Here is a 57,523-nt window from a genome sequence, read left to right as displayed (position 1 = left end):
CCGGACTCCCGTCGCCGGGCCGCCAGCGCCAGGACCAGGCCCTCGCCGCCGCCCAGCGCGTACGCGGAGAGGTGGGTGCCGCCGTGGGTGTCGGTGGCCGAGGAGGGGGAGCCGGGGCGTTCGCGGGCGACCACCCGGGCCAGCCGGGTCAGGGCCCCCGACGCCTCCGGGGCCGGGCGACGGCCCGCCGCGTGGACCTCCTCGCCGCCCGCCGTCAGCAGGACCGCCCGGCCGCCGAGCTGCGTCGCGAGCTGGTGGAGGACCGCCGGTACGGGATCGGGGCGGGCCGCCGCCGTCGCCAGCGCCTGCTGGGCGCGGGTCACCCGGCGCAGCTCGCGGTGGCGCGCCTCGGCCATCAGCCGCCACACCGCCCGCGCGATCGCGGTGAACGGGGTCTCCGGCCCCACCTCCAACAGCGGCAGGCCCTCCCGGTCGCACGCCTCGATCAGGGCCCGGGGCACCGTCTCGTGCACCGGCCTGACCCCGAAACCCAGCGCCGCCGCCCCCGCCTCCACCAGCCGGCCGACGTAGTGGTCCGGGTCCGTCAGCAGCACGCCCGCGCTCAGCAGCAGTTCGCCGCCGAGCAGATACGGATACGGGTCGGCCATCTCCGAGGTGTGCACCCAGAGCAGATCGGCGTCGGCCGGGCCCGCGATCCGGCGCAGGCCCAGCTCCTCGCGCGCCAGGAGCTCCGCCAGCGGGATGGGCGGGGTCGGCGGGCCGGCCGGGGAAGTCGTCTGCGGGGTGACCGAGGAAGGGTTCGGCATGGACGGTCCATCCATTCAGTGCGTCGCGAATGGAGGAAACGTACACTTCAGCGTCGGCTTTCGGCCACCTACCGTCTTCCTCGCACGTACATCTGTTTGCGCGAGACGGAGGGAAGCCCATGGCTGTCGACTACGCCGTGATCGTCGTCTACCTGGCCGGCATGCTCGCCATGGGCTGGTGGGGCATGCGCCGCGCCAAGTCGAAGAGCGAGTTCCTGGTCGCGGGCCGCCGCCTCGGGCCGGGGATGTACTCCGGCACCATGGCCGCGATCGTCCTCGGCGGCGCGTCCACCATCGGCGGCGTCGGGCTCGGCTACCAGTACGGCCTCTCCGGCGCGTGGATGGTCTTCACCATCGGCCTCGGTCTGCTCGCACTGTCCGTCTTCTTCTCCGCGCGGATCGCCCGGCTGAAGGTCTACACCGTCTCCGAGATGCTCGACCTGCGCTACGGCGGCCGGGCCGGGATCATCTCCGGCGTCGTGATGTGGGCGTACACCCTGATGCTCGCGGTCACCTCGACCATCGCGTACGCCACCATCTTCGACGTCCTCTTCGACGTGGACCGCACCGTCGCGATCGTCCTCGGCGGCGCGATCGTCGTCGCGTACTCGACGCTCGGCGGCATGTGGTCGATCACGCTCACCGACATGGTCCAGTTCGTCGTCAAGACCATCGGGGTGCTGCTGCTCCTGCTGCCGATCGCCGTCGTCAAGGCGGGCGGCTTCAGCGAGATGAAGGCCCAGCTGCCGACCGAGTACTTCGACCCGCTCGGCATCGGCGGCGAGACGATCTTCACGTACGTGCTGATCTACACCTTCGGCATGCTCATCGGGCAGGACATCTGGCAGCGCGTGTTCACCGCGCGCAGCGACAGGACGGCGCGCTGGGGCGGCACGGTCGCCGGTACGTACTGTCTCGTCTACGCCATCGCCGGGGCCGTCATCGGCACCGCCGCCAAGGTGATGTACCCGAACCTGGCGAGCCCGGACGCCGCCTTCGCGACGATCGTCAAGGACGAACTGCCGGTCGGCGTGCGCGGACTGGTGCTCGCCGCAGCGCTGGCCGCCGTGATGTCGACCTCCTCCGGCGCGCTGATCGCCTGCGCCACCGTCGCCAACAACGACATCTGGTCCCGGATCCGCGGGGTGGTCGGCCGGGGCGGGGGCGGCGAGGAGCCGCACGACGAGGTCAAGGGCAACCGGGTCTTCATCCTGATCATGGGCATCGGCGTCATCCTCATCGCCATCGCGTTGAACGACGTGGTCGAGGCGCTGACCGTCGCGTACAACCTGCTGGTCGGCGGGCTGCTCGTGCCGATCATCGGCGGGCTGCTGTGGCGGCGCGGCACGGCGGCCGGGGCGCTGTCGGCGGTGTGCGTCGGGGGTGTCGCGGTGATCGGGCTGATGGCGCACTACGGGATCCTCGCCAACCAGCCGATCTACTACGGGCTGCTGGCGTCGCTGACCGTGTACGTCGTCGTCTCGCTGGCGACGCCGCCGACGGACGCGGCGGTGCTTGCTGCTTGGCGCGAGCGGTTGGCGGGGCGCGAATCCAGCCCGTCCGGCGTTTGAGGACGGAACCGATGGGCCGGCTCATCTCAGCCCGTCCGGCGATTGAGGACGAAGCGGTCGCCGGCCGCCCCCGGCACCGCACCGCACCCCGCACACTTGACACCGTACGAAACCCGAAGGAAAGGCACACCCCCCATGAGCAGCACCGAATCGCCGCGCGGCCCCATCGACTCCTCCCGCGTCCCGCGGTACGCCGGGCCCGCGACGTTCGCCCGGCTGCCCCGGCTCGACGAGGTCGGCCGTACCGACGTCGCCGTGGTCGGCGTGCCCTTCGACAGCGGGGTCTCCTACCGGCCCGGCGCCCGCTTCGGCGGCAACGCCATCCGTGAGGCCTCCCGGCTGCTGCGCCCGTACAACCCGGCGCAGGACGCCTCCCCGTTCGCCCTCGCGCAGGTCGCCGACGCCGGGGACATCGCGGCGAACCCGTTCAACATCAACGAGGCCGTCGAGACCATCGAGGGCGCGGCCGACGACCTCCTGGGCACCGGCGCACGCCTGATGACCCTCGGCGGCGACCACACCATCGCCCTGCCCCTCCTGCGCTCCGTCGCCAAGAAGCACGGGCCCGTCGCCCTGCTCCACTTCGACGCGCACCTGGACACCTGGGACACCTACTTCGGCGCCGAGTACACCCACGGCACCCCGTTCCGCCGGGCCGTCGAGGAGGGCATCCTCGACACCTCCGCCCTCTCCCACGTCGGCACCCGCGGCCCGCTGTACGGCAAGCAGGACCTGACCGACGACGAGAAGATGGGCTTCGGGATCGTCACCTCCGCCGACGTCATGCGGCGCGGCGTCGACGAGATCGCCGACCAGCTGCGCCAGCGCATCGGCGACCGGCCGCTGTACATCTCCATCGACATCGACGTCCTGGACCCCGCGCACGCCCCCGGCACCGGCACCCCCGAGGCCGGCGGCCTCACCTCCCGTGAGCTGCTGGAGATCCTGCGCGGCCTCTCCTCCTGCCACCTGGTCTCCGCCGACCTGGTCGAGGTCGCCCCGGCGTACGACCACGCCGAGATCACCTCCGTGGCCGCCTCGCACGCCGCGTACGAGCTGACGACGATCATGTCCCGCCAGATCGCCGCGCAGAAGGACGCAAAGGAAGCCGAGGGCGCCAAGTGAGCCACGACCACGACGACCGGCCGCAGCTCACCGCCGCCCAGGCCGCCGCCGTACTGAACCCGCCGGCCGGCCGCAACGGTGGTGACCTCGTCGTCGAGTCCCTCCAAGGGCTGGGCGCGACCACCGTCTTCGGGCTGCCCGGCCAGCACGCGCTCGGCATGTTCGACGCGCTGCGCCGCTCCTCCCTCCGTTACGTCGGGCTCCGCGTCGAGAACAACGCGGGCTTCGCCGCCGACGCGTACGGCCGGATCACCGGCGAGGTCGCGCCGCTGCTCCTGTCCACCGGGCCCGGGGCGCTGACCTCGCTCGCCGCGCTCCAGGAGGCGGCCGCCGCCTCCGCGCCCGTCCTCGCGATCTCCAGTCAGATCCCCACGGCGGGGCTCGGCGGCGGGCGGCACGGCTATCTCCACGAGCTGCGCGACCAGCAGGCCTCCGTCCGCGACATCGTGAAGTCCGTGCACACCGTGCGGTCCGCCTCGCAGATCCCCTCCGCGATCGCCGCCGCCTGGGAGTCCGCGCTGTCCGCCCCGCACGGGCCGGTCTGGGTGGAGATCCCGCAGGACGTGCTGCTCGCCGAGACGACGCTCCCGGTCGTCAGCGCCATGGACGCCACCCCGCGCGACCTCTACCCGCGCCCCGAGCTGACGGTCGCCGCGGCCCACCTGCTGTCGAACGCCGAACGCCCGGTGATCATCGCCGGCGGCGGAGTCGTCCGCTCCGACGCCTCCGGCAAGCTGCGCGCGCTGGCCGAGAAGATCGACGCCCCCGTCGTCACCACCTTCGGCGGCAAGGGCGCGTTCCCCTGGGAGCACCCGCTCTCGCTCCGCTCCTGGCTGGAGGACCGGCACACGACCGACTTCCTGGAGGACGCGGACGTCCTCCTCGTCGTCGGCTCGGGGCTCGGCGAACTCTCCTCGAACTACCACACCTTCCGCCCGCGCGGCCGGGTGATCCAGATCGAGGCGGACGCCGGGAAACTGGAGTCCAACCACCCCGCGCTCGGCATCCACTCCGACGCCCGCGAGGCCCTGTCCGACCTCCTGGAGGCCGTCGAGCGGCGCGAGGACGCGGGCGCCGCGGAGCGCGTGGCCACGGTGCTGGAGAAGGTACGGGTCCGGATCGACGCCCAGGAACTGACCCTGGAGCAGCAGGTCCTCGCCGCCGTCCGCGAGGCGCTGCCCGAGACCGCGCCCAGCTTCTGGGACATGACGATCCTGGCGTACTGGGCCTGGTCCGCGTTCGACGCCCGCCGCCCCAACACCATGCACTCCGCCCAGGGCGCGGGCGGCCTCGGCTACGGCTTCCCGGCGGCCATCGGCGCGGCCGCCGCCGACCCGACGAAGCCCGTGCTCGCGGTCTCCGGCGACGGCGGCGCGATGTACTCCATCGCGGAGCTGGCCACCGCCCGCCAGTACGACCTGCCGCTGACCTGGCTGATCGTCGACGACGGCGGCTACGGCATCCTGCGCGAGTACATGACGGGAGCCTTCGGCGAGGCCACCGCCACCGAGCTGTCCCGCCCGGACTTCGTCGCGCTCGCCGAGTCCTTCGGCGTACCGGCCGTCGTGACGACACCGGAGTCCCTCGCCGCCGACCTCGGCAAGGCGCTGGCGGCCCCGGGCCCGTCCGTCGTCGTGCTCCCGGCCCTGCTGCGGATGTTCGAGCCGACGCACCTGTAGGCCGTACGCGTCCGGAGCGCGGCGGGCCGGTCCCGGCCGGGGGCGACCCCGCCCGGGACCGGCCCGCTCACAGCTCCGCGAGTGCCTTCTCGATCGCGGCCTCCTGCACCTGGACACCCTCCTGGAACCGGGCCCGCTCCGCCGGGTCCCGGATCTCCCCGGGCAGCTCCCGGCGCAGTGGCAGAAGGTCCGGCAGCTGCCGGAAGACCACCGCGGCGGCGGGCCCCCGGTCCCGGTTGGTGGCGTCGGCCAGATACCGGCCCGCCTGCCACAGGTGCACGGTGAGGTGCTTGCGCGGTTCGGTGGACACCTGCCGCCGCGTCCCGGGCTTCCCCAGGGAGTGGTGCGTGCCCTCGCCGAGGCGCTCCAGCGCGGCGAGCGCCGCGTAGAGCTGTCCGCAGCGGTAGGCCTCGGTGAGCCGGTCGTTCGCCATGGTCCCTGCCCCCTTCGGCGGCCCTTTCGACGGCCCTCCGACGGGGAGGCCGCCCATGCCGCTGCGGATGACTACCCCCGGCCCGGACCCCGAACCGGTCCTAGGACCTGTCGTCAGACTGCCGCCTGCCGGGCGACGCCCGGTCCTAGGACCCCGGTACCGCACGCCCCCGACCATCGGCCCCGTTCACCGCCCCCTTTGTTGCGGCGGGATGAAATCCGCAGCCCCGGGCGTTGGTGCCTTCCGGTAGGCCAGGTGGAACAGCCGGATAGGAGCTGGCTCACCGGTGGAACAGCTGGATCAGCGGACAGGCCGGCGGACGGGCCGAAACGGGAGGCAACGCGTGACGGGCGCAGAGCAACAGGGGTGGGGCCGGCGGCTGACCGGGTACGCGTGGCGGTACCGGCGCAACGTCGTGCTCGCTCTCGGCTCGTCGCTCGCCGGAATGGCCGTCATGGCCCTCGTCCCGCTCATCACCAAGGTGATCATCGACGACGTGGTCACCGACCACACCCGCTCCCTCGCCGTCTGGACCGGACTGCTCATCGGCGCGGCCGTCCTCGTCTACATAGCCACCTACATCCGCAGGTACTACGGCGGCCGGCTCGCCCTGGACGTCCAGCACGACCTGCGTACGGACATGTACACGACGATCACCCGGCTGGACGGGAAACGGCAGGACGAGCTGTCCACCGGGCAGGTCGTCGGCCGGGCCACCAGCGACCTCCAGCTGATCCAGGGGCTGCTGTTCATGCTCCCGATGACCATCGGGAACGTGCTGCTCTTCCTCATCTCCCTGGTGATCATGGCGTGGCTCTCGCTGCCCCTGACCCTCGTCGCCCTCGCCGTCGCCCCCGCCCTCTGGTTCATCGCCCGCCGCTCCCGCACCCGTCTCTTCCCCGCCACCTGGTATGCCCAGAGCCAGGCCGCAGCCGTCGCCGGAGTCGTCGACGGGGCCGTCTCCGGGGTCCGGGTCGTCAAGGGCTTCGGCCAGGAGGACCAGGAGACCGGCAAGCTCCGCGAGGTCGGGCGCCGGCTGTTCGCCGGGCGGCTGCGCACCATCCGGCTGAACTCCCGCTACACCCCGGCCCTCCAGGCGGTGCCCGCGCTCGGCCAGGTCGCCATGCTCGCCCTCGGCGGCTGGCTGGCCACCCGGGGCGAGATCACCCTCGGCACGTTCGTCGCCTTCTCCACCTACCTCGCCCAGCTCGTCGGCCCCGTCCGGATGCTCGCCATGGTCCTCACCGTCGGCCAGCAGGCCCGGGCCGGTGTGGAACGGGTCCTGGAGCTCATCGACACCGAGCCCTCGATGCAGGACGGCACCAAGGAGCTGCCCGCCGACGCCCCGGCCGGCATCGAGTTCGACGACGTCCGCTTCGGCTATGACGACGAGCGCCCGGTCCTCGACGGCTTCTCGCTCACCGTCGAACCCGGCGAGACCGTTGCCGTCGTCGGCGCGTCCGGCAGCGGCAAGTCCACCGTCTCGCTCCTGCTGCCCCGCTTCTACGACGTCTCCCACGGGGCCGTCCTCATCGGCGGCCACGACGTCCGCGAGCTGACCCAGGCGTCCCTGCGCTCCGCCATCGGGCTCGTCCCCGAGGACAGCTTCCTGTTCTCCGACACCATCCGCGCCAACATCGCCTATGGCCTCCCCGACGCCACCCAGGAGCAGATCGAACAGGCCGCCCGCGCCGCCCAGGCCGACCGGTTCATCGCCGACCTGCCGAAGGGGTACGACACCACCGTCGGCGAACACGGGCTCACCCTCTCCGGAGGCCAGCGCCAGCGCGTCGCCCTCGCCCGCGCCATCCTCACCGACCCCCGGCTCCTCCTCCTCGACGACGCGACCTCCGCCGTCGACGCCCGTGTCGAGCACGAGATCCACGAAGCCCTCAAGCAGGTGATGGCGGGCCGTACGACGCTCCTCATCGCCCACCGCCGCTCCACCCTCCAGCTCGCCGACCGCATCGCCGTCCTGGACGGCGGGAAGCTCGCCGCGATCGGCACCCACGAGGAGCTGGAGCGCACCTCCGCGCTCTACCGCCGCCTCCTCACCGACCCCGACGAGCTGGGCGGCACCTCGCCCGGCCACCGGCCGCCGCGCCCGGAGGCCGGCCCCGAGGACGACCGCGCGCTCCAGGAGGAGCTGGACGCCGAGTTCGACGCGGAGCGCGGCATCACCCCCGCGCTCTGGATCCGCGAGGAGGAGGAGCGGGACACCACCGTCGCCGGCATGCCCGCGACGCCCGAGCTGCTCGCCCAGGTCGAGGCCCTGCCGCCCGCCACCGACACCCCCGAGATCGACGAGACCGCCGCCGTGCGGCCGGAGGACTCCTACGGGCTGCGCCGACTGCTGCGCGGCTTCGGCGCGGTCCTGTTGATCAGCCTCGGGCTCGTCGCCGTCGACGCCGGAATGGGCCTGCTGCTGCCGGTCCTGATCCGGCACGGCATCGACGAGGGCGTCTCCCAGCTCTCCACCGGTGCGGTGTGGGCGGCGTCCGCGATCGCGCTCCTCGTCGTGGTCGTCCAATGGGTCGCGCAGACCGGCGAGATCCGGATGACCGGCCGGACCGGCGAGCGGATCCTCTACGCGCTCCGGCTGAAGATCTTCGCCCAGCTCCAGCGGCTCGGCCTCGACTACTACGAGCGGGAGCTGACCGGCCGGATCATGACCCGGATGACGACGGACGTGGACGCGCTCGCCACGTTCCTCCAGACCGGGCTCGTCACCGCGTTCGTCTCCGTGGTCACCTTCTTCGGCATCATGGCCGCACTGCTCGTCCTGGACGTCCAGCTCGCCCTGGTCGTCTTCGCCACCCTGCCCGTGCTGATCATCGGCACCGTCTTCTTCCGGCGCAGCAGCGTCAAGGCGTACGAGCTGGCCCGGACCCGCATCAGCGCCGTCAACGCCGACCTCCAGGAGTCCGTCTCCGGCCTCCGCATCGTCCAGGCCTTCGGCCGCGAGCACGACGGGGCCGCCCGCTTCGCCGAGCACAGCGACCACTACCGCCAGGCCCGGGTACGCGGCCAGTGGCTGATCTCCGTCTACTTCCCCTTCGTCCAGCTGCTGGCCTCCGTCGCCGCCGCCGCCGTCATGATCGTCGGCGCGGGCCGGGTCGACAACGGCACGCTGACCGTCGGCGCCTTGGTCGCCTACCTCCTCTACATCGAGCTGTTCTTCGCCCCCGTCCAGCAGCTCTCCCAGGTCTTCGACGGCTACCAGCAGGCGACCGTCTCCCTCGGCCGCATCCAGGAGCTGCTGCGCGAGCCCACCTCCACCGAAGACCCGGACGAGCCGCTCGACGTGCTCTCGCTGCGCGGCGAGATCGCGTTCGAGGACGTCTCCTTCGCGTACGGCTCCGACGAGGAGGCCCTGACCGGTGTCGACCTGTACATCCCGGCGGGCCAGACGGTGGCGTTCGTCGGGGAGACGGGGGCCGGGAAGTCGACCCTCGTCAAGCTCGTCGCCCGGTACTACGACCCCACGGGCGGCCGGGTCACCGCCGACGGAGCCGATCTGCGCACCCTCGACATGACCGCCTACCGGCACCGCCTCGGCGTCGTCCCGCAGGAGGCGTACCTCTTCGCCGGCACGGTCCGCGACGCCATCGCCTACGGGCTGCCCGACGCCACCGACGCCAAGGTGGAGGCCGCCGCCCGCGCGGTCGGCGCGCACGAGATGATCGCCACGCTGGAGGACGGCTATCTCCACGAGGTCGCCGAGCGCGGCCGCAACCTCTCCGCCGGGCAGCGCCAGCTCATCGCACTGGCCCGCGCCGAGCTCGTCGACCCGGACATCCTGCTCCTGGACGAGGCCACCGCCGCCCTGGACCTCGCCACCGAGGCCCTGGTCAACCAGGCCACCGACCGCCTCGCCGGCCGTCGCACCACGCTGGTGGTGGCCCACCGGCTGACCACCGCCGCCCGCGCCGACCGGGTCGTGGTCATGGACCACGGGCGCGTCGTCGAGGACGGCACACACGACGAGCTGCTCGCCCGGGGCGGGCGGTACGCCCGGCTGTGGCGCACCTTCATCGGCGAGGGCATAGGGGAGGACGAGCCGGCGGGCGTCTGAGGGTCGGGCGGCCCCCGCGTGCAACCTCCCGCCCGTCTGCTGCGTCGTAGCCAGGGACGCACGGGTGCGTACAGATGTCAGGTGGGGGCGAAGGTGTTCGACAGAGCTGCGGAGCCGGTGAAACCCATGAGACCGACAGGACCGCCGGGACCGGCGGGATCGACAAGGCCGACAGGGTCGCCGGGACCGACAGGATCGCCGGGACCGACAGGATCGCCGGGACCGGCGGGATGGCCAGGACCGGCGGGATCGACAGGGCCGGCGGGACGGCCCTTGCTGGTCCGCCTCCTCGTCCTGCTCCTGCTCGCCGGACTCGTGCCCCTTCTCGGCGCCCCCGGTGTCGCCCGGGCCGCCTCCGGCTGCTCCGGCCGCCCCGCGAAGACCGTCGAGTTCTCCACGGGAGAACTGCGCGTCTACAAGAGCCGCGCGCAGGCGTGCGCGGTGACCGTCGCCAAGAAGCCCGGCAAGCGGCGGACGATGAGCGTCACGCTCCAGGCGCGCGGCGGCCGCGCCGTCACCGACAAGGGCTCGTACACGAGGATGGCCGGCCCGGTCACGGTCAACGCGCTCAACCGCTGCGTACGGGCCACCGGCGCGATCGGCAAGAAATCCGCCTCCACCGGATGGATTCTCTGCTGACCTTTCCGCCGTCTCCTCCCCTTCTCCGCCGCCTTCTCCACTGACACGGACAACCAGGTCTGGCGTGGCGTGTGTTGCCCCGATAAGTTCACGGCGACTGTTGTGAATCAAGGGGAGCGTGCATGCGCAAGTCACTCACAGGGGTTCTCTCGCTCGCCGTGCTCATAGGCACGGTCGGAGCCACGGGGGCCTCGGCCGGTGCGGCCACCGCCGCGGAGCCGGCCGCGAAGCGGAGCAGCGGCGCTGCCCAGGGCAGCGAAGCGAGCAACGAGGACATCAAGGACCGCATCCTGGCCATCCCGGGCATGAGTCTGATCGAGGAGAAGCCTTCCCCAAGCTCTCAGCTTCGTTCGAGCAGGGGAGGCCCCACTTCGGGCTACCGCTACTTCGTCCTCAACTACACCCAGCCGGTCGACCACCGGCGTCCGTCCAAGGGCACGTTCCAGCAGCGCCTGACGCTGCTGCACAAGGACGTGAGCCGCCCGACGGTCTTCTTCACCAGCGGCTACAACGTCTCCACGAACCCCAGCCGCAGCGAGCCGACGCAGATCATCGACGGCAACCAGGTCTCCCTGGAGTACCGCTACTTCACCCCGTCCCGGCCGGCCCCCGCCGACTGGTCCAAGCTGGACATCTGGCAGGCCGCCAGCGACCAGCACCGGGTGTTCACGGCGCTGAAGAAGATCTACGACAAGAAGTGGCTGGCCACCGGCGGGTCCAAGGGCGGCATGACCGCCACGTACTTCGAGCGCTTCTACCCGAAGGACATGGACGCCGTCGTCGCCTACGTCGCGCCCAACGACGTCGTGAACGACGAGGACTCGGCGTACGACCGGTTCTTCGAACAAGTCGGCACCAAGGAGTGCCGCGACAAGCTGGCCGGTGTGCAGCGCGAGGCGCTGATCCGCCGGGCGCCGCTCCAGAAGAAGTACAAGGAGCTGGCCGCCGCCAACGGCTGGACCTTCAACACCGTCGGCTCCCTCGACCGCGCCTACGAGGCCACGGTCCTGGACTACGGATGGGCGTTCTGGCAGTACAGCCTGGTCGCCGACTGCGTGGACATCCCGGCCGACGCCAAGAAGGCCACCGACGAGGACATCTGGAACTCCGTCGACGCCATCTCCGGCTTCTCCGCCTACGTCGACCAGGGCCTTCAGACGTACACCCCGTACTACTACCAGGCGGGCACCCAGCTCGGGTCGCCGGACATCAAGCAGCCCTGGCTCGGCAATCTGAGCCGCTACGGCTACCAGCCCCCGCGCAACTTCGTTCCCCGCTCCATCCCGATGAAGTTCGACCGGGGCGCGATGCGGGACATCGACCGCTGGGTCAAGCGCAACGCCCGGCAGATGATGTACGTCAACGGCGAGAACGACCCGTGGAGCGCTGAGCCGTTCCGGCTCGGACGCGGTGCGAAGGACAGCCACGTCTACACCGTCCCCGGCGGCAACCACGGCGCGAAGGTCTCCGGTCTCGTCGCCGACGAGAAGGCGAACGCCACCGCCGCGATCCTGCGCTGGGCGGGCGTCGCCCCGGCGGCCGTCCAGGCGGACCCGGCCAAGGCGAAGCCGCTGGCGAAGTTCGACAAGGAGCTCGACAAGCGCAACGGCGAGATCGAGCGCGACGAGGCCACGCTGCGCCCGTAGCGGCCAGGTGAGGGCCAGGTGATGTTCTCCGGCGGCGTCCTCGCCGCCCCTCGTGGGCTGCGTCCTTCGGTCACCCTCCCGGTGACCGGCGGGCGCAGCCCACCGGCCTTTCCCCGCCCAGGGCGACGAACAGCTCCGTGGTGCCGGGGCACTGCGCCCGTCGCTGCACCGCAGACTCCACCCGGTAGCGCGGGGCGCGTCCGCCCGTGTCCGCGCAGGGGGTCTCGGTGACCTCGCCCGCCCGGGAGGCCGTGACGCAGTCCCCGACCACGGTCAGCGGGCCGCCGCCCCGCCCCGGGTCGCCCGGATGCGGTGGCTCCAGATTCCGCATGCAGGCGTAGCCGGTGGTGAGCCGGGAACGGGCCCCGGTGCCCGTCTCCGACACATGCAGGACGAAGTCCGTGGTGTCGGGGCACGGCGGGCCCGACGACGGGGTGCCGAGGTGCCGGGCGACCACGGTGGCCAGGGCCTTCTCGCTGCGGCAGAACACCTCCCGGATCTCCGGGCCGCGCGAACTGCAGTCGCCGGGGCCGAGGAACACCACTCCGTACGGTGACGGGCCGGGCGGGACGGGGGCGGACGCCCGGTCGTCGGTGACCGTCCCGTCCGGGGCCCGACAGGCCGTCGTCAGCAGGAGCGCGACCACGGCCACGGCCACGGCCAGCACGGCGACACGGGCCGTGACCCGGACCCGCGGTGGAACCGGCGGCCGGCGCCGGGCTCCCGGGGAAGCGTGCTCATCCATGAAGAAGACCCCCGATACGTCTGTCCAGACGTACACCTGGCGTGGCCCGCCGGAGCGGGGCCACGCCAGGTGCGCGGGGTGCTTTGCGTCCATGGCCGCAGGGCGGTGCCCTCCGGCCGCCGTAGGGCTAGTACGACAGCCCGTGGCCCACCGGATACAGCACCTGCGTCGGGTCGTCCGCGCGCTGCACCGGGACCGGGAGGGTGCCCTCCGGATCGGCGTGGCCCGCGATCACCCGGGCGGCGGCGCGTAGTTCGACGTCGGTCCAGGAGTACGCGGCGAGGCTCGCGGCGACTCCGGTCCCGGTGAGGTGGGCGACGTCGTAGGGGTTGCGGACGGCGACGGTGACCACCGGGACGCCGGTCGCCACGAGGGCCGAGACCAGGGTGCGCTGCGAGCTGGTCGCCGTGACGTTGTACGTCGCCACGACCACCGCGTCCCTGCCCTCGGCGGCGGCGACCGCTTCGGCGATCTTCGCCTGGTTCGGAGCCGTACCCGTGGACAACGCCGTCGCGGTGAAGCCCAGTTCGCCGAAGGCGTCTCGCAGGGTGCTGGTCGGCGGGCCCGTCGTCCCGGAGGGGGAGGCCGGATCGGCCCCCACCACCAGCAGGTCGCGGTGGCTGCGGCGGGAGAGCGGCAGCAGGGCGCCCGGGTCGGCGAGCAGGGTCGTCGTGCGCTCGGCGATCCGGTCGGCGGCGGCCCGGTGGGCGCGGCTGCCGACCGTGCGCTCGACACCCCGCCGACTGACGAACGGGTCGCGGAACAGGCCCAGTCGGCTCTTCAGCCGCAGGATCCGCAGGATCGATTCATCGACTCTCGCCTCGCTGATCTCGCCGCCCCGCACCGCCTCCAGCACGGCGTTCCAGGCGACGGAGAGGTTCGGCGGGTTCAGCAGCTGGTCCACGCCCGCCAGCAGTGCGAGGACCGGTACGCGGTCGTCGCCGTACTTCGTGCGTACCCCCTCCATGCCGAGCGAGTCGGTGACCACCACCCCGTCGTAGCCCAGCTCCTCGCGGAGGATGCCGGTGAGGATCGGCCGGGAGAGCGTGGCCGGGTCCTCGGACGGGTCGAGTGCGGGGACCACGATGTGCGCGGTCATGATCGAGTCGATACGGGCCCGGATCGCGGCGCGGAACGGCGGGGCGTCCAGCTCCTCCCACTGTGCGCGGGTGTGGCTGATGACGGGCAGCCCGGTGTGGCTGTCGGTGCTGGTGTCCCCGTGGCCGGGGAAGTGCTTGGCGGTCGACGCGATGCCCGCGCCCTGATAACCCTTCACCTGCTCCGCGACCAGGGCGGCCACCGCGGCGGGGTCGGAGCCGAAGGACCGTACGCCGATGACCGGGTTGGCCGGGTTGACGTTGACGTCGGCGTCCGGCGCGTAGTTCTGGTTGACGCCGAGCGCGGCCAGCTCGGCGCCCGCGATCCAGGCCGCCCGGCGGGTGTCGGAGCGCGAACCGCCCGCGCCGAGCGCCATCGCGCCCGGCAGCAGTGTGGCGGGTTCGCCGACCCGGCAGACGATGCCGTGTTCCTGGTCGGTGGAGACGAGCAGCGGCAGCCGGGAACGCTCGGCGAGGGCCGCGCGCTGGAGGCCGTTGGAGAGGTCGGCGATCTGGTGGGGGTCGCGGGTGTTGTGCGCCCAGGTGAAGTAGATGATGCCGCCGACGTGGTACGTGGAGATCAACTCGGCGGCCGTACGGACCCCGATCTCCTTGAGGTTCGCGTCGATGTCGGCCTGGTCGGGGTCGGTGGCGGAGTGCCCGTAGACCCGCATCACGAAGAGCTGGCCGACCTTCTCCTCCAGGCTCATCCCGGCGATGATCCGTCGCAGCCGGCGGTCGGTGGAGGCGTTCGTGGAGTCCGCGGACGCGGCGGAGGGGACGGCGAGGACGCCGGTGGCCGCCGCCGCCGTGGCGGCCGCGGTGGCGGTGAGGAGGGTGCGTCTTGAGGTGCGGTGGGGCACGTGAGCTCCTTCCCGGGGTGAAAGAAACTTCCAAGGAAGTAGGCTTATAGGGAAAGTAACTTCCGGTCAAGAGCCCGGGCCGCCCGCGCCGAGACCCGCACGCGAACGGACCCCGCGCGAACCGACCCGACGCGGGAAGCAGTCCGACACGGACCCCGCCGCCCCGCCGCTACTGCTTCGGCGCTCCGATCCGCAGCAGGTACTCACGCCCCGCGCCCAGCAGCCCCGGCAGCTCCGCCGCCCCCGGGTGCCAGCGCTTCTCGTACTCCCAGCACACCCACGTGTCCGGATCGAGCCCGTCCAGGCAGTCCGCCAGCGGAACCACCCCGGAGCCCAGCGCCACCGGGGTGAGGTCGTCCGCCGACGCGACGTCCTTCACCTGGACGTAGCCCAGGTGCGGAGCGAGCACCGCCTGACTGGCGGCCGGCTCCTCACCGGCGAGCCAGGTGTGCAGCACGTCCCAGATCGCGCCGACCCGGGGGTGCCCGACCGTGGCGACGACCCGGGCGGCGTCGAGGCCCGCCCGATGCGAGTCATGGGTCTCCAGCAGGATGCTCACGCCCATGTCGGCGGCGGCCGGCGCCACCGCACCGAGCCGCCGGGCGGCCGTCGCGTCGGCCTCCGCCTGCTCCTGGTCGCCGCCGCCCGGGAAGACCCGGACGTAGGACGCGCCCAGGTCCCGGGCGAGCTTCACCAGCTCGGACAGCTCCGCCAGGACCGGTTCGTCGTCCCCCTCGGCAGCCGCCTTCACATACCCGGCGAGGGCCAGGATCTCCACCCCGCCGGCCTTGAACGCCTCGACCACATCGGCCCGTTCCAGCGACGAGAGCCCCAGGTGCACCGGCTCCTCGGGGTGGACGCGCAGCTCCACCCCCCGGTAGCCGTTCCCGGCGGCGAGCCGGACGACCTCGGAGACCGGCGTTCCCGGCACCCCGAGGGTGGAGAATGCGAGCTTCATGGTGCGTGTCCTTCCCTTGTTCCGACGCCCCGCTCCTGCCCACCGGGTCGGTGGCTACTCCCGGGCGCCGGGTCAGGGCCGCTGCCGGCCGCGGGGCTGGTGCCCACTCCCGGGCGCCGGCCTCCTCAGCCGACGCCCCGCAGCAGTCGCTCCAGGCTACCCAGCAGCTTCAGCGCGTCCTCGCGCCGCGCCCCCTCCAGCACGCCGGTGCCCGCCACCGCGCGCTGCTCGGCCTCCCGCACCCGCTCCGGGGTGACCACCCGCAGGGCCGCGGCGGCCTGCCGGGCGAACATCGCGAGCAGGTCCAGCTCCCGGACGCCCGACCTGGCCTGGGGGGAGGGGTCCAGCACCTCCAGCACGCCGAGGATCCGGGAGTCGCTGATGAGCGGGGCCGCCATCAGGGCGTTCGGCACGTACGCGGTCGACTCGGCCAGCGAGCGGTCGAAGGACGCATCGGCGCTCAGGTCGTCCACCACCATCGGCTCGCCGGAGGTCGCCACCCATCCGGCGATCCCGCGGCCGGCCGGGAACCGGCGGCCCACGAGGAACTCCTCGCCCTGCCCGGACACGGCCTGGAAGACCAGCTCGTCCGCCTCCTCGTCGAGCAGGAAGACCGAGCTGGCCTCGGCCCCGAAGATGGCGCGGGCCACGTCGACCACCGACTGGAGCAACTCGCGGCGCGGCGCGTCGGCGATCCGGGCGTCGGCGTCCGGGGCGGCGGTGGGGGAGAGGGAGGGAGCGGGATCAGTTCTCGGAGTCATCACGGATATCTCCTGCCGCAGTGGAAGGACGCGGCGTGTGGCGCACATTGGCCGCGGACAGATAGAGGGCGTTCTTGAGCTGGAAGGCCGTCATCCGCGGATGCGCGGACAGGACGCGGGCGCAGAGCCCGGCGACGTACGGCGTGGCGAAGCTGTTCCCCGTGGTGCGGATCGTCCGGCCGCCCAGCCACGGCACGGTCACGTTCTGGCCGGGGCCGAAGAACTCCACCGGTGGCTCCGGGTTGTACAGGTGCAGTTCGGGGTCGTCCTCCTGGTGGCTGCCCACGGAGATCACCGACGCGAACCGCCAGGGGAAGCTCTCCACCGGGGTGTTGTGGGCCGAGGCGACGATCACCGTACGGGCGAAGTAGGCGCTGTCGGCCAGGCTGTGCAGCTCCTGCGCGAACTGGGTGCGGGTCGTCGACAGGCTGAGGTTGACCACGTCGAAGCCCTGCTCCACCGCCCAGCGCAGCCCGGCCATCAGGACGTCGCCGGTGCCGGAGAACCGCTCCCCGAGCACCCGCACGCTGTGGATCTCGCACTCCGGGGCGGTCCGGCGGACGATGCCCGCGCACGCGGTGCCGTGCCCGCAGGTGTCCCCGGTGGTCGTCGGCTCGACCGAGATCTTCCCGCTCTCCTCGCCCTTGACGACCACCCAGGAGCCGGCGAGCGGGCCGATCAGCGGATGGTCCCGCTCCACGCCCGAATCCACCACGCACACGCGTACGCCGCGCCCGGTGGCGGGCCCGGCGGGGCGGCCGAGCGGTGGCCCGGGGTCCGCCAGCACCGGTACGTCCTCCGGGCCGCGCCCGTGCAGACTCCAGGTCAGCCCCTGCCCCGGTGCCCCGCGCGCTCCCGCCCCCGCCCGCGGCCGTTCCGGTTCCGTCTGTGGCCGTTCCGGTTCCGTGGTCGTCATCGGTCAGCTCCTCTCCCTCGTCGTGGCCATGGGCCGGGGCGGGTGCGCGAGGAAGCCGGAGACCCGGCGCGCCCCCGGCAGATGCCCCTTGCCCGTGAAGTGCGCCCCGGCCGACCGGGCCGAGGCCCCGGCCTCCGGCCACCGGCCCAGGGCGGCGAGCGTGTGCGCCCGGTCCAGCTCGGCCGTCGCCTGCACCAGCGGGGAGTCCGTGAGCAGCGAGGCCCGGACCGCCCGGTCCGCGTGTTCCGCCGCCTCCTCCGGGCGGTCCCGCACCGTCAGCCGGGCCCGCAGCCCCGCCAGGTCCACCGCGTCCGCACGGCTCAGCCCCGACGTGTCGCCGACGCCCGCCAGCCGGGCGGCCGCCGGGGTCTCCCGGCCCGCGTCCAGCTCCAGGCGGGCCGCGTCCAGGGCCACCGCCGTCCGCATCCCGGCCGCCCCCGTGCGCCGGGCCGCCGCGTCCGCCCGGCCCAGCAGGTCCAGGGCCTCCGTGCCGTTGCCGAGCAGCCCCTCCACCGTCGCCCGGAACACCGGGAGGAAGACCTCCGCCTCGGCGAACCCCAGCTTCCCGGCCAGCCGTTCCGCCTCGGCCAGGCAGCGGTACGCCTCGTCGGGCCGCTCCTGGAGCGCGTACAGCACCGCCAGCGGGCAGTTGAGGGTGACCCGGACCGTGGGCCGGCCCGCCCCGTGCGCCGCCAGCAGCGACCGGCAGCGCACCACCGCGGCGGGCACCGGCACCGGCCCCCGCCACAGGGAGACGCCGATCGCGCCGAGCGCCCCGGCCCGCTCCGGCTCCGCACCGGCCAGCACCGCGTGCTCCAGAGCCCGGGCCTGGTCCCGCTCCGCCTCCTCGTGCCGCCCGGACCGCTGGAACTGCTGGGCGAGCCGCAGATGGGCCCGCGCCCGGCCGGTCGAGTCCCCGGCCGCCTCGAACACCGGGAGCACGGCCCGGGCCACGGCGGCGGGGCCGGGCCCCGGGCCGCCCGGATCCAGCACCGCGAGCGCGAGGCGGGCATGCGCGGCCTCCACCGGGTCGGACCCCGAGTCCCGTACGAGGCGGAGCAGTTCGGCCCCCTCCCCGGTGCGGCCCAGCGCCACCCGTACCTCGCCGAGCCGCCGTGTCGCCGCCGGATCCCCGGGGCACAGGTCCACCGCCCGCTCCAGCAGGCCGTGCGCCCAGTGCAGGTCGGACCGGGCGGCGGCCTGCGCCCCCGCCCGGCCCAGCGCGGCGGCGGCCCGCTCGCGCAGCCGCCGGGCCGGATCGTCCAGCAGGCCCAGCTCCGCGCGGTAGCGGTAGGCGCGCTCCAGATGGCCGCCGACCGCGCCGTCGCCGCTCCGCAGCACGCTGGGCAGCTCCGCCGCCCAGGCATGGCGTTCCGCCTTGGCCCGCTTGGACAGCGAGGCGTACGCGACCTCGTGCACCAGTCCGCTGCTGAACCGGTACGGTGCCGACTCCCGGGCCCCCGGGGCCCCCGACTCCACCAGGCGGCGACGGCCCAGCACGTCCAACGCCTCCTCGACGCGCCGCCGGTGCTCCGGGGCCGCCCCGGCCGCGCCGGTCGCCCCGGCGAGCTGCCCGGCGTCGTGGCCCTCCCCGGCCCGTACGGACAGCTCCAGCCGTATCAGCTCCGGCGCGGTGAACTCCCGGCCGATCACCGCGGCCAGGTCCACCACCCCGCGCTCCGCCCGGGCCAGGGCCCCGATGCGCGCGCCCAGCAGGGCCTGGAGCGTGGGCGGCAGATCCTCCTCGGCGGCCGGTTCCCCCGGACGGGCGGCGCCCGCCGGGTCCGCCCGGTCGCCGATCAACAGCTGTTCCAGGTAGAGCGGATTGCCCCCGGCCCGCGCCAGGAGCCGGTCGTCCACCGGGGCCCGCCCGGCGTCCGGCCCCGCGAGACCGGCGGCGAGCCGCGCCGCCTCCTCGGGCGGCAGGCCGGTGAGCTGGAGGCGTCCCGCACCGGTGGACGGCCCGTCCCCCTCGGCTCCCTCGTCCGGTCCGCCCGGCCCGTCCGAACCCTCCGCACCGTCCGGTCCGTCGGGCCGCCCGGCGCAGAGCACCAGTACCCCCGCGCACCCCGAGCCGTCCGTCAGCCGGTGCACCGTGCGGACCAGCAGGGGGGCCGCGGCGTGCCAGTCGTCCAGCACCAGGACGACCGGGCGGGTCCGGGCGGCCCGCTCCAGGACCGCCGTCAGGGCCGCGCACATGTCCTCGAAGGGGGCGTTCGGCGTGCCGTCGCGCAGCAGGCCCCCGGACAGCAGGGCCATCGCGTCGTCGACCCCGAGACCGCCGGCCGCGTCCTTCCCGTCGTCCGCGGGACCGGGCACCCGACCGGACGCCGACCCGGACGCCGACCCGGACTCAGAAGCGGACTCAGGACCGGGATCGGACGCCGCCCCGGTATCCGCCGCAGCCCCGGCATCAGGCGCGGCCCCGGCGCAGGGCTGCCCAGGACCGGCCCCGGACGTGGACGCGGGCCCCGCCGCCACCAGCGCGCGCACCGCGTCGGCCAGCGGGGCGAGGGTGCCGTGGTCCCCGTAACTGCGGCACCGCCCCGCGCCGTACGTGAGCGCGCCGGACGCCGACCGTCGCGCCAGCCACTCCCGTACCAGCCGGGTCTTGCCGATGCCCGCCTCCCCGGTGACCCGCAGCAGCCCCGCCCCGCCGCCGCGGGCGGCCTGCTCCAGGGCGGCGTCCAGCGCCTGCCGTTCCGCGTCGCGGCCGACGAAGGGGACGTCGAAGCGGCGCAGCAGCTCGGGGTCGTCGGCGCCCAGCGCCAGCAGCCGGTGGGCCTCCACGCTGTCCCGCTTGCCCTTCAGCCGCAGCGGCCCGGTGGGTTCGGCCCGCACCGTCGGGCCGGCGGCGAGCAGGGTCTCCGGGCCGATCAGGATCTCGCCGGGGCCCGCGTTCTGCTCCAGCCGGGCGGCGATGTTGACGGTCTCCCCGGAGACCAGGGCCTGCCGGGCGGTCGTGTCCGAACCCGCGACCACCTGACCGGTGTTGACGCCGATCCGGGTGGTCAGCTCGATGCCCAGGGTGGCGTTCAGCTCCTGGTTCAGCCGGGCCAGCGCCCGGCGCATCCCGAGCGCCGCCGCCAGTGCCCGGCGGGCGTCGTCGTCACGGACCACCGGTACGCCGAACACGGCCATCACCGCGTCCCCGATGAACTTCTCCGGGGTGCCGCCCCGCGCCACGATCTCCGCGCTCATCGCCTCGAAGTACCGCAGGGTCACCGCGCGCAGGGTCTCCGGATCGAGCACCCCCGACAGTGCGGTGGACCCGACGAGATCGCAGAACAGCACGGTCACCGGCTTGCGTTCGTCCCCGGGCGGCGCGGCGGGGGGCGGTACGGCCCCGCCGGCCCCGGTGGTCGCGCACGGCGTACCGCAGGACGAACAGAACCGGGCCGTCGGCGGCAGATCCTGCTGGCACGAGGAGCAGTTCATGGCGGGTCCTTCTCTCCCGGGGGCCGTGCGGTCGGGGCCGTGCGGTCAGGGGCGGCGGGCGGGCGCACCGGGCGCTCGCGCCCCGGCGGGTACGGGCCCGACGGCGGTGAACCCGCCGCCGGACCCGTAACGGTGATCGGTCACCGCCCGCCGGTCAGAACAGGGCGCCGCCGGCGATCTCGCCGTGCGCCTGGACCTCCGGCCCCACGGCGTCCAGCCGGCCCTTGACGTCCAGCAGCAGCGCCAGTTCCTCCGGCGTCAGCCCGCACAGCACCTCGCGCTGCTCCTCGGTGAGCAGATCCACGGGGAAGCCCGCCTCGTACAACGCGGCGGGCAGCACGGGCCGTTCGCCGTTCTCGGGTGGTCCGGTCATGGTGTGACTCCCATCGGTGGGGCGAGTCCGGCCCCCCGCAGCGACGGCGCCGGTGCGGAGCGCCCGAGCCGGACGAACAGCCTGGTGAGCGCGGAGAGGGAGTGCAGTGCGCTGACCGCCACGGCCGCTTCCGGCCCCCGGTCGAGCGGCAGCCGGTCCAGCAGCGCGTACAGCTCGTCCAGGTGCTCCGTGTCGATCACCGAGTGTTCCCGTACGGTCCGCAGCGCGGCGGCGGGCAGCCCGGTCAGCCGGGCGATCCGGCCGGTGAGACCGGGGGCGGGCGCATAGCCCTCCAGTACGGCGATGTAGCCGAGCAGGGCGACCGGGTGGTGGTGCTCGATCCAGTAGTACTGGGACCCGACGAGCGAGGCGACCAGGGGAGAGGGCAGCGGACCGAGCGCGTCCTCGGGGGCGCCGCCCGCCGCCCGGAGGTCCTCCAGCAGCCAGGCGTCATGGCCCTCCTCCTCCCGGATGTGCTCCTCCAGGTACGCGGCGAGCGGTGCCGCCAGCGGATCGCCGGACGCGGCGAGGGAGCGGGCGCGGTCGAGAGCCAGCTCCATCAGCGGGACCGAGGCGCGGATGACGGCGTGCATCGTGCACAGATACGTCCGGTAGCGCGGCAACAGCCCGTCGGCACGCCACATGTGGTGCGTGGCGTCCCGGAACTCCGGCTCCAGCAGCAGGAGTTTGACCCGCAGCCGCGCGGAGGCCCCCGCCCGCCCGAGCCGCGTACCGTCGGTCGCGGTGCTCATCGGACGTCCTGCCCGTCGGTCTCCGGCAGCGGCGGGGCGCCCGTGACGACCAGGGGCGCGTACGCCGCGCATCCGTGGCGGCGCACGACGCCCTGCGCGCCCTCCCGGGAGCCGCGCACCGCGGCAGTCAGGTCCAGTAGCGCTCCGGCCGCCCCGCCCGCCACGGCGAGGGCCCCGGCCGCCGCCGCCTCGTCGTCGCCCAGCGCCCGGCAGCCGTCGCAGTAGGAGCCGGTACCGGGGCCGGAGCCGTACCGGGCGGCCAGATGCGTGGGCCCGACCGTGCGGAGCATGCGCAGCACCGGGGACTCCAGCGCCCGGCCGCGTACGGTCGCCCAGTCGTCGACGCCGATGTGCCCGAGGTCCAGATGGGCCGGGACGGGCCGCTTGTCGACGGTGTCCTGGTTGCAGCAGGCCAGCACGCGCCCGTCGAAGGCGACCACCGGCCAGGCGGCCATCGAGCACGGTGACGCCGCCGCCGGGTCGGGGCCGGTGCGGGCGGGCCTGGCCCAGGAGGCGGCCCGGCCGAACGGCCGCACCTCGTTGACCAGACAGGGGACCCGGCCGCCGAACTCCTGCTCCACCGCCCGGGTGATGTCGGCGAGATACGGGTCGGACGCGCCGGTCCCGGTGAGGTGGAAGCTCACCGCCACGCCCTCGTCCCGGATCCGGTGCAGGGCGCGGAACACGTCGGCGCGCGGGACCTCGCGCTCGTGGTGGACGTCGAGGGAGGCCGAGAAATGGTCGACGGAGCGGATCGCGCGCAGGATCGCGGGGGGAATCGTGGCGCCTCTCCGGCCCCGTCGGCTCCCGGACCGGGCGAAGAACATGCCGCTGAGCAGCGCGGTACGGGATCCGGCGCGGCGCGCCAGCGTGCTCAGCCGTTCGGCGAGCGCGGGCAGCAGCAGCGGTTCCCCGCCGGTGAGCATGACGACGTCGGGACGGTTTTCCTCGGTGAACGAGCCGACGAAACGCTCCAGTTGACCGCCGTCGGGCTCCTCCCGGGTGAACAGGTCCGACCCGGTCGAGCAGTGCGCGCAGCTCAGCGGGCAGCGCCGGGTGAGGCCGAGGAGCAGACCGGCGGCCGGGAAGGGCCGCCGTGCGACGAGTTCGGCGAGTTCCATGTGGGCCGCCTCCTTCGGGGCCGGGGCGCGTCGGGCGCGTACCCAGGCTGCGCGCCACCGGTTCGGGGACGGTCCTGCGGTGCTTCGGCGGCGGTATGGGCCCAGGTCGGGGCGGGTCCCCGGGCCGCCGCCGAGGGCCGCGAACCGGCCTCCGTACGCCTTCTACTGGCCCGATACCGGTGCCATACCGCCGCCGAGGCGATCGCCAGGCCCGGCTTCCTAACTTTCTCGGCAACGGCAGGCACCGGCCGGCCGCACCGGACACCGAGGGGCGATCCCCGACGGAACCCGGCCCCGCTGTGACGAGTGGATGGAGACCACCATGTCCGAGAACACCAAGCCCGCAGCCGGCGACGCCGAGGAGACCCCCGAGGTCGAGGCGCACTCCGTCCTGGACCTCCAGGAGACGGCCAACAACCACGACATCATCGATGTCCCGGGCAACTGCGTCAGCACCGTGAGCCTCGTCCTGGGCTGACTCGTCCTGGGCTGATCGGACGGACCATGCGGCCCTGAGGGCTGTCCCGGACAGCCCTCAGCCACGCCCGACGGGGCCCGAGTCCCGCAGCCGTGGCGCCGGCCGAAGCCGGGGCGGCCTCCGCGCACCACGGAGGCCGCCCCGTCCCGCGCAGCCGAACGACCACCACCGACGGGAGCCCACGATGGCTGAGCCGCTCCGTTCCAACCGGGATTTCCGGCTGCTCTGGTTGAGCGGCCTCTTCGCCGTTCTGGGCGGCCAGATGAGCGCCATCGCGCTGCCCCTGCTGATCCTCAAGGAGACCGGCTCCGCCGTGCAGGCCGGCGCCGTGGGAACGGTGGCCGTCTGCGCCGTGCTGATCACGATGCTGCCGGGCGGGGTCATGGCCGACCGGGTCGAACGCCGCCGTCTGATGCGGCTGTGCGACGTGGGCAGCCTGGCGGCCGTCACCGCGCTGGCCGTCGCCGTGTGGAACGGGCACGCCCCGATGGTCCTCGTCCTGCTGGTCGCGACCGCCGGCGCCGTGCTGAACAGCGTCTACGCCCCCGCCGCCTTCGGCCTGATGCGCGCGGTGGTGCCGCCGGACCAGATGAGCACGGCGACGGCCCGGCTCCAGGCGCGCACCTCCACGGCCCGGCTGGTCGGCCCGCTCGTCGGCGGCGCGCTGTTCGGCGTGCACGAGGCCCTGCCCTTCACCGCTCAGTTCCTCGGGCTGTTCCTCTCGACCGTCTGTGTGGCGCTCGTGCGGACCCGCTCGGCGGCCAGGACCAGGGCGGGTTCGGTGTTCAGCCGCCGGGAACTCACCGCGGGGCTCTCCTTCCTCTGGCAACTGCCCTACCTGCGGACGGTGTTGCTCGTCTTCGGGCTGGGCATGAACTTCTCCTTCGGCGCCCTCACCTTCACGGCGCTCGCCGTCTTCTCCGACGGCGGGCGCTCCGGACTCGGCGGCGGCTTCGTCATCACCTGCGTCTCGGCGGGAGCCCTCGCCGGTGCGCTGATCGCGCCCCGGTTCGCGGCGGAGCGCCATGTCCGGACGCTCATCGTCCTCACCTGCTGGAGCTGCGTGGGGACGGCCGCCGTGCTGGCCTGGCTCAGCAGCCCGCTGGTGGCCGGACTGCTCTGCGCGCTCTGCATGTGCCTCTCGACGGTCGCCAGCATCGGCTTCCTCTCGACCCTGCTGGTCGTCACTCCCGAGGACCGGATCGGGCGGGTGCAGAGCGCCGCGGGCTTCCTCTCCTCGATGGTCCAGCCGTTCGGACCGCTCGTCGGCGGCTTCCTGCTGACCACGCTGGACAGCAGCGCCGCCTTCGTCGTGATCGGCTGCGTGCTGGCCGTCTCGGCGGCCGTCGTGACGCTCGCCCCCTCCGTCCGCGCCGGGGCGGGCGCGTCCCGGGAGAAGCCGGAGGCGGTGGCCGGGGAGCCGGAGAAGGCCGGGACACCGGAGCCGGCGGAAGAGCCGTCGACGCCACGGACGTCACGGACGTCACGGACGCCATGGACGTCACGGACCTCACAGACGCCGCAGACGCCGCAGACGTCGCAGGCGCCACAGACGCCCGAAGGGCCGGCCCCGGAACCGGCCGGAACCGTCTCCACCCGCCCGGCGACCACCCCGGAGCGGACCACGGCCGGGCCGGCCCCCGACGCCGCGGGCCCCGGCGCACCCTGAGGAGGAACCCCGTGCCCGGTCTCCAGCAGACCCAGCTCTACTGCCTCGCCGACCGTACGTACTACGAGACCCCCGCCCGGCTGAAGGACGAGAGCACCCGCTACCCGCTGGACTCCGAGCCGCCGGCCGACGGCTGGCGCCGGGTCGGCGGTGGCCTGTGGACCTCCCTGCTGCCCGAGGGCCGTGAACCGGCCGGGCAGGGCTGGAAGATCCATGTCTCCACCGTCCCGGAGGAGGCCGAGGAGACCCTGCTCGACACCGCCCGGATCTGCCGGGCCCACGGGGTGCCGTTCAAGTTCCTCCGCAGCGAGCGGGCGCTCCTGCTGATGTCCGGCAAGTACATGTCCCGTGCGGGCGCCGGGAAGTTCATCACGGTCTACCCGCCGGACGAGACCGTCTTCCTGCGGGTGCTGGACGACTTGACCCGCGCCCTCGCCGGCCGCCGCGGCCCCTACATCCTCAGCGACCTGCGGATCGGCGACGCCCCGGTGTACATCCGGTACGGGGCGTTCGTCTCCCGCTGGTGCCTCGACGAGAACGGTGAACGGGTGCTGGCCCTGCGCCACCCCTCGGGCGAGCTGGTGCCCGACGAGCGCGGGGTGGTGTTCCGGGTGCCGCCGTGGGTCACCGTGCCCGACGACCTGCACCCGCACCTGGCGGCCCGTGCCGCCGCCGGGGACGCCGCCTTCCCCTACGACGTCTCCGAGGCCCTCCAGTTCTCCAACGCGGGCGGCATCTACCTGGCCCGGCACCGGGAGACCGGCCGGCAGGTGGTGCTCCGTGAGGCCCGGCCGCACGGCGGGCTGGACGAGGCGGGCGACGACGCGGTGACACGGCTGCACCGCGAGCACCGGGCCCTGACCGCGCTGGCCGGGCTGGACTGTGTTCCCGAGGTGTACGGCGTACGGACGGTGTGGGAGCACCACTTCCTGATCGAGGAGCACATCGAGGGGGCCACCCTCCTGGAGGAGATCGTCGGCCGTTTCGCCCTGCTCCACAGCACCGGCACGGCCGCCGAACTCGCCCCGTACATCGCCTGGGTGGAGTCGGTGACCGAGCGGCTGACCGGGGCGCTGGCCGCCGTCCACGAGCGCGGTCTGCGCTTCGGCGACCTCCACCCCTCCAACATCATCATCCGTCCCGACGGCCGCGTGGCCCTGATCGACTTCGAGTACGCCACGGCCCTCGACGACCGGGACACCCCGGTGGCGGGCGCCCCGGGGCTCCAGGCGCCCGCCGGGACCATCGGCGCGGAGGCCGACACCTACGCGCTCTGGGCGACCTGGCTCTACATGCTGATGCCCATCATGGAGATGGCCGGTTACGACCGGGCCAAGGCCCTGACCCTGGAACGGTGGGCCCGGCGGAGGTACGGGCTCGACGCCGGAGCGGGACCGCGCCGGCCCGCGGCGCTGCGGGCCGCGGAGAGCACCGACGGCCGCGAGCGGGAGACCGCCGCGCTGCTCGACGGCCCCGAGCCGGACTGGGCCGGGCTGCGGGACCGGCTGCTGCGGGGCATCCACGCCGGGGCGACGCCCGACCGCACCGACCGCCTCTTCCCCGGGGACCCCAAGGTCTTCTCGACCGGCGGGAGCGACGTCGCGCACGGGGCGGCCGGGGTGCTCCACGCCCTGCACCGCACCGGCGCCCCGGTGCCGCGCGTCTGGACCGACTGGCTCGCCGACACGGCCCGGCGACAGGACCCCGCGTCGCCGGGCGGCCTCTACGGCGGGCTGCCGGGCACGGCGGTGGTGCTGTCCGCGCTGGGCCGCCGGGAGCAGGGCCGGGAACTCTACGAACGGTCCGCCGCCGCGCCCCCGCCCGCCTCGGCCGACCTGATGAACGGCCGCGCGGGCATCGCGCTCGCCGCGCTGCGCCTGGCCCGGCCGGACCGTGCGGGGGACGGATCGCCCGACGCCAAGATCGACCACGACCTCGTCGACGCCGCGGCCCGCACCGCCCACGAACTGGACCGGCTGGTGCGGGGCGAGTCCGTGCCGGGGCTGCGCGCACCAGCGTCGGCGGGACTGCTGCGCGGGCTGAGCGGTGCGGCCCTGCTCCACCTCGAACTGCACGCCCTGACCGGCGACGAGCAGTTCCTGGCGGCCGCCGGCCGGGCCCTGGCGGCGGAGGCGGCCCACTGCGTGACCATGCCGGACGGCACCGTCCAGGTGAAGGACGGCCGGCGGCACTTCCTCTACCTGGACCAGGGGAGCGGCGGTTTCGCCCTGGTGGCCCGGGCCTATCTGGCCCGCCGCGACTCCCCGGAGCCAGTGCCGCGTCAGCCGAGGTTCGCCCCGTCGCAAACCTTGGCCGACGCGGCACTGGCCGCCCTGCTGCCCGGGGTGGCCAAGGGCTGCGCCTTCGAATTCGTCCGCGAGCCGGGCCTGTTCACCGGCCGGGCGGGGCTCATGGCTGTGGCGGGCGCCCTGTTGCCGGACGGCCGTACGGCCCCCGGGGTCCTGGCCTCCGTACGCAACCTGTCCTGGCATCTGGTCGCCGACGAGGACCGGCTGCTCGTCCCGGGGGCGGGGCTGCTGCGCTGCTCCGCCGACCTGGCCACCGGCGCGGCGGGGCTGCTGATGTCCCTGCACTTCCTGGCCGGCGCGGAAACCGGCGGGCCCTCCCACGGAACCCCCGCCGGCGACCGGCCGCACGATCTGCTGGAACTGCTCACCCTGGGATGAGCGCGGAGGCCGGTACGCCGGGCCGGTCGGCAGGCTCGCGCTCGGTCTGTCCGCCGGGCCGGTCGGCAGGCTCGCGCTCGGTCTGTCCGCCGGGCCGGTCGGGGGTCTCCCGCTCGGCCCGTCCTCCCGGCCGGTCGGGGGTCTCCCGCTCGCGGGCGTACAGGCCGAGCAGCCTCGGCACCTCGTACAGCGCGGCGTGCGCGGTGACCTCCCCGGCGGGCGAGGTCACCGCACCGGCGTCGATCAGCGACTCGACGGCCCGGATCGCCGCCCGCTCCCCGCAGCCCAGCGCCGCCGTGGCCCGGTCCAGGGTGAAGCCCCCGTCCTCGGCGAACCCCGCCAGCCGCCCCAGCACCCACCGGTCACCGTCCGCGAGATCCCGCCAGCCGGACGCGATCCGATCCCGTACGGAGACGTCCCCTGCGACCAGTTCGTCCAGCGCGGCCGACGGGTCGCCGAGCCGGGCCGCGTACTCCGCCAGCGGCAGATGCCGCAGCACCGCCAGCCGCATCCCGCTCACCTCCACCGCGAGCGGCAGCGCCCCGCAGGCCCGGACGATCCGCAACGCCGCCCCCGGGTCGGTCCGCAGCCGCCCGGCCCCGATCAGCTTCCCCAGCAGCTCCAGCGCCTCACCGTCCGCCAGCGCGGGCAACGCGATCCGGTGCACCGGGGCGAGCCCCGCCAACTGCCCCCGGGCGGTGACCAGCACGGAACACTTCCCGGACCGGGGCAGCAGCCCCCGTACGGCCGCTTCGTCCGGCACGTCGTCCAGGACGACGAGCGCCCGGTGCCGGGCCAGCCACCCCTGCCAGGCGTCCGCGAGGACGGCTGTCGCCACGCGGACGTCCGCCGGCCCGCCCTCCGGCTCCGCGGGGGCGGCGCCCGCCACCCCGCACAGCCGCCCCAGCTCCGCCAGGACCTCCGCCCGGCTCCGCGCCGTACCGTCCGCCCGGCGCATCCGGACATGGACGCGGCCGTCGGGGAAGCGGTCGGCGAGCAGATGCGCCGCCCGGACCGCGAGCGCCGACTTACCCGCCCCGGCCGGGCCCGAGACGACCACCACACGCTCCTCGCCGCCGCCCAGCACGTCGAGCAGGTCCCGCAGTTCGTCGCGGCGGCCGGTGAAGGCCCCCGTACAGGCGGGCAGCGCCCGCGCGCTCCCCGCGCTCCCCGCCTCCCGGGCGGCGGCGGGCCGCCGGGCCTCGCGCCCCCGGCCGAGCATCGAGCGGTACTGCGCCGCCATCGCCGGGCTCGGCTCCAGGCCCAGCTCCCGCGACATCAGCTGCCGGTAGTCGTCGTACACCGCCAGCGCCTCGGCCTGCCGGCCCGACTGGTGCAGGGAGGTCATCCAGGCGGCCCGGAGCCGCTCCCGCAGCGGATGGCGCTCCACCAGATCCCGCAGCCCGTCCACCGCGACGGCGGCCCGGCCCAGCTCGATCTCGGTCTCCGCCCAGTCCTCGAACACCGTCAGACAGCGGGCCTCCAGCCGGTCGGCCTCCTCGGCGACCCCGATGGAGTCCCGCAGATCGTTCAGCGGCGGCCCCTCCCACAGGTCCAGCGCCTCTCGCAGCAGCCGGGCCGCGCCGGGCAGATCGCCCCGCCCGGCCGCCGCCCGCCCCGCACGGGCCAGCGCCCCGAACCGCAGGGTGTCCAGCTCGCCCTCGGCGATACGCAGGAGGTAGCCCCCGCAGCCGTGCACCACCCGGTCCTGGCCCCCGTCCCCGGCGGGCCCCAGGAGGGCGCGGGCGGCACTGACGTAGACCTGGAGGTTCTTGCGGGCGGTACGGGGCGGGTCGTCCGGCCACACCGCGTCGGTCAACACGCCCACCGGTACGGGGGTGTTGGGGCGGGCCAGCAGCGTGGCGAGGACCAGGCGCTGCTTTCGCGGGCCGAGCGGCAGCTCACGGCCGTCCAGCCGGGCCGTGAGCGGGCCGAGCAGGGAGACGTACACCGCACCTGCGGAACCGGTACGGGCGGGAGGTCGGGTCATCAGCGGGCCTCCGGAACGGGGACGGGCGGCGGACTGGTCCGTACGTACGCCCCGATCCTGCTGCCGCCCCGGCCCCCGCACATCGGGGCCCCGCACGCATTTTCCACCCGGCCACCCGACCGAAACCGCCCGGCGCCCCCATGTTGCCCACCCCGGCCCCCATGGCCCCCGGAGCGGACCCCGCTCCGAGCCGGTTCCGGCGGACCCCGCCCCAGGCCGGTGCGGGCGGACCCTGCCTCAGGCCGGTGCGGGCGGACCCTGCCTCAGGCCGGTGCGGGCGGACCCTGCCTCAGGCCGGTGCGGGCGGACCCCGCCTCAGGCCGCTTCCGGCGGCCTCCGCCTCAGGCCGGTTCGGCGGTGCACTCGGCGGCGAACTCGCACAGCGCTGCCCGGTCCGCGCGCCCGGTCTTGCTCAGCAGACTGGCCATGTGCTTCTCCACCGTGCGGGGCGAGATGGACAGCCGCCGGGCGATCTGCTGGTTCCCGGGCCGCTCGGGCAGCAGCACGAACACCTCGTACTCGCGCGGGGTCACCCCGCTCGTCCGCAGCGGCGACGGGATCCGGTCCCAGCCGCCCCGGTGCTGGCCCACGCTCGCCCCGGCCTGCCGCAGCGCCGCCCGGCACGCGGAGGCGACCGCCTGCACCCCGGCCCCGTAGAAGTACTCCTCGGCGGACCGCAGCCACGCCACCGGCTCGCCCCACCCGTCCGCGCGGGCCGCGTCCGCGACCAGCCGCAGGCCCAGGTGGCGGGCGACCGGGAAGGGCGCGGACCGCGCATCGAACGACGCCATCAGCCGGGCCGCCCCGGCCGGATCCCCCTCCCGGCCCAGCAGCACCGCGTCCGCCAGCTCCAGGAACTGCCGGTTCCAGGCGAGACACCCCCCGGGAGTCGCCCGCGCCTCCGCCAGCTCCGCCCGGTCCGCGTCGCCCGTCAGCACCCGCAGCAGCGGGCGCAGCCCGTACCGCCCGCTCAGGTAGTAGTAGCTCGGGTGGTCCGCCTCCCAGGCCAGCGCCTCGTCAAGACCTGCCGCCGCCCGCTCCCGGTCCTCCTCCAGGAGCGCCCCGAACGCCCGGCACAGCCCCGACCGGAGCGGCACCAGCAGCGACTGCTCGCCCCCGGCCCGCCGGAACGCGGCCAGCGCCCGGTCCATGTCCCGCCGCCGCCCCCGGTGCGCGGCCATCGTCGCCCCGGCCAGCAGCAGATAGCGGTGGGCGGACCGGTCACCGACCCGGGCACTGGCCTCCGTCGAACGGTCGATGATCTCCTGCGCCTCCTCCCACCGGGCGCACATCACCGCGTTCATCGCGAGCAGCCCGTCGACCGTACGGGTCAGCAGCAGCGCCCCCAGCTCGGTGGCCGCCGCCCGCGCGGAGAGCAGCCGGGCCGCGTCCCCGGTCCGCATGAAGGCGTTCGCCCCGAGCCGCACGAGCGCCTCCACCCGCCAGACCGGCAGGGCGTGTTCGGTGGAGATCGACAGCATCCGCTCCAGTGCCGCGTCCGCGGCGTCGAAGCCCTCCTCGCGCCGCAGCAGCGCCAGCAACTGCCAGGCCTGACAGGCCACCACGGGCAGCCCCTCGGCCTCGGCGGTCTCCGCGGCCTCCCGCACGGCCCGCTCGGAACCCGCCGGGTCCCGGGGCTTGCGCCCATGCCCGGGAAGCAGCGACAGATACCCGTCGACCACCACGAGCGCGGCCCGGCGGCCCGGCGGCGGCGACGGGCCCAGCAGGACCCGGGCAGCCTCGACCTGGAGCGCCGCGTCGGCGGTGCGCTCCGCCATGACCGCGGCCCAGGCGAGCTCGATGTGGATCAGGCCGCGCCGGGCGGCGGCCTCGGAACGCGCCGGAACCGGCGGCAGCGCGTCCGCCAGCGCCAGTGCGCCGTCCAGATCTCCGCCCTCGGCACGGGCGACCGCCAATGACTCGGCGACGGCGGCCCGGTCGGTCTCGGCGGCCAGCGGGTGCGCCCGCTCCAGCAGCACCACGGCGGAGCCGTGCGCCCCCGAAGCGAGCATCCGTCTTCCCGCCTCCGCGAACTGGCGGGCCGCCCCCGCCCGGTTGCCCGCGGCCAGTTGCAGCGAGGCCACGAGCTGCCGGCCGTCCTCGTCCAGCGGCTGCCCCGAGTGCTCGATGGCCCCGGCGGCGCGGCGGGCCAGCGAGGCGCGCTCGGCCGGCGCCAGCGAGGAGATCAGGGCCTCGGCGGTCAGCGAGTGCCGGAAGGTGTAGCGGTCGGGGGCCGCGCCGTCCGGGGCGATGACACCCGCCTCCACCGCCGACCGCAGATGCGTGAACAGGGCCCGGTCCTCGAAACCGGTGACGGTCTGGAGCACGGTCACCGAGAACTGGCTGCCCAGGGTGGCCGACGCCAGTAAGAGGTCCCGCACCGGCTCGTCCAGCCGCTCCAGCCGGCGGGCCCAGCTGCGGACGATGTCCGAGGGGACCGAACCGCCCGGCTGCTCCACCGCCTCCCACCCGTCGTCCGTCCGCCGGAGCCGGCCGGTGTCCAGCAGGTCCGCCAACAGCACTTCCAGCAAGTACGGGTTGCCCGCCGCGCGTTCGGCCAGCCGGCGGTGCACCGATGCGGGTATCTCCTCCGGCCGCGCCTCCAGACACGCGCCCGTCAGTGCCCGTACCCGGTCGTCCCGGAGCGGGCCCAGCTCCCGTACGGTCGCGGCGTGCCGACGCTCGACGGAGCGTACGAGGTCCAGGGCGGCGCCCGGCTCCGGACGCAGGGTGCCCAGGAACAGGATGGGCAGATCGGCCAGGTTGTCGATGACGTACTCGACGACCGCGACGGTCTCCGTGTCGCAGTCGTGCAGATCCTCCAGCAGGATCGCGCAGCCCGCCTCCCGGCCCAGCACGGACAGCAGCCTCAGCAGGGCCTCGGCCAGCTCCACGACCGTCTCCGGATAGCCGGGGGACCCGTCCTTGCGCCACTCCGGGACCAGCCGGGCCAGCGCCGGGTGGTAGGGCGCGAGCTCCGGATCGGTCGGGGTGCCCGCGGCCCGGAACCGGGACGCCAGCGCCTCCGCGAGCGGACGGAAGGGCACGACGAGCCCGGTCGAGGTGGCCCGGCCGCGCAGCACGGGCATGCCGAGCCCGTACGCCCGGTAGGCGCACTCGCCCACCAGCCGGGACTTGCCGATACCGGCTTCCCCGAGGAGGAACAGCGCGCGCCCCGAACGCCGTCGTACGGCGTCCAGGGCGCTGCTCAGCAGTCCGATCTCCTCGTCCCGCCCGACGATGACCGGCGAAGTGGCTCGCATGGCCGCAGGTTACTGGAGCCCCAACCCCTACGGCAGCGGGCCAATTCGGCTCATTTACGGTTGAGTTGGCTGGAACCGTTCACCACGGGGCCGTCATGGTGGTCCACGGCAGGTCGTGGCTGTAGCCGCTCTCGCCCTCCGAGGCGCTGAGAAGTCTGCCGCGCGCACCGAGGCCTCCGGTGGAACCCAAGGAGATCTGCCCCGCCGGGTGCTCGGGCGTGCCCTCGTGCGCGATCTCGCCGGACGCCTGCAGGGCCGATTCGCCGAACTGCTTCATCTCTGCCTCATCCTCTGGGTGATGGTGATGGTGATGGTGGTGGTGGTGATGATGTGGTCGTCGTCGTCAAAGCCGTGGTTCGGTCAGGGGGCCCCGGAGGGGCGCAGGAGCAGCGCGGACCCGACCCGGTCGGGGAACCCGGCGCGCAGCAGCCCGTGCCCGATCCCCGAGAGCCCGGTGAGCAGCCCCGGGTGCGGTACGCGGCCGGGCGTACCGCACTGCGGGCCCGCCCGGTCGGCCGAGGCCAGCAGCGTCCCGGCCCGGCGTATCCACGCGGGCCGCGCTGCGGGCAGGGCGCTGTGGCCGAGGAGTTCGAGCAGCCCCGACTCCCCGTGGCACAGGCTGTCGTCGGCGAGCGGACCGATGCCCGCCAGCTCGCCGGAGCGTGCCGCGAGCCAGCCGGACAGCTCCGGGTCCGCCAGCGCGTCGGGGCTGTCCGCGATCGCCAGCGCGATGCCGGCCACCCCGTCGCACCAGGCCGGCCCGGCAGCCGCTCCGACCGCGGTTTCGGCCGCCGTTTCGGCCGCCGTTTCGATAACCGGCCCGGCCGCTCCGTGCGGCGCTCCGGCGGTGGTCACGCGGTTCGCTCCGGCCGTCGCCCGGCGCAGGGCCTCCAGTCCGGCGCTCCGGTGGCGGGCGTCGCCCCCGGCCCCGGCGAAGCGCAGCAGCGCCCAGCCGATCCCCGCCGCCCCGTCGGCGAAACCCCCGGCGTCGGGGAGCGGGGCGGCGGCGATCCGCTCGGCGCAGCGCTCGGCGCCGCGCCAGGCCTCGGGGCGGCCGGTGGCGCGGTGCACCGCGAGCAGCGAGACGAGCCCGCCCGCCGCCCCGCCGCGCACCCCGTAACCGTCCTCGGCCGCGCTCGCCGCGCAGCTCAGCCGGACGGCGGGACCGGCCTGGTCCAGCACCTCCCGGTCGCCCAGCAGTGTGCCCACCTCGGTCAGCGCGTACGCGATGCCGCCGAGGCCCGCGAAGGCGCCGGAGCCCAGGGACCCGAGTTCGTCGGCCCGTCCGTGCAGCGCGTCCAGCAGCCCCGGGACCGGAGTGAGCGCCTCACGGGCCGCCTCCGCGTACCGGGAGGCGCCGGTGAGCGCGGCCAGTTGCGCCAGGAAGAGCGCGGGCCCCGTGTAACCGCCCGCGAGGTCCGCCGCCATCGGTGTGAGCCGCCAGTAGCGCTCGCCGAGCAGTTCGAGCCCGATCCAGTTGGTGCGGCGCTCGTGCCGGTAGGCGAGGGAGACGAGCTGGTCGCCCACCGACCGTGCGGCGGACAGCAGTTGCTCGGGCTCCGGTGCGGTCGCCGCGCTCCGCGACCGGCCGCCCGGCGCCGCCCGGTGCGGCGGCTCGGGCGAGGTGCTCACCATGGCGGCCCGGATGATCCGTTCCTGGTCCTGGCGGTCCACGGTGTCCATCGCGCGCACCTTCGCCTCGACGCGCGCCAGCCCGGTGGGGCCGACGGGGTCGCCGCCGGGCTGCCCCGGAACCGTACGGCCGGTGCCGCTCCACAGCTCCGTGCCTCCCGGGCGGGTGCCGAACACCGGCACGTCACCGCTCCACAGCTCCGCGACCTCCTCGTCCTCCACACCGGGCAGCGCGGGCATGCCCAGGAGCGGGGTGCGCAGCAGCGAGAGGACCTGGTGCCGTTCGGTGGCGTCCCGCATCAGGTCGGGGTGGGTCGACTCGTCCAGCAGCGTCGTGTACGTCCAGGTCGGCCGGGGCACGACGCGCACCTCGTCCCGCGCGAAGAGCCGCAACATGCCTGCACCGCCGAGGAGTTCGTCCCGATGCTCGCTGATCGCGGTGTATCCGGCGCGGAAGCCGCCGCACAGGGCCTCGGTGTACGCGGAGGGGTCGGCCGCCACTCCGCCCAGCCGGGGCCGGTTGGCGGACTCGGTGAACCGGCCCGCCCGCCGCACCAGCCGCATGCGGTCGGTACCGGCCTCCGCCCAGTCGGCGGTCTCGATCGGCGACGACGCGGCCCGGCCCCCGCCGATCGCGGACATGTCGAGCGCGGTGGTGTCCCCGACGAGCAACTGGGGCAGCAGGCCCACCCGGTGGACCGAGTCGTGCAGGGCCCGGGCGGCCGGATCGGCGGACCGGGCGGGTCCCAGCGGCGGGTGGAACAGCGTCTCCACATCGACCAGCACCGGGTGCGGGCCGCAGGCGATCAGGTTCTCGTGGTGCAGATCCGTACCGTCCAGTGTGTGCAGCAGCGCCAGCAGCGCACCCTGGCGCCGGTAGAACTGCCGGGTCTCCGCCGCCGAGGCGCAGGGCCGCTCCTCGACGAACTCGGCCCAGCCGTACTCCCCCCGGTCCAGGACCCGCAGCACCCGCAGCTCCGGGGCGCCGGGCAGCGAACCGAACCACTCGGCCAGGGCGTTGAAGTGCCGGTGTGCCGCCAGCGGACGCGGCTTGTAGACCAGCCGGGTGCCGTCGGCGAACCGCAGCAGCATCACCGACCGGCCGCCGCGATGGCTGTCGCCCGCCCCGGCCTCGACACCGGTGAGCGCCCCGGGCCCCGCGCCCCCGCCACGCCCGCCCTCCGGGGAACCGGCCCGGTCGCCGAGCACCCCCGAGGGGGCCAGCAGGTGCCGGTCGGCGGCGAGCCGCGCGGCCATCTCCGCGAACGCGTCCCCCGCGTTCAGGCAGGCCGTCGCGAGGAGGCGGGCCAGCACGGGGTAGCCGCTGACGAGCAGGGCGAGGCCGTCGCGGCGGGCGGTCCGCCGTACGAAGTCCCGGAAGCGTTCCTCGGACCCCTCGCCGCTCAGCCGGCCCAGCCGCCGGGCCTCGTGCAGTTCCGTGACGAGGGTGCGCGCCGCGATCCGGGACAGCCGACGCGTCAGCTGCCGCCGGAAGTCCGCCAGAAGGGGCGAGGCGCCGTCTGCCGCCGGGCTGTCTGCCGTCGGGCCGGCCGCTCTGCCGTTCACCGGGCCGTTGACCGAGCTGGTGAACGCCGGGCGGCTGACCGCCGAGCTGTCGACCGCCGGGCCGCCGCCGACCGCCGGGCTGCTGACCGCCGGGCCGCCGCCGACCGCCGGGCTGCTGACCGCCGGGCCGCCGCCGACCGCCGGGCCGTCTGTCGCGAGTGCGTCCCGGAGCCGCAGTGCCGCCGCCTCGACGAACGGTGCGACGACCGGCCCGAAGCCGCTGAGCCCGGGGTAGGCCCGGTCGGCGACCACCACGTCACGCGGCGCCGAGGCGACGGCCTCCCGGGCGAAGACCGCCCAGCCGGGTTCACCGGAGGGGCCGCCCCCGACGACACCGGGCAACCACCACGGCTCTCCGGCGACGGAAACAGCAGCGACGGACTCGAAGGGAACAGCGGGGGCGGGGCGACGGGTCGTCCCTCTGTCGATCAGATCCTTCTCCGCCACCGCTCCGCACCTCCCCGGTCCCGAGCCGCCCCGGTCGGGCCGCCCGCGTCCATCGTGGCGGGGGAGCGGGGGCGGGCGCATGGGGGAGTCGCCCCCATCTTTCGCCCTCCGGTCCCGCAGACACCGGTCACGGGCGGCGGCGGATTCAGGAAATGGCTACTTCTCGCCTGCCGCGCGGAGCCGGGGTGCTGCGGCCCCGTCTTCACCAGCGGGGAGAGCAGGTGATCGGGATCAACCACGGCATCGTCGGAGCCGCCCAGGACCCGGAACTCCGCTTAGCCGTGCAGGAGTTGACGGCCCGCCTCCGCGACCTCACCGCCCACCTCACCCCGGACCAGGCCCGCACGGTCGAAGAGACCCTGCCCGTGCTCGCCCTGGACCGCGAGGCCATGACCGGGCGCGGCCTCACCCTGGCGCGGCTCGGGCAGCTCACCACCGCGGTCGGCCCGGTGGCCCAGCCCGTCGCGGACGCGCTGGGACGGGTGCTCGGACTGCTGGGCTAGGGCCTGTCTGACAATTCCCGCCTGCCTCACGACGCCATGCACGCACTCTCGCCACACCGACCCCAGACCCAAGTACGTCCAGTACGAGGGCCTGGGGCCGGCACGCCGAGAGCGCGCACCTGACGCCGCGCGGCCGCCCTGCGGACGACGACGGGAATTGTCAGACAGGCCCTAGGAGCGCCGAGCCGAGGGCCCCGCAAGGCCCCCGCCCCGCGAGGCCCCCGGCCCGGTGGGCCCCGGCCCGCCGACTCACCCGCGCGGCGCCGCCGTGGACCCCCGGATCATCAGCTCGGCCGCGATGGTCGCGATGCCGCCGGGCGGCGGGTTCTCCTTGCCCATCGCCAGTCGCCCGGCCCGGGCGCCCGCCTCGAAGAGCGGCAGCCGCACCGTCGTGAGGGCCGGCACCGCGTCCACCGAGAACGGCAGGTCGTCGAAGCCCGCGACCGAGATGTCCTGGGGGATGCGCATCCCCTGGTCCCGGACGGCCGCGCACGCGCCCAGCGCCACGGTGTCGTTGGCGGCCACGATCGCTGTCACATCCGGTGCCCTGCGCAGGAGTTCGAGGGTGGCCTCGTAGCCGGAGCGCCGGTCGTAGGGGCCGTGCACGGTGAGCAGTTCCTGATCGTCGGAGCTCCGGCCCTCGTCGGCCCCGGCCCCGGCGGCGTCCAGCCCGGCGGCGCGCAGTGCCTCCCGGTGGCCCTCCAGCCGGTGCCGGGTGGTGGTGCGCTCCGGGGGCCCGGCGACGTAGCCGATCCTGCGGTGGCCGAGCGAGATGAGGTGCTCGGCCAGCCGGCGTCCGCCGCCCCGGTTGTCGAACGCGAGCGCGGCGACGAGGGCGTCCCCCTCGGGCAGCGGGGGCCGCCCGCAGAAGACGATCCGGGTGCCCGCGTCCGCGAGCTTCGCCAGCTTCGCGGACATCGCCGCCTGGTGGGCCGGGTTCTCGACCGCGCCGCCGGTGAGGACGACGGCGGCGGCGCGCTGGCGCTGGAGGAGGGTGAGATAGGTGAGTTCGCGCTCCGGGGAGCCGCCGGTGTTGCAGATGACGGCCAGCTTCTCGCCGCCCGCCCGTCCGGACCCGTCCCCGGGGCCGCCGATCTGCGTCTGGGCCGCCCCCGCCATGATCCCGAAGAACGGGTCGGCGATGTCGTTGACCAGGATGCCGACCAGGTCCGAGGTGGCCGCGGCGAGCGAGCTCGCGGGCCCGTTGAGCACGTAGTCCAGGTCGTCCACCGCGCGCAGGACCCGCTCCCGGGTCGACGCCGCCACCGGGTAGTTGCCGTTCAGCACACGCGAGACGGTGGCCGGGGACACCCGGGCGCGGGCCGCCACATCCGCCAGGGTGACTGTCATCGCTGTCCTCCGTGAGATCACGTGCGGCCCCCTCTTGTCCGGCCGCTGTCGGCAGGCTAGCGTCATCTCGGATAGAAAGCGCTTGCTACGGCTGTATGGAGGGACCTTCGTGACACGCAGGACAGTGCGGATCGCCATGAACGGCGTCACGGGACGGATGGGATACCGGCAGCACCTGGTGCGCTCGATCCTCGCGATCCGCGAGCAGGGAGGCCTGGATCTCGGCGACGGCCAGGTGCTGTGGCCCGAGCCCGTGCTCGTCGGCCGTCGCGCCCACGCCCTGGAGGAACTCGCCGAGCGCCACGGCCTGACCGAGTGGTCGACCGACCTGGACGCGGTCCTCGCGGACGACACGATCGACATCTACTTCGACGCCCAGGTCACCTCGGCCCGGGTGGAGGCGATCAAGAAGGCGATCGCGGCGGGCAAGCACGTCTACACCGAGAAGCCGACCGCCACGGACGTCGAGGGGGCCCTCGACCTGGCCCGGCTCGCCCGTGACGCGGGCATCAAGCACGGTGTCGTCCAGGACAAGATCTTCCTGCCGGGCCTGCTGAAGCTGAAGCGCCTGATCGACGGCGGCTTCTTCGGCGAGATCCTCTCCGTGCGCGGGGAGTTCGGCTACTGGGTCTTCGAGGGCGACTGGCAGGAGGCCCAGCGCCCCTCGTGGAACTACCGCGCGGAGGACGGCGGCGGCATCGTCGTCGACATGTTCCCGCACTGGGAGTACGTGCTCCACGAGCTCTTCGGCCAGGTCACCTCCGTAACGGCCCATGTGCAGACGCACGTTCCCCGCCGCTGGGACGAGCAGGGCAAGCCGTACGAGGCGACCGCCGACGACGCCGCGTACGGCATCTTCCAACTGGCGGGCGGGGCCGTCGCGCAGATCAACTCCTCCTGGACGGTCCGGGTCAACCGCGACGAGCTGGTCGAGTTCCAGGTCGACGGCACCCACGGATCCGCCGTCGCGGGCCTGCGCAACTGCCGTGTCCAGCACCGCTCGTCGACCCCCAAGCCGGTCTGGAACCCGGACCTCCCGGTCACCGAGTCCTTCCGCGACCAGTGGCAGGAGATCCCGGACAACCAGGAGTTCGACAACGGCTTCAAGGCGCAGTGGGAGCTGTTCCTGCGCCATGTGGCCCTGGACGAGCCGTACACCTGGGACCTGCTGGCCGGCGCCCGGGGCGTCCAACTGGCCGAGCTGGGACTGAAGTCGTCCGCCGAGGGCCGCCGCTTCGACATCCCGGAGCTGACCCTGTGACCCGCGCGCCCGCCTCGCGGCGCCGCCGGAGGCCGCTGACATGACGATCCACCTCCCGCAGGGCCCCTACACGCCCCGCGCCACACCGCTCGACCTCGCTCCGGGAGCGGCGGCCCCCACCTCCCGTACGGTCTTCTCGGCGGCGCACGTGGTCGCGGACCCGTACGCGGACATCAGCCCGGACGACCCGGCCGCCGTCGACTGGGAGTCCACACTCGCCTTCCGCCGCCACCTGTGGGCGCACGGCCTGGGCGTCGCGGAGGCCATGGACACCGCGCAGCGCGGCATGGGCCTGGACTGGGCGGGCGCCGCCGAACTGATCCGCCGCTCGGCCGCCGAGGCGAAGGCGGTGGGCGGCAGGATCGCCTGCGGCGTGGGCTCCGACCAACTGCCCGCCGGCGGGACGCCCACCCTGGCCGAGGTCACGGCGGCGTACGAGGAGCAACTGGCCCTGGCCGAGGAGAACGGCGTCCAGCCGATCCTCATGGCCTCCCGCGCGCTGGTCCGCGCCGCGCGGGGCCCGGAGGACTACCTCGCCACCTACGCCCATCTCCTGCGCCAGGCGTCGGAGCCGGTGATCCTGCACTGGCTGGGCCCGATGTTCGACCCGGCCCTGGAGGGCTACTGGGGCAGCGCCGACCTCGACGAGGCCACGGACACCTTCCTCAAGGTCATCGCCGAACACCCCGACAAGGTCGACGGGATCAAGATCTCCCTCCTGGACGCGGCCCGCGAGATCGACGTACGCCGCCGCCTCCCGGGCGGGGTGCGCTGCTACACGGGCGACGACTTCAACTACCCGGAACTCATCGCGGGCGACGAACGCGGCTTCAGCCACGCCCTGTTGGGCATCTTCGACCCGCTGGGACCGCTGGCGGCGCACGCGGTACGGGTGCTGGACACGGGAGACGTGGACGGCTTCCGGGCCCTCCTGGACCCCACGGTCGAGCTCTCCCGCCACCTCTTCCGGCCGCCGACCCGCTTCTACAAGACGGGTGTGGTGTTCCTGGCCTGGCTCTCCGGCCACCAGGACCACTTCACGATGGTGGGCGGACTCCAGTCGGCGCGCTCGCTCCCGCATCTGGCGAAGGCGTACGAACTCGCCGACGGCCTGGGCCTGTTCCCGGACCCGGACCTGGCCGAACACCGGATGCGCTCCCTGCTCACGGTCCACGGAGGCGCACGATGAGCGACGACCACCTCTCCCGCCTCTCGCTCAACCAGGAGACCATCAAGCAGTGGTCGTTGCCCGAGCTGACCGAGGGCTGCGTCAAGGCGGGCATCGGCATGGTGGGCCTATGGCGGGCCCCGGTGCAGGCGTACGGCGTCGAGCGTGCGGCCAGGCTCCTGGCGGATGCCGGGCTCACCGTCACCAGCCTCTGCCGGGGCGGCTTCTTCACCGCACTCGACCCGGCGGCACGCGCCCGCGCCCTGGACGACAACCGGGCGGCGATCGACGAGGCGGCGGCCCTGTCCACCGACACCCTGGTCCTGGTCTCCGGCGGCCTCCCGCCCGGCAGCCGCGATCTGCACGGGGCCCGGGAGCGGGTCGCCGACGCGCTGGCGGAACTGGCCCCGTACGCGGCGACGCGCGGCGTACGCCTGGCGATCGAGCCGCTGCACCCGATGTACGCCTCCGACCGCTGTGTCGTCTCCACGCTCGGCCAGGCCCTGGACATCGCGGAACGCTTCCCGGCCGAGCAGGTCGGCGTGGTCGTCGACACGTACCACCTCTGGTGGGACGACCGGGCCCCGGCCGAGATCGCCCGAGCGGGTGCGGGCGGCCGCATCCACTCCTTCCAGTTGGCCGACTGGATCACCCCGCTCCCGGCGGGCGTCCTGCTGGGCCGGGGTCAACTGGGCGACGGAAGCGTGGACTTCCGCGCGTTCCGCCGCCACGTGGAGGCGGCCGGCTTCGACGGCCCGATCGAGGTGGAGATCTTCAACGAGGCGCTGTGGGCCCGCGACGGGGCGGAGGCCCTGGCGGAAGTCGCGGAGCGCTATGTGCAACACGCCTGCTGAGAGCCCCGCGCCGGGCCTCGGGTAAAGAGATCGTAAAGGGATGCAACCTTTGCGTACCCTCCCGTGTCACACATGGCGTCGGGACTTCCGGGGAGGGGTCCGGGGGGAACGGGAAGGCCCGACGGGAGGGGAAAGCGAGGGGGGTCCGGCCGTAAGGCCGGGCCCCATTCCGCTGTCCGGGGCCACTCTGCCGTTCCGCCGCCGTGCCGTCGGCCGACCCCGTCCGCGCGTCGGCCGAAGGGCCGACGGGCGAAGATCCACCGAGGTGAGCGGCGTGACCGCGACTGAGCGGGCCGCCTCGGGGTAATCGGCGGGCATGGCCCTCATGAAGCGTGTAGCCCTCGCCCCTCGCGCTGTGCGGCAGCTCCGGCGCATCCGTTCCGTGTACCTCGGAGGGGTGGTGCTCTCCCTGCTGGGCCTGGTTCTCCAGGCGGAGCAGGGCTCAGGCGGACGGCAGGCGGTGATCGTGGCCATGCTGCTGGTCGCGTTCGCGGCCCTGTTCGCCCTGACGGTCACGCAGTTGTGGAGGCACGCGCGGACCAGTCACTGCAGTACGGCGCAGAAGCTGACGCCGTCCGCCTGACGCCGTCCGCCTGACGCCGTCCGCCTGTCGGCCCCACTCGGGCGGCCGGCCATCAGCTCCGCAGGTCCGCGAGCCTGGACAGGGCGTCGGAGGCCGCCTGCCGTTCCTCGGCGTCGAGTTGGACCGCAGCGGCCTCCTCCAACAGTGCCGCCGCCCGCTCCACGTCTCCCATCCGCTGCGCGATGTCCCCGCGCAGGACGAGGAGCCGCAGCCTCTGCACCGGAGTCGGGTACTCGTCCGTCAGCCCGAGCGCCCGGTCGATGATCTTCGCCGCGCCCGGCAGATCCTGCTTGGAGTCCGCGAAGAGGTCCGCCATGTGCAGGGCGCGGGCGAAGGTCTCCTTCGGTGCGGGCCGGTGGTTCTGGTCCTCGCTGATCGGCTGCCCGATCCGGACCGTGTTCCCGGTCGGGTCGGTCACCAGGAACTGCCGCACCCCGTACGACATGTCCTTCAGCGGACCGATACGCGGCAACCCCCGCGCCGGGACGCGCCCGTAGGCCTTCTTGAGGCCCGCCCGGAACGCCGCGTGCAGGCTGTCCACGTCATCGGTGAGGACGTAGCACCCGGAGTGGGAGGACGCCGGGTCGTACTCCTTCATGCCGTACAGCTGGAGCTCGACCGATCCCCGCGCGACGACGGCGTACGCGTACGGGCTCTTCTGGAGGGACGTCGTCTCGAAACCCAGGGCGGTGTAGAAGTCGACGGTGGTCTCGATCAGCGAGGTACGGCAGGGCAGCATCGGGATGGTCGTCTCGGTCATGCGAGCAGCGTAGTCAAATTTGAGTACTGAGGGCAAGCGGTGTTCCGTGACCGGCCGCCGCCCCCGCGCTTCCTGGTGCGCCCGTGGGGCGGGATCGGGTGCCGGGGACCTTCAGGAGTGAAAGTTCTCGCCGCTCCGACGCGTTTTCGCAGGTGGGGCGGGGCGACACAGGTCTAGACCGCACGGCCTCTTTACGCCTCCCTCCGCTCGTGCGTTACTCATGTCATGTCCATGGCGTCCGGTAATCGGATGCCATGGATCTCTTCCCGTCAACGTGCCCGGAGGTGGCTATGCCCGCGTACCGTTCTCCGTCCCGCCGACTCAAGAGATCCAGAGGGGCTCTGCTGGCAGGAGCTCTCGGCAGCGCCGCGGCGCTGATCCTGACCGCCACAGGCACGGCCGCCGCCGCGCCGCCCGCACCCGATGAGCCGGTCCGGTCCGGACAGGCGTGGATGGGGGCGGGGACCCGCATCGAGCAGGGCCCGGCGTCCGCGGCGGCGGGCGGCGTGACGCCGATGGACACCAGCGGCGTCCAGGGCATCGACGTGTCCCACTGGCAGGGGGCCATCAACTGGGGCTCCGTGAAGGCCGCGGGCATCGACTTCGCCTACATGAAGGCCACCGAGGGCACGTCCTTCAAGGACAGCCGCTTCAGCGCGAACTACACCGGTTCCTACAACGCCGGCCTGATCCGGGGCGCCTACCACTTCGCCCGCCCCGACGTCTCCAACGGGGCGACGCAGGCGGGCTACTTCGCGGGCAACGGCGGAGGATGGTCCAAGGACGGCAAGACCCTCCCCGGGGTGCTGGACATCGAGCACAACCCGTACGGCGCCATGTGCTACGGCCTCTCCACGACCCAGATGCGCACGTGGATCAACGACTTCTACAACACGTACAAGGCGCGCACCACCCGTGACGTCGTCATCTACACGACGGCCAGCTGGTGGAACACCTGCACCGGCAACTGGACCGGGATGGCCACCAAGTCGCCCCTCTGGGTGGCCCATTGGGGAACCAGCAGCCCGAACATCCCCAGCGGCTTCCCCACCTGGACCATCTGGCAGTACACGGCCACCGGCCGGGTCGCCGGGGTCTCCGGCGACGTGGACCGCAACAAGTTCAACGGCAGCTTCGCCCGGCTCCAGGCCCTCGCCAACAACACGGCGTAGCCGCCCCGCCCTCGCGACGGCCGGGTGAGTGCAGCGGCTCACCCGGCCGTACGGCCGCCACCCGCCGCAGTCACCGCCGTTGTCACTGTTACTGCCCGCACACGCCAGGAGCCCGCCGTGAACCTTCCGCAGCCGTCCCGCCGCCACGTCCTGCTCGCCGGTGCCGGCGGCCTGGCGGCGGTCGCCTTACCCGGCACGGCCCATGCCCTCGACGCCGTCGAACCGGACATCGACAGCACGTCCCGGTGGAACGCCCGTCCCCCGCAGGGTGGGATCGCTCTGGTGGGGAAGCGGCCGACCATGATCGTCGTCCACCACACGGTCAGCGCCAACACCTCCGACGTCTCCCGCGCCCAGGCCCACAGCCACGCCCACTGGGTCCAGGACCTGCACATGGACAAGAACGGCTGGACCGACACCGGCTACCACTTCCTCGTCAGCCGGGGCGGCTGGATCACCGAGGGCCGCCACCAGAGCCTCACCACGCTGCGGGCCGGCAAGGACTTCGTCCTGGGAGCGCACACCTCCGGCCAGAACGGAGCGGGCATCGGGATCGCCAACGAGGGCGCGTACCACGACGGCGCCCAGCCGCCGCGTGCCCAGTGGGAGGTCCTGGTGGCGCTCTGCGCGTACACCTGCGCCCAGTACGGCATCGCGCCGAGCCGCATCTACGGACACAAGGACTTCGGCGACACCCTCTGCCCGGGCGTACTCCACGACAAGCTGCCGCAACTGCGCAGCGAGGTCGCGGCGAGCATGGGCTGAGCGATCCGCGCCGCGGTGGCGCGGACCGACGGACCACGGCCGACGGCGACCACCCAAGGCTCCCCACGGCAGATCTTGCAGCTTCACATGCAGATCCGACGTGTCGACGAAGCCGCCGCTCGTAGTCCGGGAGATACATCTCCACCAGCTGCTCAAGTGCCGATCCCGGCTGAGCTGTCGTGTTCACCGTTGCGCTCTTCGCCTGAGGAGGGGCGTCCTGCACTTCGGGCTCGCCCGGTCGGGCGGGGAGGGTGGTGCCTGCTTCCCCGTCCACTCTGTCCAGTACGTCGTGGGTCAACACCCGTGCAGCAGCCGACAGCTCTCGCGCCCGTACGGCATCCGGATGGTCGGCCGCCGCGTCCAGCAGCCTCGCGGCCATCCGCCCCCCCGTCGTCCGGGGGCCAGTGTGCCAGGGGGCTCCGTCCTTCAGGAGGGGAACTCGCCACCCCTGATCGCGGTGACGAAGGAGGACCAACTGGCGGAGGAGAAGGCGACGGCCGGACCGTCGGCCGCCTTGCTGTCGCGGACGGGGACGGTGGTGTGGCCGTGCGCGACCTCAAGGCAGTCTGCGTTGGCACCGCCGCTATAGCTGGACTTGCGCCACGCGGACGGGGCGATGCGGTCAGCGATCGCCGGCTCGGTGCTGTGCATGTTCGTGCTCCTTCGCGATGCTTCTGACGAGCGCCACCGACACTTCCCGTGGGGCCGCGTCACTCAGGGCGAGAGTGTAGGAGGTGTGGCAGGCCGCAACCATCGCAGGATCGTCCAGCAGGCGACCGGTGCGCAGGCCCTCAACCCAGGCCACAGGAGCCGCGTCGGCGAAGGACAACAGATAGACCATGCTCTCCATCAGTGAATGGGCTCCGGATGCGAGGGTCAGCACATGCAGGCGCAGACGTCCGGAGTCGGCCATGTCGGCTACTTTGTGCAGTTGCTCCGCCATCACCTCTGACCCACCGACGCGGCGCCGGAGGGCGCCCTCGTCCAGTAGGACCCAAGTCTCCGGTTTCGAGGACTTGTCGAGGAGCTGGCCACGCTTGGTGCGGCTGACAACCAACTCGTCAAGTTCCTCCGCGCAGTAGTTCGGGCGATAGGCCTCGAACACGGCCCGCGCATATGCCTTCGTCTGGAGCAGCCCGGGAATGAGCGCACCGCCGTAGTGACGGATCTCCGTGGCTTCTCGCTCCAGCTCCGCAACTGTCGCGAAGTAGTAAGGAATTGCCGGGTCCCGATTCTCCAGCCACCGCTCGAAGAATCCGTCCGTCCCCAGTGCCCGGTCGATCCGCCGCGCGTCGTCCGGGCTCGGGAGTCGCCGCCCCGCCTCCCAGTGACTGATGAGAGTCGGTGAACAGACGACCTGCTCGGCCAGCGCCTCCTGCGTCAGCCCGGCGGCAAGGCGGCGCAGCCGCAACTCGTTGCCGTACTTCTCCCGCGCCGTAGGCGGCTTGCCGTTCGCCTTCATTCGCCCCAACTCCTCGACCTGACCGGTGTGCTGTCATGCCCGACCCCCTGGAAGCGTAGCGACTCCCGACCTCACTCTGTGATGGGTTCGCTACAGAAAGAAGCGGCCCTCGTACTGCGAAGCCCCCCGAGAAAGCAGGCCCCATGAAGCACTCCCTTGCCCGGCTACTGAAGCCGGCACTGCGCTTCCTGACCCCCGCACCGCGCCTACGTCACCCCCTGGACGCATACGCCTACGTTCACCTCTACTCCTGTGCCTACGTCGGCGGGCCCACCGTCTACCGCACCGGCGAGCGTCCTCCGCGCGGCGAGGACAGTCCGCTCGTGCGCCCCTACTTCGTGGCGCACGAGCGACGTGTGGCCGAGGAGCGGGCGGCCGAGACAAGGCGGCGGCGTATCCGGGGCGGGGCGCTGCTGATCGCCGCTCGCGGAGTGCACCTCGGCCGGCTGAGCGGGGGCGCGGCATGAGGATGAGCAGCGAACACACCGACCGGGCCGCCGCCCCCGCGATGCGGCTGCTGCCGTGGACCGGCACGGGCGGAAAGTCCTGTTACGTCGTCGGGGACGGCACCGGCCACGTCTCACGGATGGCCGACGACGTGGAGAGCATCCAGCTCGACATGGCGGACGAACTCCTCGGGCATGCGGCCGATCTGTTGGCCGACGACGGGTCCACCGGACCACAGGTCCGTTTTCTCGCGGGCAGGCTGACCGAGTCGCTGCACCAGATCGTGCGCGTCGCGGAGAGCCGTGGCTCTCGGCTCGACGCGCTCCTGCCGGACCGGTCCGAACCGCGTACGGGGGGAGGTGAAGAGGGCGAGCACCTTCCGTGAGACGGCCCGTCGTGGGCGGCCTCCCTGCCGCTCACCGACGGGCGGCCAGCACCGCCGCGAGGCCCTCCCGCAGATCGGCGACGAAGAGTTCGGGCATCTCCAGCGACGGGAAATGTCCTCCGGACTCGGGCGACCGCCACCGAACGATGTTCCGGTACCGCTCCTGGGCCCAAGGGCGCGGTGTCTTGTCGATGTCGCGCGGATACATGGTGATCGCCGACGGGACGTCGACCCGGAGTTCGGGGTCCAGCGAATTGTGGCTCTCGTAGTAGATGCGCGCCGCCGACGCACCCGTCCGCGTCAGCCAGTACAGGGTGACGTTGTCGAGCAGGCGGTCCCGGGAGATCGTCTCGAACGGGCTGTCCTCGGTGTCCGACCACTCGGCGAACTTGTCGAGGATCCAGGCGAGCAGTCCGACCGGTGAGTCGACGAGCGCGTAGCCGGTGGTCTGCGGCCGGGTCGCCTGCTGCTTGGCGTAGGCCGCGCGGTGGTGCCAGAAACGGTGGGTTTCCTCGGTCCACCTGCGCTCGGTCTCCGTCAGGCCGTCCGTGGTCAGGCCGGGCGGGGCCTCCGCGAACGTGGAGTGGACGCCGAGCACGTGATCGGGGAACCTGCCGCCCAGAACCGTGGTGATGTTGCCGCCCCAGTCGCCGCCATGGGCCAGGAAGGTGTGGTAGCCGAGCCTTCCCATCAGCTCCACCCACGCGGCCGCGATCTTCTCGGTGCCCCACCCGGTGGTGGTCGGCTTGTCGCTGAATCCGAAGCCCGGCAGCGACGGGGCCACGACATGGAACGCCGGCGCTTCAGCGTCCTCCGGATCCGCCAACTCATCCATGACGTGGAGGAATTCGACGACGCTGCCCGGCCAGCCGTGCGTCAGGAGCAGGGGAGTGGCGTCCGCGCGTGCGGACCGGCGGTGCACGAAGTGGATGCCCAGGCCGTCGATGGTCGTGCGGAACTGGCCCATGCGGTTGAGGCGCTCCTCGAACGACCGCCAGTCGTACCCGGTGCGCCAGTACGCCACGACATCGACGAGGTCGGCTAGCGGAACGCCCTGGTCCCATCGGCGGGGGCCGGGCGGGGCGCCCTGGACGGTCTCGGCCTCCGGCAGTCGCGCCGCGGCCAGTCGCGCCCGCAGATCGTCGAGGTCGGCGTCGGTCGCGTGGGTCTCGTGGGCGTGGACGTCGCTGATCGGGCGCGGCATGGGGCCTCCTGGCCAAGGCGGGGGACCGGCGTCGATCCATCGCGAACCCGTGCTGATCCGCCACCGAACCGACGCCGACTCATCGTGAACCGGCTAAGACGGTTCTAACAGCTCCCGCGCGCGGGGCGCAACCGGCTAAGCTGGTTCCATGCGTGATGGCTTTCCTGACTTCCGCCTCGGCAGCGTGTTGGCAACGAGCTTCACCGGGACCTTGTCGGAGCGGTTCGGCGACGCCGTGGAGCGCATCCCCGTTCCGCAGCGGCTCATCGACTGGCTGGCCGTGTACGGCCTCGCTGTGGACGCCTGCACCCCTGCCCAGCTCGACCACGCCCGGGAGCTGAGGGAGTCGATCCACGCCGCCGCGACAGCCGCCGCGCTGCACGAGCCTCTTCCCGCCGCCGCGGTCCAGGTCATCGACGACCGCAGCATCGCGGGGCGGGCCGCGGCGGTCCTGACCCCCGGGGGAGAGCGGCGATGGCAGCTCGACTCGTCCTCCGTGGAGGACGCCCTCAGCGTGGTCGCCGCCGACGCGGTCGACGTCATCTCGGGCGAACGGGACGGAAAACTGGCCCTGTGCGCTTCCCCGACCTGCCGGGCCGCCTTCTTCGACACCAGCCAGAGCCGTACGCGTAAATGGTGCGACATGAACACCTGCGGAAATCGCCAGAAGAAGGCGCGCTTCAACGCCGGCCGGCGCGAGACCCCCAGCTGAGAGCCGACCTCCCCCCCAGCAGGGCGGGCGTCCGCGCGAGAGGGTTACCGCCGCCCGCCCTGCGACCCGGGTGCCAACGCGGGGGTGCTACCGCGGTAGGGGGCGGCGGGGTGGAGTGTGACAGCGGCGCGAAGGGTCAGTCGAAGAGATCGATCAGCCCGTTCACCCAGATCGCCAGGAACGCGATCACCGCGATCGCGCAGCCCACGGCCGCCGCGCCCTCCCCGACGGTCGTGGTCCCGTCCTCGCGGGAGCCGGGCTTCCGCCGCCCGGCCGGGAGGCCGTCCCAGTCCAGCGGGCAGCCGATCTCGTCCGACGCCGCGGTGCGCAGGGCCGTCAACTGCTGGGCGGCGAAGGCCGGAACCTCCTCCGACGCTTCCGGATCGCGCCAGGCGACGGCCTGCATCCGGCGTACGGGATCGGCGTACCGCTTCTCGAAAGCGGTCGTCTCCTCGGGGGTGCGGTCCTCCTCCAGGTACATCCAGCGGCCGGCTTCGGCGGCGTCGCCGTACAGGCGGTAGACGGCGGCCAGGCGACGACGGGGAGCCGGTGCGTGCGGGTAGGAGGAGACCAGTCCGCGCAGACGCTGCCTCGCCACCGGTATCCGGCCGGCGGCGAGGTCCGCGTCCACGCGGGCCAGGGTGATGTTCAGGGGCATGGGGTCATCATGGGGCCGGGCGAGCGGCGCCGACGACCGAGTTGTTCACCCCGGTCGCCGCACCGGTTCGTGCGGTGCCTTCGGGACCGAAGGGCCCATCGCCCTCGGCTTCCTCGGCTTCCTCGGTGTCCTCGGCGACATGAACAGCGTCGCCGCCAGCGCCAGGAGCAGCAGCGCCGCGCAGACGTATCCGGAGACCTGCACGCCGACCGCCATCGCCTCGCGGGCCGCCTGAGCCGCCGATGCCGTGCGCGGCTCCGCGGCGAGGGTCTCGATCACCGATCCCGCGCTGTCCGTCACCACGCCCCCGAGCCGTTCCGCTTCGTCCGCCGGGACTCCGTCCCGGGTGAGCCGGTCGGTCATTCCGGAGGCCAGGGTGCTGAAGAACAGCGTGGTCAGGAGGGCGATGCCGAGGGCCGACCCGAGCTCGCGGGCCGCGCTCTGGATGCCCGAGGCCTGACCTCCGCTCCGTTCCGGTACATCCACGAGGACGATGTTGGTGACCTGTGCCGTGGCGAAGCCGACGCCGATCCCGTACACGAACAGGGCGAGGGCGATGAGCCACCAGGAGTTGTCCGTGGACGCGATCAGGGCCAGCAGCGTCAGCCCGGCGGCCTCCAGGCCCAGGCCGATCCGGACCTGCGCGAGCGCGGGCACCGTCGCGGCCATCGGGAAGCTCGCCCCGGAGGCGGCGAAGCTGCCCGCGGCCAGGGCGACGAGGGCGAGACCCGCCTCGAACGCGCTGTAGCCGAGGGCGAACTGGAGCCAGAGCGGCAGCACCGCGATGATGCCGAACTCCCCGAGGCCGACCATCAGCGTGACGAAGTTGCCGTTGCGGAACGAGCGGATGGAGAGCAACTCCACGTCCATCAGCGGCTCGTCGCCCGCCCGGCTCAGCCCGGCCTGCCTGCGCCAGAACACCCCCAGCGCCAGGGCGGACAGGAGCAGGGCGACGAACACCGGCGAGAGCCCGCCGGACCAGGAGAGGCCTCCGATCTCCAGCGGCTTCGTCGTCAGCAGCCAGCCGTACGTACGTCCCTCGATCAGGACGAAGGAGAGGAGACCCAGGCCCACCGCCGACAGCACCGCGCCGACGCCGTCGATGCGGCCCCGGGTGCGGGGCGACGCGTCCAGGTACCTGAGCACCCCCACGACGATGAGGGCGACCAGCGGGATGTTGATGCCGAAGGCCCACCGCCAGGAGATGTCGGCGAGCCGGCCGCCCAACAGCGGACCCACGGCCGCCGCCGCTCCGATGGTCGAACCCCACACGGCGAACGCCTGGCCGCGCGCCCGTCCCGTGAACGTGGCGTTCAACAGGGCCAGCGAGGTGGGCAGCATCATCGCTCCGCCGACGCCCTGGACGAACCGGGCGAGGATCAGCAGACCGCCGCCGGGGGCCAGCGCGGCCAGCAGGCTCGTCACGCCGAAGACGGCGAGGCCCAGCAGGAAGATCCGGCGTGCGCCGTACAGGTCGCTGAGGCGTCCGGTGACCAGCAGGAGCGCCGCGAGCGTGATCGCGTAGGACTCCTGGATCCACTGGGCCTCCGACGAGCCGATGGAGAGGTCCTCGATGATCGGCGCGAGGATCACGTTGACGATCGTCAGATCGACGACGATCAGGGCCACGCCGAGCGCCACGGCGACGAGGCCGAGCCACTGACGTGCTGTGGGAGGGATTTCCGCTGGTTCGGGCACAGTGCATCGACTCCCCAAATTAGCTTTACCGCAAAGAAAGATACCTTTGCGGTAAAGGTAAATGCGACGGGGTAGGTTGTCAAAGCAGGCGGTGGGAGACGCGGCCGGAGGGCCCGCGGCGGAACCGGAACCGGAAGAGAGCGGGGCAGCGCCAATGCCGAACGGGCACGGAGCCGACGGGAACGTCGCGGTGGACGGGAACGGCGCGGCCGGCCACGAGGCGCCGCGGGTCGACCGGGTGATGGACGGCCTGCGCGCCTTCGGGGCCAACTACACCGAGTTCACCCGCCGTTTCGCAGCCTGGCTCGGGCTGCACTCCACCGACGCCGCCGCCCTGGTCGAGATCCTCTACGCGGAGGACCAGGGCGTGCCCCTGTCACCGGCCCGGCTCAGTGAGCGCGTCTCGCTCTCCTCCGGCGCGACCGCCATCCTCCTCAAGCGGCTCGAACAGGCGGGACACATCGTCCGCACCCGCGAGAGCACCGACCGCCGGGTGGTGACCCTGCGCAGCAGCCCCGACATCCGGCCGAGGGCCATCGCGTTCTTCGGCCCGTACTCCGAGCGGATGGCCGAGACGATGGCCGCCTACTCCCCGCAGGAGATCCAGCGGTTCGAGCAGTTCCTCGGCGGCCTGCGTTCGACCATGGACACCCTGCTGGCCAACGAGTACCGGGACGGCGGCCCGGGCCCCGCACCCCGTGACGGCCCCCGCACCCCGTGACCGGCCCGCATCCCGTGACGGCCTCGCATCCCGTGACGGCCCGGCATCCCGTGACGGGCCCCCGGGCCGCGAACCGCCCTGTCAGTGGCACCCGGTAGCGTCGGGCCATGTCCAACATGGCCGTCCTCGAAGGTGTCCTGGAGCGGATCACCTACGCCAACGAGGAGAACGGGTACACGGTCGCCCGCGTCGACACCGGACGCGGAGCCGGGGACCTCCTCACCGTCGTCGGCGCGCTGCTGGGCGCGCAGGTCGGCGAATCGCTGCGGATGGAGGGCCGTTGGGGCTCACACGCGCAGTACGGCAAGCAGTTCACCGTGGAGAACTACACCACCGTGCTGCCCGCCACCATCCAGGGCATCCGCCGCTATCTCGGCTCCGGGCTGATCAAGGGGATCGGGCCGGTGATGGCCGACCGGATCACCACCCACTTCGGCGTCGACACCCTCGACATCATCGAGCAGGAACCGAAGCGCCTCGTCGAGGTCCCCGGCCTCGGCCCCAAACGCACGAAGATGATCGCGACCGCCTGGGAGGAGCAGAAGGCGATCAAGGAGGTCATGGTCTTCCTCCAGAGCGTCGAGGTCTCCACCTCCATCGCCGTCCGCATCTACAAGAAGTACGAGGACGCCTCGATCTCCGTCGTGAAGAACCAGCCCTACCGGCTGGCCGCCGACGTCTGGGGCATCGGCTTCCTCACCGCCGACCGGATCGCCCAGGCCGTCGGCATCCCGCACGACAGCCCCGAGCGGGTCAAGGCCGGCCTCCAGTACGCCCTGTCCCAGTCCTCCGACCAGGGGCACTGCTACCTCCCCGAGGAGCGGCTCATCGCGGACGGCGTCAAGCTGCTCCAGGTCGACACCGGGCTGGTCATCGAGTGCCTGGCCGAGCTCGCCGCCGATCCGGAGGGCGTCGTACGGGAGAAGGTGCCGTCCCCCGAGGGCGGCGAACCGATCACCGCTGTCTACCTCGTCCCCTTCCACCGGGCCGAGCTGTCCCTCGCCGGGCAGGTCCGCCGTCTGCTGAAGACCGGCGAGGACCGCATGCCGGCCTTCAGGGACGTGGACTGGGACAAGGCCCTGGCCTGGCTCGCCACCCGTACGGGGGCCACCCTCGCGCCCGAGCAGGAACAGGCCGTACGGCTCGCGCTCAGCCGGAAGGTGGCCGTGCTGACCGGCGGCCCCGGCTGCGGGAAGTCGTTCACCGTACGGTCCATCGTCGAGCTGGCCCGGGCCAAGCGGGCGAAGGTCGTGCTGGCCGCGCCCACCGGCCGGGCCGCCAAGCGGCTCGCCGAGCTGACCGGGGCCGAGGCGTCCACCGTGCACCGGCTCCTGGAGCTGAAGCCGGGCGGGGACGCGGCCTACGACCGGGACCGCCCGCTGGACGCGGATCTGGTCGTCGTGGACGAGGCGTCGATGCTCGATCTGCTGCTCGCCAACAAGCTCGTGAAGGCGGTGGCACCCGGTGCCCACCTCCTCCTCGTGGGCGACGTCGACCAGCTGCCCTCGGTCGGCGCGGGGGAGGTGCTGGGCGATCTGCTCGCGGAGGGCGGCCCGGTCCCCGCCGTCCGGCTCACCCGGATCTTCCGCCAGGCCCAGCAGTCCGGCGTCGTGACCAACGCCCACCGGATCAACGCCGGGCAGCCGCCGCTCACGGAGGGGCTGAGCGACTTCTTCCTCTTCGTGGAGGACGAGACGGAGGACGCGGGCAAGCTCGCCGTCGATGTGGCGGCCCGCCGTATTCCGGCCAAATTCGGCCTCGACCCCCGCCGTGACGTGCAGGTTCTCGCCCCGATGCACCGGGGCCCGGCGGGTGCGGGGAATCTGAACGGGCTGCTCCAGCAGGCCATCACCCCGGCCCGCCCCGACCTCCCCGAGAAGCGGTTCGGCGGCCGGGTCTTCCGGGTCGGCGACAAGGTCACCCAGATCCGAAACAACTACGACAAGGGCGAGAACGGCGTCTTCAACGGCACGGTCGGCGTCGTCACCGGTCTTGACCCGGACGAACAGAAGCTCACCGTCCACACCGACGAGGACGAGGAGATCGGGTACGACTTCGACGAGCTGGACGAGCTGGCCCACGCGTACGCCATGACCATCCACCGCTCCCAGGGCAGTGAGTATCCGGCCGTCGTCATCCCCGTCACCACCAGTGCTTGGATGATGCTCCAGCGCAACCTGCTCTACACGGCCGTGACGAGGGCCAAGAAGCTGGTGGTCCTGGTCGGGTCCCGTAAGGCGATCGGCCAGGCGGTCCGCACGGTTTCCGCAGGCAGACGCTGTACGGCGCTGGATTTCCGGCTCCGGGGCGGCTCCGGAGAAGACTTCGCGTGAGCCGTGGAAAAAATGATCGATCAAATCGGTGGGAAACATCACGGAGGTCTTCCGGAACCGCAGTCAAGGGGGCAGGATGAGTAAGTTGGCGGCACTCAGTGCCGCCAATGAGTCCAATGGACGACCCCGAGTGCACTCTCCTGAGCCGAATGGGGGAGGGTGGAAGACAGTCAGGGCACCTCGAAGAAGAGGCACTACGTCGGTGAGGGATGACGTGAGCGAGCACACCAACAACGCTGTAGTACTGCGGTACGGCGATGACGAGTACACCTACCCGGTGATCGACAGCACCGTCGGCGACAAGGGCTTCGATATCGGGAAGCTCCGGGCCAATACCGGCCTGGTGACGCTGGACAGCGGATACGGCAACACCGCCGCCTATAAATCCGCCATCACGTACCTCGACGGTGAGCAGGGCATTCTGCGCTACCGCGGATACCCGATCGAGCAGCTCGCCGAGCGCTCGTCGTTCCTCGAGGTCGCGTACACGCTGATCAACGGCGATCTGCCGAGGGTCGATGAGCTGGCGACCTTCAAGAACGAGATCACCCAGCACACGCTGCTGCACGAGGACGTCAAGCGGTTCTTCGACGGCTTCCCGCGCGACGCCCACCCGATGGCCATGCTGTCCTCGGTGGTCAGCGCGCTGTCCACGTTCTACCAGGACAGCCACAACCCGTTCGACGAGCAGCAGCGTCACCTCTCGACGATCCGCCTCCTGGCGAAGCTTCCGACGATCGCGGCGTACGCCTACAAGAAGTCGATCGGGCACCCCTTCGTCTACCCGCGCAACGACCTCGGGTACGTCGAGAACTTCCTGCGCATGACCTTCTCGGTCCCCGCCCAGGAGTACGAGCTGGACCCGGTCGTCGTCTCGGCCCTGGACAAGCTGCTCATCCTGCACGCGGACCACGAGCAGAACTGTTCGACCTCCACCGTGCGTCTGGTCGGCTCCTCGCAGGCGAACATGTTCGCCTCGATCTCCGCCGGTATCTCGGCGCTGTGGGGCCCTCTGCACGGTGGCGCCAACCAGTCGGTCCTGGAGATGCTGGAAGGCATCCAGGCCAACGGCGGCGACGTCGACTCCTTCATCCGCAAGGTGAAGAACAAGGAGGACGGCGTCCGCCTGATGGGCTTCGGCCACCGGGTGTACAAGTCCTTCGACCCGCGCGCCAAGATCATCAAGGCTGCCGCGCACGACGTGCTGTCCGCGCTCGGCAAGTCCGACGAGCTGCTCGACATCGCGCTCAAGCTGGAGGAGCACGCGCTCTCCGACGACTACTTCGTCTCGCGCAACCTCTACCCCAACGTGGACTTCTACACCGGTCTGATCTACCGGGCCATGGGCTTCCCGACCGAGATGTTCACCGTGCTCTTCGCGCTCGGCCGGCTTCCCGGCTGGATCGCCCAGTGGCACGAGATGATCAAGGAGCCGGGTTCCCGCATCGGCCGCCCGCGCCAGATCTACACCGGCGAGGTCCTGCGCGACTTCGTCCCGGTCGAGGGCCGCTGACCCGGACCTCACAACCCCCTGTAGTGCCCGGCCTCTTCGGCCGACTGCCTTCGCCCCGCGTACCGCGCTTCGCACAGAGCGCGGTGTCCGGGGCGATTCGGCGTTGTGCGGGGCTTGAGCGGGGCGGGTACGGGGCTTGAGGGAGCTCATGCGGGGCGTGTACGGGGCTTGTGCGGGCTGGAAAGCGAGAAACGCCCCGCCGCCGATCCCCCCACGGGTCGACGGTCGGGGCGTTTCCCATATCCCGGAGCGGATTCCCCCCACGGGATCCGGCCGGGCGTCTGCAGGGAGCCGAAGCTCCCGTTGTTCTGTTGTGCTGCGGTCCGCCGGGGTACGTACGCACGGGAGGGCCGCTCAAAGCTCCCCGGTGCACGTGCCCCGGCCAACGCTTGCCACAGGAGCGTCCCCCAAGACACTCCATCGGACGTCCCCCAAGACATCCCTGGCATCGCACTCTAAGACTCGCGAACCCACCGGATGGTTACCCTGAAACCGGTGTGATCTAAATCTCTTTGTGGAAGTTGCGTGAAGGCACGCAACCGTAGGCTGTTCGTGACGACGAACACGGACGAAAACGCCATGGCGGCTCCCGCGATCATAGGGTTGAGCAGGCCACTTGCAGCCAGGGGCAAGGCCGCGACGTTGTACCCGAAGGCCCAGAAGAGGTTGCCCCTGATGGTGGCCAGCGTACGCCTGGAGAGGCGGATTGCGTCAGCCGTCACCTTGAGATCTCCACGAACCAGCGTGAGGTCGCTCGCCTCGATCGCCGCATCCGTCCCGGTGCCCATCGCCAGCCCCAGGTCCGCCGTGGCGAGGGCGGCCGCGTCGTTGACCCCGTCGCCGACCATGGCGACGACCCGGCCCTCGGCCTGAAGACGCTTCACGACGTTCACCTTGTCCTCGGGAAGCACCTCCGCGTGGACCTCGTCGATGCCCACCTCGTGTGCCACGGCCTCCGCCACCGCCCGGTTGTCGCCGGTCAGCAGCACGGGCTTCAGTCCCAGGGCGCGCAGCTCGCTCACGGCCGCCGCACTGCTGTCCTTGACCGCGTCCGCCACCCCGAACACGCCTCGGGCCTCCCCGTCCCAGGCCACGACGACCGCCGTACGGCCGAGCTCCTCGGCCTCCGCCAGGGCGCCCACCAGCGCGGGCGGGAGGGGGATCGCCGCGTCGGCGAGGAGACGGGGCCGCCCGACGAGGACGGCGTGGCCCTCGACGATGCCCTGGACGCCGAGTCCGGGGATGTTCTGGAAGTCCTCGGGGGTGGGGAGGGGGCCGGTGGT

General features: G+C 73.1%; 45 protein-coding genes (1 of these 45 cut by a window edge). 22 read left to right on the top strand and 23 right to left on the bottom strand.

The features are described 5' to 3' along the window. A protein-coding gene (locus ACIQRW_RS16925; protein ID WP_403760436.1) for a PucR family transcriptional regulator crosses the window boundary here: on the bottom strand, positions 1-782 show its 5' portion. 781 nt of this gene lie to the left of the window's left edge; the window shows 782 of its 1,563 coding nt (coding positions 1-782); its start codon is at positions 780-782; its stop codon lies beyond the left edge, outside the window. 104 nt (positions 783-886) lie between these two features. Here ACIQRW_RS16925 and ACIQRW_RS16920 point away from each other — a divergent pair, with 104 nt between their 5' ends. From ACIQRW_RS16920 to ACIQRW_RS16910, 3 genes are all read left to right on the top strand, one after another. After that, positions 887-2,338, top strand: a complete 1,452-nt coding sequence (locus tag ACIQRW_RS16920) for a sodium:solute symporter (protein WP_403760434.1) — start codon at positions 887-889, stop codon at positions 2,336-2,338. 135 nt (positions 2,339-2,473) lie between these two features. Further along, positions 2,474-3,463, top strand: a complete 990-nt coding sequence (gene speB / locus ACIQRW_RS16915) for an agmatinase (protein WP_403760431.1) — start codon at positions 2,474-2,476, stop codon at positions 3,461-3,463. Further along, positions 3,460-5,142 carry a thiamine pyrophosphate-binding protein gene (locus ACIQRW_RS16910; protein WP_403760428.1) on the top strand — a complete coding sequence of 561 codons (1,683 nt, stop codon included), beginning with the start codon at positions 3,460-3,462 and terminating at the stop codon, positions 5,140-5,142. Before speB ends, ACIQRW_RS16910 begins: the two co-directional genes overlap by 4 nt. A gap of 67 nt (positions 5,143-5,209) precedes the next feature. Here the strand turns inward: ACIQRW_RS16910 and ACIQRW_RS16905 are convergent, their stop codons facing one another. Further along, entirely contained in the window at positions 5,210-5,575 is a 366-nt protein-coding gene (locus ACIQRW_RS16905; protein ID WP_403760425.1) for a hypothetical protein, read from the bottom strand. A 343-nt stretch (positions 5,576-5,918) separates the two neighbouring features. On the opposite strand from ACIQRW_RS16905, the gene ACIQRW_RS16900 reads away from it, so the two are divergent. From ACIQRW_RS16900 to ACIQRW_RS16890, 3 genes are all read left to right on the top strand, one after another. Next, complete coding sequence (locus ACIQRW_RS16900; RefSeq protein ID WP_403760422.1) at positions 5,919-9,650, top strand: ABC transporter ATP-binding protein; 3,732 nt, start codon at positions 5,919-5,921, stop codon at positions 9,648-9,650. 273 nt (positions 9,651-9,923) lie between these two features. Further along, the gene (locus ACIQRW_RS16895; RefSeq protein WP_403760420.1) at positions 9,924-10,289 is read left to right on the top strand and encodes a hypothetical protein; all 366 of its coding nucleotides are present in this window, start codon (positions 9,924-9,926) and stop codon (positions 10,287-10,289) included. A gap of 122 nt (positions 10,290-10,411) precedes the next feature. Beyond that, the gene (locus tag ACIQRW_RS16890; RefSeq protein WP_403760417.1) at positions 10,412-11,935 is read left to right on the top strand and encodes a S28 family serine protease; all 1,524 of its coding nucleotides are present in this window, start codon (positions 10,412-10,414) and stop codon (positions 11,933-11,935) included. A 70-nt stretch (positions 11,936-12,005) separates the two neighbouring features. Here the strand turns inward: ACIQRW_RS16890 and ACIQRW_RS16885 are convergent, their stop codons facing one another. The 9 genes from ACIQRW_RS16885 to ACIQRW_RS16845 all read right to left on the bottom strand — a co-directional run bounded on the left by ACIQRW_RS16885 (position 12,006) and on the right by ACIQRW_RS16845 (position 22,959). Continuing rightward, positions 12,006-12,680 carry a hypothetical protein gene (locus ACIQRW_RS16885; protein WP_403761035.1) on the bottom strand — a complete coding sequence of 225 codons (675 nt, stop codon included), beginning with the start codon at positions 12,678-12,680 and terminating at the stop codon, positions 12,006-12,008. Positions 12,681-12,807: 127 nt separating this feature from the next. Continuing rightward, positions 12,808-14,640 carry a glycoside hydrolase family 3 protein gene (locus ACIQRW_RS16880; protein ID WP_403760414.1) on the bottom strand — a complete coding sequence of 611 codons (1,833 nt, stop codon included), beginning with the start codon at positions 14,638-14,640 and terminating at the stop codon, positions 12,808-12,810. 169 nt (positions 14,641-14,809) lie between these two features. After that, a complete protein-coding gene (locus tag ACIQRW_RS16875; protein WP_403760411.1) occupies positions 14,810-15,598 on the bottom strand; it encodes a sugar phosphate isomerase/epimerase family protein in 789 nt (262 codons plus the stop codon). A gap of 125 nt (positions 15,599-15,723) precedes the next feature. After that, the gene (locus ACIQRW_RS16870; RefSeq protein WP_403760408.1) at positions 15,724-16,359 is read right to left on the bottom strand and encodes a GAF domain-containing protein; all 636 of its coding nucleotides are present in this window, start codon (positions 16,357-16,359) and stop codon (positions 15,724-15,726) included. Then, positions 16,343-17,275, bottom strand: a complete 933-nt coding sequence (locus ACIQRW_RS16865; RefSeq protein ID WP_403760405.1) for a S8 family peptidase — start codon at positions 17,273-17,275, stop codon at positions 16,343-16,345. The genes ACIQRW_RS16870 and ACIQRW_RS16865 overlap by 17 nt, the downstream gene beginning before the upstream one ends. A gap of 3 nt (positions 17,276-17,278) precedes the next feature. After that, entirely contained in the window at positions 17,279-20,713 is a 3,435-nt protein-coding gene (locus tag ACIQRW_RS16860; protein ID WP_403760402.1) for an adenylate/guanylate cyclase domain-containing protein, read from the bottom strand. 154 nt (positions 20,714-20,867) lie between these two features. After that, positions 20,868-21,086, bottom strand: a complete 219-nt coding sequence (locus ACIQRW_RS16855) for an aroma-sacti cluster domain-containing protein (RefSeq protein ID WP_003969047.1) — start codon at positions 21,084-21,086, stop codon at positions 20,868-20,870. Then, the gene (locus ACIQRW_RS16850; protein ID WP_403760399.1) at positions 21,083-21,838 is read right to left on the bottom strand and encodes an iron-containing redox enzyme family protein; all 756 of its coding nucleotides are present in this window, start codon (positions 21,836-21,838) and stop codon (positions 21,083-21,085) included. Before ACIQRW_RS16850 ends, ACIQRW_RS16855 begins: the two co-directional genes overlap by 4 nt. Beyond that, a complete protein-coding gene (locus ACIQRW_RS16845; protein WP_403760396.1) occupies positions 21,835-22,959 on the bottom strand; it encodes a radical SAM protein in 1,125 nt (374 codons plus the stop codon). The genes ACIQRW_RS16850 and ACIQRW_RS16845 overlap by 4 nt, the downstream gene beginning before the upstream one ends. 322 nt (positions 22,960-23,281) lie before the next feature. Between ACIQRW_RS16845 and ACIQRW_RS16840 the strand changes: the two genes are divergently transcribed. From ACIQRW_RS16840 to lanKC, 3 genes are all read left to right on the top strand, one after another. Then, positions 23,282-23,437, top strand: coding sequence for a hypothetical protein (locus ACIQRW_RS16840; RefSeq protein ID WP_215109850.1), 156 nt, complete (start codon positions 23,282-23,284; stop codon positions 23,435-23,437). 184 nt (positions 23,438-23,621) lie between these two features. After that, positions 23,622-25,106, top strand: a complete 1,485-nt coding sequence (locus tag ACIQRW_RS16835; protein ID WP_403760393.1) for an MFS transporter — start codon at positions 23,622-23,624, stop codon at positions 25,104-25,106. An 11-nt stretch (positions 25,107-25,117) separates the two neighbouring features. After that, positions 25,118-27,793, top strand: coding sequence for a class III lanthionine synthetase LanKC (gene lanKC, locus ACIQRW_RS16830; protein WP_403760390.1), 2,676 nt, complete (start codon positions 25,118-25,120; stop codon positions 27,791-27,793). Here the strand turns inward: lanKC and ACIQRW_RS16825 are convergent. The 4 genes from ACIQRW_RS16825 to ACIQRW_RS16810 all read right to left on the bottom strand — a co-directional run bounded on the left by ACIQRW_RS16825 (position 27,780) and on the right by ACIQRW_RS16810 (position 36,691). Continuing rightward, positions 27,780-29,783 carry a BTAD domain-containing putative transcriptional regulator gene (locus tag ACIQRW_RS16825; protein WP_403760387.1) on the bottom strand — a complete coding sequence of 668 codons (2,004 nt, stop codon included), beginning with the start codon at positions 29,781-29,783 and terminating at the stop codon, positions 27,780-27,782. The two genes, lanKC and ACIQRW_RS16825, sit on opposite strands and share 14 nt — an antisense overlap. Before the next feature lie 341 nt (positions 29,784-30,124). Further along, complete coding sequence (locus tag ACIQRW_RS16820; RefSeq protein WP_403760384.1) at positions 30,125-33,046, bottom strand: AAA family ATPase; 2,922 nt, start codon at positions 33,044-33,046, stop codon at positions 30,125-30,127. Between the two features lie 79 nt (positions 33,047-33,125). After that, positions 33,126-33,323 carry a hypothetical protein gene (locus ACIQRW_RS16815; protein ID WP_003969056.1) on the bottom strand — a complete coding sequence of 66 codons (198 nt, stop codon included), beginning with the start codon at positions 33,321-33,323 and terminating at the stop codon, positions 33,126-33,128. Between the two features lie 83 nt (positions 33,324-33,406). Beyond that, positions 33,407-36,691 (bottom strand): type 2 lanthipeptide synthetase LanM family protein, encoded by a 3,285-nt coding sequence (locus tag ACIQRW_RS16810; RefSeq protein ID WP_403760381.1) that lies wholly within the window; start codon positions 36,689-36,691, stop codon positions 33,407-33,409. Between the two features lie 152 nt (positions 36,692-36,843). Between ACIQRW_RS16810 and ACIQRW_RS16805 the strand changes: the two genes are divergently transcribed. Then, positions 36,844-37,194 (top strand): hypothetical protein, encoded by a 351-nt coding sequence (locus tag ACIQRW_RS16805; protein WP_403760378.1) that lies wholly within the window; start codon positions 36,844-36,846, stop codon positions 37,192-37,194. Positions 37,195-37,443: 249 nt separating this feature from the next. Here ACIQRW_RS16805 and ACIQRW_RS16800 read toward each other — a convergent pair whose 3' ends face one another. Continuing rightward, positions 37,444-38,544, bottom strand: a complete 1,101-nt coding sequence (locus ACIQRW_RS16800) for a LacI family DNA-binding transcriptional regulator (RefSeq protein WP_403760375.1) — start codon at positions 38,542-38,544, stop codon at positions 37,444-37,446. Between the two features lie 109 nt (positions 38,545-38,653). Between ACIQRW_RS16800 and ACIQRW_RS16795 the strand changes: the two genes are divergently transcribed. From ACIQRW_RS16795 to ACIQRW_RS16780, 4 genes are all read left to right on the top strand, one after another. Continuing rightward, the gene (locus ACIQRW_RS16795) at positions 38,654-39,805 is read left to right on the top strand and encodes a Gfo/Idh/MocA family protein (RefSeq protein ID WP_403760372.1); all 1,152 of its coding nucleotides are present in this window, start codon (positions 38,654-38,656) and stop codon (positions 39,803-39,805) included. 40 nt (positions 39,806-39,845) lie between these two features. Next, positions 39,846-40,994, top strand: a complete 1,149-nt coding sequence (locus tag ACIQRW_RS16790; RefSeq protein ID WP_403760368.1) for a dihydrodipicolinate synthase family protein — start codon at positions 39,846-39,848, stop codon at positions 40,992-40,994. Beyond that, positions 40,991-41,827 (top strand): sugar phosphate isomerase/epimerase family protein, encoded by an 837-nt coding sequence (locus ACIQRW_RS16785; protein ID WP_403760366.1) that lies wholly within the window; start codon positions 40,991-40,993, stop codon positions 41,825-41,827. The genes ACIQRW_RS16790 and ACIQRW_RS16785 overlap by 4 nt, the downstream gene beginning before the upstream one ends. A gap of 316 nt (positions 41,828-42,143) precedes the next feature. Then, positions 42,144-42,410, top strand: coding sequence for a hypothetical protein (locus tag ACIQRW_RS16780; RefSeq protein WP_403760363.1), 267 nt, complete (start codon positions 42,144-42,146; stop codon positions 42,408-42,410). Between the two features lie 52 nt (positions 42,411-42,462). On the opposite strand, the gene ACIQRW_RS16775 is transcribed toward ACIQRW_RS16780, so the two are convergent. Then, positions 42,463-43,170, bottom strand: a complete 708-nt coding sequence (locus tag ACIQRW_RS16775) for a bleomycin resistance protein (protein ID WP_403760360.1) — start codon at positions 43,168-43,170, stop codon at positions 42,463-42,465. Positions 43,171-43,460: 290 nt separating this feature from the next. Between ACIQRW_RS16775 and ACIQRW_RS16770 the strand changes: the two genes are divergently transcribed. Next, on the top strand, positions 43,461-44,342 hold the full coding sequence (locus ACIQRW_RS16770) for a lysozyme (RefSeq protein ID WP_403760357.1): 882 nt from the start codon (positions 43,461-43,463) through the stop codon (positions 44,340-44,342). Between the two features lie 117 nt (positions 44,343-44,459). Further along, the gene (locus ACIQRW_RS16765) at positions 44,460-45,107 is read left to right on the top strand and encodes a peptidoglycan recognition family protein (protein ID WP_403760355.1); all 648 of its coding nucleotides are present in this window, start codon (positions 44,460-44,462) and stop codon (positions 45,105-45,107) included. Between the two features lie 426 nt (positions 45,108-45,533). Here ACIQRW_RS16765 and ACIQRW_RS16760 read toward each other — a convergent pair whose 3' ends face one another. Beyond that, a complete protein-coding gene (locus tag ACIQRW_RS16760; RefSeq protein WP_403760353.1) occupies positions 45,534-45,758 on the bottom strand; it encodes a DUF397 domain-containing protein in 225 nt (74 codons plus the stop codon). Beyond that, positions 45,730-46,569, bottom strand: a complete 840-nt coding sequence (locus ACIQRW_RS16755; protein WP_403760351.1) for a Scr1 family TA system antitoxin-like transcriptional regulator — start codon at positions 46,567-46,569, stop codon at positions 45,730-45,732. Before ACIQRW_RS16755 ends, ACIQRW_RS16760 begins: the two co-directional genes overlap by 29 nt. A 143-nt stretch (positions 46,570-46,712) precedes the next feature. On the opposite strand from ACIQRW_RS16755, the gene ACIQRW_RS16750 reads away from it, so the two are divergent. Both ACIQRW_RS16750 and ACIQRW_RS16745 read left to right on the top strand, forming a co-directional pair. After that, the gene (locus tag ACIQRW_RS16750; protein WP_403760348.1) at positions 46,713-47,036 is read left to right on the top strand and encodes a hypothetical protein; all 324 of its coding nucleotides are present in this window, start codon (positions 46,713-46,715) and stop codon (positions 47,034-47,036) included. 2 nt (positions 47,037-47,038) lie between these two features. Further along, positions 47,039-47,401 carry a hypothetical protein gene (locus tag ACIQRW_RS16745; RefSeq protein WP_403761032.1) on the top strand — a complete coding sequence of 121 codons (363 nt, stop codon included), beginning with the start codon at positions 47,039-47,041 and terminating at the stop codon, positions 47,399-47,401. A 31-nt stretch (positions 47,402-47,432) separates the two neighbouring features. Here the strand turns inward: ACIQRW_RS16745 and ACIQRW_RS16740 are convergent, their stop codons facing one another. Next, positions 47,433-48,605, bottom strand: a complete 1,173-nt coding sequence (locus ACIQRW_RS16740) for an epoxide hydrolase (protein WP_403760346.1) — start codon at positions 48,603-48,605, stop codon at positions 47,433-47,435. 148 nt (positions 48,606-48,753) lie between these two features. Here ACIQRW_RS16740 and ACIQRW_RS16735 point away from each other — a divergent pair, with 148 nt between their 5' ends. Beyond that, positions 48,754-49,317, top strand: coding sequence for a CGNR zinc finger domain-containing protein (locus tag ACIQRW_RS16735; RefSeq protein WP_403760344.1), 564 nt, complete (start codon positions 48,754-48,756; stop codon positions 49,315-49,317). A gap of 136 nt (positions 49,318-49,453) precedes the next feature. Here the strand turns inward: ACIQRW_RS16735 and ACIQRW_RS16730 are convergent, their stop codons facing one another. Together ACIQRW_RS16730 and ACIQRW_RS16725 are read right to left on the bottom strand one after the other, a co-directional pair. Then, entirely contained in the window at positions 49,454-49,975 is a 522-nt protein-coding gene (locus ACIQRW_RS16730; RefSeq protein ID WP_403760341.1) for a DUF6584 family protein, read from the bottom strand. A 45-nt stretch (positions 49,976-50,020) separates the two neighbouring features. After that, positions 50,021-51,673, bottom strand: coding sequence for an MFS transporter (locus ACIQRW_RS16725; RefSeq protein WP_403760339.1), 1,653 nt, complete (start codon positions 51,671-51,673; stop codon positions 50,021-50,023). Between the two features lie 154 nt (positions 51,674-51,827). On the opposite strand from ACIQRW_RS16725, the gene ACIQRW_RS16720 reads away from it, so the two are divergent. The 3 genes from ACIQRW_RS16720 to ACIQRW_RS16710 all read left to right on the top strand — a co-directional run bounded on the left by ACIQRW_RS16720 (position 51,828) and on the right by ACIQRW_RS16710 (position 56,240). Next, a complete protein-coding gene (locus ACIQRW_RS16720) occupies positions 51,828-52,394 on the top strand; it encodes a MarR family winged helix-turn-helix transcriptional regulator (protein ID WP_403760336.1) in 567 nt (188 codons plus the stop codon). Between the two features lie 107 nt (positions 52,395-52,501). Then, the gene (locus ACIQRW_RS16715; protein ID WP_403760333.1) at positions 52,502-54,727 is read left to right on the top strand and encodes an ATP-dependent RecD-like DNA helicase; all 2,226 of its coding nucleotides are present in this window, start codon (positions 52,502-52,504) and stop codon (positions 54,725-54,727) included. 214 nt (positions 54,728-54,941) lie between these two features. Then, the gene (locus ACIQRW_RS16710; protein ID WP_164257273.1) at positions 54,942-56,240 is read left to right on the top strand and encodes a citrate synthase; all 1,299 of its coding nucleotides are present in this window, start codon (positions 54,942-54,944) and stop codon (positions 56,238-56,240) included. A 455-nt stretch (positions 56,241-56,695) separates the two neighbouring features. On the opposite strand, the gene ACIQRW_RS16705 is transcribed toward ACIQRW_RS16710, so the two are convergent. Beyond that, the coding region (locus ACIQRW_RS16705; RefSeq protein ID WP_403760330.1) for a heavy metal translocating P-type ATPase at positions 56,696-57,523 on the bottom strand (828 nt) is incomplete at its 5' end.

The organism is Streptomyces sp. NPDC091287, assembly GCF_044768525.1.
Classification (GTDB): domain Bacteria; phylum Actinomycetota; class Actinomycetes; order Streptomycetales; family Streptomycetaceae; genus Streptomyces.
This window is presented reverse-complemented; position numbering and strand designations above follow the sequence as displayed.

Coding starts and splice junctions, on each gene's coding strand:
- ACIQRW_RS16770 (WP_403760357.1), top strand. CDS start 43,461: ATGCCCGCGTACCGTTCTCCGTCCCGCCGACTCAAGAGATCCAGAGGG.
- ACIQRW_RS16845 (WP_403760396.1), bottom strand. CDS start 22,959: ATGGAACTCGCCGAACTCGTCGCACGGCGGCCCTTCCCGGCCGCCGGT.
- ACIQRW_RS16875 (WP_403760411.1), bottom strand. CDS start 15,598: ATGAAGCTCGCATTCTCCACCCTCGGGGTGCCGGGAACGCCGGTCTCC.
- ACIQRW_RS16750 (WP_403760348.1), top strand. CDS start 46,713: ATGAAGCACTCCCTTGCCCGGCTACTGAAGCCGGCACTGCGCTTCCTG.
- ACIQRW_RS16740 (WP_403760346.1), bottom strand. CDS start 48,605: ATGCCGCGCCCGATCAGCGACGTCCACGCCCACGAGACCCACGCGACC.
- ACIQRW_RS16920 (WP_403760434.1), top strand. CDS start 887: ATGGCTGTCGACTACGCCGTGATCGTCGTCTACCTGGCCGGCATGCTC.
- ACIQRW_RS16825 (WP_403760387.1), bottom strand. CDS start 29,783: ATGACCCGACCTCCCGCCCGTACCGGTTCCGCAGGTGCGGTGTACGTC.
- ACIQRW_RS16785 (WP_403760366.1), top strand. CDS start 40,991: ATGAGCGACGACCACCTCTCCCGCCTCTCGCTCAACCAGGAGACCATC.
- ACIQRW_RS16745 (WP_403761032.1), top strand. CDS start 47,039: ATGAGCAGCGAACACACCGACCGGGCCGCCGCCCCCGCGATGCGGCTG.
- ACIQRW_RS16840 (WP_215109850.1), top strand. CDS start 23,282: ATGTCCGAGAACACCAAGCCCGCAGCCGGCGACGCCGAGGAGACCCCC.
- ACIQRW_RS16775 (WP_403760360.1), bottom strand. CDS start 43,170: ATGACCGAGACGACCATCCCGATGCTGCCCTGCCGTACCTCGCTGATC.
- ACIQRW_RS16870 (WP_403760408.1), bottom strand. CDS start 16,359: ATGACTCCGAGAACTGATCCCGCTCCCTCCCTCTCCCCCACCGCCGCC.
- ACIQRW_RS16805 (WP_403760378.1), top strand. CDS start 36,844: ATGGCTACTTCTCGCCTGCCGCGCGGAGCCGGGGTGCTGCGGCCCCGT.
- ACIQRW_RS16820 (WP_403760384.1), bottom strand. CDS start 33,046: ATGCGAGCCACTTCGCCGGTCATCGTCGGGCGGGACGAGGAGATCGGA.
- ACIQRW_RS16905 (WP_403760425.1), bottom strand. CDS start 5,575: ATGGCGAACGACCGGCTCACCGAGGCCTACCGCTGCGGACAGCTCTAC.
- ACIQRW_RS16850 (WP_403760399.1), bottom strand. CDS start 21,838: ATGAGCACCGCGACCGACGGTACGCGGCTCGGGCGGGCGGGGGCCTCC.
- ACIQRW_RS16855 (WP_003969047.1), bottom strand. CDS start 21,086: ATGACCGGACCACCCGAGAACGGCGAACGGCCCGTGCTGCCCGCCGCG.
- ACIQRW_RS16760 (WP_403760353.1), bottom strand. CDS start 45,758: ATGCACAGCACCGAGCCGGCGATCGCTGACCGCATCGCCCCGTCCGCG.
- speB (WP_403760431.1), top strand. CDS start 2,474: ATGAGCAGCACCGAATCGCCGCGCGGCCCCATCGACTCCTCCCGCGTC.
- ACIQRW_RS16835 (WP_403760393.1), top strand. CDS start 23,622: ATGGCTGAGCCGCTCCGTTCCAACCGGGATTTCCGGCTGCTCTGGTTG.
- ACIQRW_RS16780 (WP_403760363.1), top strand. CDS start 42,144: ATGGCCCTCATGAAGCGTGTAGCCCTCGCCCCTCGCGCTGTGCGGCAG.
- ACIQRW_RS16735 (WP_403760344.1), top strand. CDS start 48,754: ATGCGTGATGGCTTTCCTGACTTCCGCCTCGGCAGCGTGTTGGCAACG.
- ACIQRW_RS16885 (WP_403761035.1), bottom strand. CDS start 12,680: ATGGATGAGCACGCTTCCCCGGGAGCCCGGCGCCGGCCGCCGGTTCCA.
- ACIQRW_RS16730 (WP_403760341.1), bottom strand. CDS start 49,975: ATGCCCCTGAACATCACCCTGGCCCGCGTGGACGCGGACCTCGCCGCC.
- ACIQRW_RS16800 (WP_403760375.1), bottom strand. CDS start 38,544: ATGACAGTCACCCTGGCGGATGTGGCGGCCCGCGCCCGGGTGTCCCCG.
- ACIQRW_RS16890 (WP_403760417.1), top strand. CDS start 10,412: ATGCGCAAGTCACTCACAGGGGTTCTCTCGCTCGCCGTGCTCATAGGC.
- ACIQRW_RS16715 (WP_403760333.1), top strand. CDS start 52,502: ATGTCCAACATGGCCGTCCTCGAAGGTGTCCTGGAGCGGATCACCTAC.
- ACIQRW_RS16790 (WP_403760368.1), top strand. CDS start 39,846: ATGACGATCCACCTCCCGCAGGGCCCCTACACGCCCCGCGCCACACCG.
- ACIQRW_RS16720 (WP_403760336.1), top strand. CDS start 51,828: ATGCCGAACGGGCACGGAGCCGACGGGAACGTCGCGGTGGACGGGAAC.
- ACIQRW_RS16815 (WP_003969056.1), bottom strand. CDS start 33,323: ATGAAGCAGTTCGGCGAATCGGCCCTGCAGGCGTCCGGCGAGATCGCG.
- ACIQRW_RS16865 (WP_403760405.1), bottom strand. CDS start 17,275: ATGACGACCACGGAACCGGAACGGCCACAGACGGAACCGGAACGGCCG.
- ACIQRW_RS16860 (WP_403760402.1), bottom strand. CDS start 20,713: ATGAACTGCTCCTCGTGCCAGCAGGATCTGCCGCCGACGGCCCGGTTC.
- ACIQRW_RS16755 (WP_403760351.1), bottom strand. CDS start 46,569: ATGAAGGCGAACGGCAAGCCGCCTACGGCGCGGGAGAAGTACGGCAAC.